Here is a 57,671-nt window from a genome sequence, read left to right as displayed (position 1 = left end):
TTTGAGAAGCAGCGAACACAGTTACTGCAGTTGCAGGATGAGCTCCGTAATAATGGACTGGAATATCGTTTTTTAATGAGCGACGATCCGCAGGTTTTGCTGAAAGCACGTAAGGCTATCAGAGAAGGAAGGCATCTGCTTGTGTTTGCGGATGGCAACAGCGGAACTTCGGAGTCTTTGAATAAAAAGGTCAGAATTGATTTTTTGGCTGCAGATATTTATGTACGCAAAGGTATAGCATTGCTCAGTTTTTTATTGCAAATACCCGTGATCCCGATAACTCATGTTTTTATAAATGGTGATTCCTATAGCGTGGTTGCAGGAAATCGGATTTGTGTGCAACCTTATGAAAATCGTGACTGCTACATCACTCGCTGTATGCAACAGGTATATGATTTTTTGGCTATTGAGATCAGTAGGTCTCCCTGGAATTGGGAGTGCTGGAGCTATTTGCACGAAATGAACTGTTACAGCATTGCGGTGCCTACGATCAAAGAAATTGGGGAGCAAAATACTGACGAAGGGATTATTCATATTCAATTGGGGGGTGAAAAAGGAGTTTTTTACAGGAAATATTTTTGTTATTTGCGGAGATAATTATTTTTTATAAGTAAATTTAAGTTTTTGACATTTTAATTTATGATGAAAACTACCACCTTTACCTTGTATAGTCATCTGTTTATATTTGCATTAATGTTGACTGCTTTGTGGGTAGCTAATCTCTTATGGAGTAGTGAAGATATTCCATTTGTACAGATCGTTATTGCTGCTGGTTTATATTTTGGTTACAGCTATTTGATTTCGAACTTAATCTTACAGTTCTGGGGCGGAGCTCGTAAACAAAGGGTTTTAAGTGTGATTTTCTATATGGTTCTTTTCATCACCGTGATACCTATTGTCCAGATATTGATCCATGATGTGTTACCCTTGGTCGGGATTATTTTTTTTGATGATTCTCTTCCCGAAAACATGCCTAAGTTTTATTTCAGGATTGTGAGCGGTTATTTAATAGCCAATCTCTTGGCCATGATTGTCGCGATAGGAAACCGGTTTTTTACTATTAAACAAGAAAAAAAGAAGCTTGATCAAGATCTCCTCGTCTATAGAGATCGGGTAGTGGGGCTTCAGTATACATCACATTTTTTGACATCGATATTTTTGACAAAATTTGGCGAAATGCTGCTTAATGATGCACCAAAAGATAAGACTACAAAACGGGATATTGTCCAATTTTTGGCTTATTTGCTGGAAGTGGAAAGACCGGGTGATCGGAGAAGCTGGGCCGAGGAAATGGATCAGTTACATTGCTTTCTACGGTTATTGAAAAGGCATTACGGCGAAAAAGCGATTTTATATAACGAAACGCTATATGATCGTATTTATCCGGCTATTCCTGCTGGAATTTTATTTTTTCCTTTGGAAAATTGCCTCAAGCATGCACATATTTCGACAGACCAGCCTATCGAATTTAGATTGGATGGTAATCATGATGAAATTGTACTTACTTGCCAGAATTATTGGTCCCCGAAAGATGAAAGACTTGAACCTGAAACGGGATTTGAAATGCTACGGTATAAACTTGGGCAGATGGATACGGAGACAGCTATTACTATCAAACGTACTGAGAATACCTTTCTTGTTCGTTTGCGATTAAAACTACAACCTAATGAAAAAGCTAAGTTATAAGCTTCTGATTGTAGATGATAAACCGGAAACACTTGTCTACTTAAAAATGTTACTCGATGATATACCATTCATCAATAAAGATATTGAGGTCATCACCAATGCGGTAGATGCGATACAATATCTGAAAGAAAATGAAGTGGATATCTTACTATTGGATATGGAACTTGGCTCGGGTGACATCAGCGGAATAAAACTGTCTATGATGATCGCCAATCCGCCTGTGATGGCTGCTTGTTCTGCTCATCCTCAGTATATATTTGAAGCCGAGGATACATCAATATGTGCTTATTTTAGTAAAAAGATTAGTTTTAATGCGCTTCAAGTAAAGATGGAAGAACTGGTGGAACGAGTGGACCGAAAATTGGAGAAGCAGAGTCGTGATATAAAGCATTTGCTGATGACCAATTTGGAAGGAAAAGTGATCGAACTGCCTTTGGCAGATATTTACTATGCGATTATTGATAACAACACCTTGACTGTTTATCTGGAGTCGGAGCAGTATCAGTTTAATGAACACCTGAATAGTTTTCAATCCAGATTACCTGCCCATTCTTTTGCACGGCCACGCAATAATACGTTAGTTCACCTGGCCAAGGTAGATCTGGTACGCACGAATGAATTCTATCTGTGCAAACCTAGAAATATTGACCCGTTATCAATGACAGCAGATTTTAAAGGTAATTTTAAGCATCAATTTGAGATTTATAAACAAAACAATAAATAAAATGGGGTAGGGCTGCCCGCATTTCATGGTATCGACAATTGAATTTTTTTTATGTCGCAATTGAATGAAATTGTAATTATGTTGAAGGAAATCAACGAAAAAATGTTTAAGATCTTCCAGAGAATATTTCCGGATGAAGGTGAGAAACAGCCTGTGGAAGTTGATCTATTAATGACACGGATGACGGTCGTATCACGGTTAGGGATTTCTGAAAGAACCTATAACCGCTGGGTGAAAGCAGGGATCCTGACTCCTATTGTGCTGGGCAATAAGCACTATTATCGGGAAGAGGATCTGCGCGAAGCGATCAAGCGGAGTGTAAATAGGGGGCTGGTCTAGCTGTTGGAAATGAAAGGTCGATTCGGAACGGGATTGACCTTTTTTAATTTGCTTATTGTGTGCCCTTTGCTTGCTTATTCTTTACTGTTTTATTGCTGTTTGATAGCCTTTTTATTGGTGTTTTATTCCTTATTGTTGCATGCTTTATTGGTTATTCTTTGCTGGTTGTTTACCTTTTCTTTGGGACTGATAGGCTATTGGCTTGCTCTTGGTTTGCTATTTCTCTGTTTATTTATGGCTGTTTTTCTGCTCTCTCATGGCCACTTTATATCATCATGCTTTTTGCGTAGCACTTATAGTTGCTTGCAATAGGCCAATTTTGACCGAAAAAACTTCTGTATTTGAGCGATCCAGCTGTTTTGAAATACGCCACCTGGTCACTGTTTAGTCAATAGCTTTACTTCATAAAATCTGAAATAAAGGTATTCAATTCTTTCATTTTTATGTCGCCAAAATCGGCATTTCCAGTCAAATGGCGTCAAATGACGCCATTACTCGTCTTTCGCTACAGGCTGTCTTTACTTTAGCTATATGATATCGATATCCGTGGTCGTCTGCAGCGCCACATATAAGGTTTAACAGTTTAAAAAATTAATATTATGGCAAGATTTATTAAAGGAATACACGGATCGTACCAGGGTAAAGTGGGCAGCGTCGTAGGTTCGTCCTGGCGAGGTATAGACTATGTTCGCTCGCTTCCAAAACGCAGTTCAAAAGCAGCCAGTGAGGGTCAAATGGCACAACGGATTAAATTTGGAATGACGACCAGTTTTCTCAAATCGATTAAGGATGTGCTGATGCTAGGTTATTCCGACAGTAAACAGAAAGGGAAAACTGGGTATAATGTGGCTTTTCAGCACTTTATTAAAAATGCAATCTTAGGTACTTATCCTAATTATACGATTAACTATGCCGCTGTACAGATAGCAAGTGGTAGTCTAGCAACATTGATGGGATTGGAGGTCTTAGAGGTATTTCCCAAAGTGTTGAATGTGAATTGGGATCCAGTAGGCAATAGATTTAATGCATTTGATGATGATCAAGTCTTTGTGGTTTTATACGATCCAGCGGATCATCTGTTTTTTGCTTATGAAGGTATGACCAGGATTGATGCAACTATGGAAATTACTTTGCCGGATAGTTATACGGGCAAAACTATAGTTGGCTGGATATTCAATATTCATCGTGATGGTTTGATCACGTCCAGTAGCCAGTACTTGGGTGAATTTATTTTGAATTAAAGGATAACAATGAAATCTGGATTAAAAGTCATCCGTATCAGAAAGGGGAAGAACAGTACCCTGTCTGAAATCTATCTGAACAATCAGTTTATCTGCTATGGTCTGGAGGATATCCCTCGTGAGAAGAAGATCCCGGGAAGTACCTGTATTCCCGCTGGAAGATATAAGCTTGGTTTCAACCGTGATGGAGGGATGAATGGTAACTACTATGACCGCTATCCTCAGATGCATCGGGGCATGATCGAGATCCAGGATATTCCTGGTTTTAGTTATGTCTATGTCCACATCGGTAATACGCATAAACATACTGCGGGCTGCCTGCTCGTAGGCACAAAGTATGTCTTTGAAAAAGGAGACTATCGCTTGGAACAGTCCGTTACGGCGTATAAGAAATTGTATGCCTTGCTGGTGGAATTAATGGTATTAGGGGAAGTGTTTATCGAAGTAACATAGTAACAAGTAAAGAAATGACTAGTAAAGGAGTAACGTAATGAGTAGAGTAGTGACGGAGTAACAATTAATGGGGAGACGGGGAATACTATTTAACCTACTAACGCTCTCAACTTATAACTTTCTTACCAACCTACTAACTACATAACCTTCTAATTATTTACTAACCTTTTAACTTTTATACAAATGAAAAAAATAATCAATAAAATCGGGCAGGCACTCCAGGTAGTGCTTATGGCGCCAATTAAATTGCCGGGAAAAGCTTTAAATATTATCAAGTACATTGCTCTTGGACTTGGTGTAGTGGAAACGGTACTGGATGATAAAGATAAAAAAGCAGAGGATGAGTCACCGCCACCAGAGCAGATCGTGTCACATAAAGAAAAGGAGGTGCCTGATGAAATGGAATGATATCCGGTTGGGTGCTTTTGGGGGGACACTTTGTTCCTTATGGCTAAGCCTTACCTTCAATGATTTGTTACAAACAGCTTTGATGGCCGTGGTAGGAGCGGTTGTTAGTTTTATGACGAGTAAATTACTAGGAAGGATTGTAAAGAAGAAGTGATTTAAATATTTGTCAGTAAAACGGAGAAATGCGCTTTACTGACATTTTTATGTCCTGATCCGAAGATCGCTAGACTGCTTTATTTTGAATCAGATTTTCTAGCTCTTCTGGGCTTTATTTTCATGATTTTATTGTTTCGTAATACCACTAATTCACTATTTTTGCTTTTCTTGAATTCGATCAGTTTTTCATATACTTTTTCGAGCCCTTTGAGGATTTTGATTTTCTCTTCTTCTTGAATGTCAAACGTTTTCATAATAGCTTTTTAATAGATTAAATTTATTCTCTTTTATTATGTTTAATAATTGGTTAGTTTTTTTATCAGCTAATAGCTCATGTTTTCCTTCCGAATTATCAAATATTAAAGCTCCATCGACGATCGGTAAGTATATATTGAAAAGATTTTTAATGCCATTGATATATCTTCTGGCAATAACATCTGAATCAATATGATGACCTCCTTCTAGAACTCTAGTTCTTACACGTTCTTTAGCAAGATCTATACTCTGTAACCAAAAAAATAACAAAGTAACGCGATATCCTTGCTCTTTAGCTTTAATTATTTTATTCCTATAACTTTTTGTAGCTAGCGTTGTTTCAAATGCAAAATTTTCATTTTCTAAAAATAATTCGTCTATTCTTTTTAACATAATTCTACCTGCTTCAAAGGCTACCTTTTCAGGTTGAAAAGGAGACAAACCTTTCGCAATTTCGTCAGCATTGATAAATTCTTTACATTCTAAAATTTCAGGTAAAATAGTAAAAGAAGCAGTAGTTTTCCCAGCGCCGTTGCAACCTGCAATTATGTAAAGCTTTTTATCTCGCATTTAAACAAAAATACAAATTTATAATATCATTACATTAATTTCCGGAGCTGAATATATTTTTTAACATTTATCTCATTTGAGATTACATGTATAAGGTAAATCACCCTCTTTTAAATATTTTTCCGCACTTTAGCAACATCAAATCTAAAGAACATAAGATCATTATGAAATTAAAAAAAATCTATGCAATACTGGCATTCCAGCTTATTGCTGGAGGTCTTTTTGCACAGGAACAGCTCGATAGCCTTGCTGTTACAAAATTAAGTCCCCTCTTTTCTCAACCGACTCTGAAGAATAACAAGCTGATTGTCCCACAGATAAAAGGATATGAAGTCTCTCTGATCGGGTCGGATAATAAAGTGGTGATTGACCTAAATGGTCACATATCGCAACCTCTGATCGATAAAAAAGTAAATGTACTCTATAAGATCGTACGTAAATCGGACCGGGCTTTTGGTGAAATTCCGATGAAAGATATTGTCATCAAAGGTGTATATGGTGATAAAGGAGTGGGGGAACAACCTTTCGTAATTCCTTCATTGCGCGAGTGGTATGGTGTGGATGGAGTATTCCAATTACATCCTGAGTCAGCGATCGTGCTGGAACAACAACATGAAGAATCGTCAAAAGCTGCACAGCTTTTAAAGGAGGACCTTAAAAAGTTGATCGGACTGGATCTGCCCGTGCGAACTGGAGAACCAAAAGCAGGTGATATTTTCATTGGTTCGAAAGGTGATAAGGCTTTGGGACATGAAGGGTATGCGCTAAAAATTGATGATGTCTTCAGCATACAGGCTCCAAATTATAATGGTAAGGTATTTGGTACGAGAACCTTACTGCAACTGCTCTCTCAAAATAAAAAACAGCTAAGCATACCGAAAGGGTTCTCTCGTGATTACCCAACATACGAAGTGCGGGGATTTATGTTGGATGTGGGCCGTAAGTTTTTTACCATCGATTTCTTAAATGATTACGTGGAGATGATGTCTTATTACAAGATGTCAAATTTTCATATTCATCTTAACGATAATGCTTTCGATAAATATTTTAACTACGATTGGGATAGTACTTATGCCGGTTTTCGGTTAGAAAATGAACGCTATCCAAATCTTGCCTCTAAGGATGGACATTACAGTAAGGCTGAATTTATTGCTTTACAAAAGAAGGCGCTTCGTTATGGGGTGACTATTATTCCGGAAATCGATGTACCTGCCCATTCATTGGCAATTAGCCATGCTATTCCTGAAGTAGGGAGCCGTAAGTTTGGAATGGATCATCTTGATCTGGATAATCCAAAAAGTTATGAGGTGGTCAAAAATATTTTTGATGAATATACAAAAGGCCCTAATCCGGTATTTATTGGCAAAGAGGTACATATTGGCACAGATGAGTATGCAAAAAGTGAATCGGAGAAATTCAGAAAATTTACCGATTACGTGATCAAAGTGGTGCAGGATAATGGTAAGAAAGTACGTGCCTGGGGTGCTTTGACGCATGCTCAAGGAACAACACCTGTTCGGGTTAAGGATGTACGATTAAACATGTGGTACAATGGTTATGCCGATCCTATCGCGATGAAAAAATTGGGTTACCAACAGATCAGTACACCTGATGGTTGGTTGTATATCGTACCGGCAGCAGGTTATTATTACGACTACCTCAATACCGACAACCTATATAATAATTGGGAGCCAAGAAAAATTGGTGATATCACCTTTGAAAAAGGTGATCCGATTGTTGATGGTGGTATGTTTGCCGTGTGGAATGATATCGCAGGAAATGGGATATCGGAAAAAGATGTGCATAACCGCGTGTTCCCGACCATACAGGTACTTGCTGAAAAAATGTGGGGAGCAGCAGATCAACATACAAGTTTATTTACTTTCAATCAAAAGAAAAAATCTGTCATTGAAGCTCCAGGTCTAAATATGAGAGGTCATTATGCGGCTCTTGATCCTGTGATTGTTCACCTGAATTTTGATTCGCAAACGCGCAATCAAATGGATAACGAATGGAAAGAAGCCAGCACCACGGCCACTCAATTTGAAAAAGGCATAAAAGACAATGGTCTTAAGTTTACAGGTGAAACCAGTAAATTGATCTTACCTATTGCTGAAATTGGTGAGCAGTATACGGTGTCTTTCTGGATCAAACCGGAGACAAATTTAGCAGGAGATCTGTTTGTGTCGAAAAATGCAAAAGTTTTCAGTGATGGTAAAGGTCTTGGATATGCACGTGATGGTTATCAATACTATTTTGATTATGCTTTACCTATAAAGGAGTGGAGTCAGGTAAGCATCACAGGTGATCATATCGGTACACAATTGTATGTGAACGGTAAATTGATCAAGGATATGAAACCTTTTGATGTGGTCATGCCTTATAAGGATAAGAATAATGGTAAGGAAATTAAGTATAAGAAAGTGCAGACCTTAGTTTTTCCTTTGTCCGAGATCAGCTTAAAACATGCCACTTTGGATGAATTAAAGGTTTATAATAAGAAATTGACCAGTCAAGAAATCGTGAGTGAATTTAGGGCTTACTAATACTTATCCACAATAATTTTGAATCGATGCCCTTGAGCTGCATGCCTGCCATTTATTAATGGTGGGCATGTTTTTTTGAGTATAATCGTAAAAAAAGATATCATCCAATCACTCTGGGATATCTTTTTTTTGGAGCTTAAATTTTAGAATTTGGAACGATAGGTCATCGTACAATTGGAAATTAATTTGAAACAGCGATAATGCTTTCAAATACTTTATCCATAAAGAGTACCGTATCCATATTTTTTTCATACTTCCTATGCTCAAAGAGAAGTTCAAAATTGCCGTTATATTTCATTGCAACAAGTTCAAATTTGCGTAGTTCTAACCAGCTTGGGATCTCCTCTATAGCGGGTACTGCACAGGTGATGGTTTTAAAATTCCCTTGTTGCGTAATGATATAATGAACATGGACTGGAGTAGAGGTCTTTTTCGGGTAGCTGACCATAATGTTTTGTTTCATACTGAATATAAAAATGTAATAAATAGTTGATGCTGCTCACTACGAAGAGTCAGAATCGCTAAGTGCAGACGATCTGCCTAAAGCCAGAAAGATAGAAGGAGAGATGTCGTTATCAATGAACGAGGACGTAGCGTAATCTCAGTTTTTTAATCACATTTCTGTAAGATACTGAAATTAAGTTGAATAACCAAATTTCGGAACTTGACTATATATGAAAAAGATATTCTTATATAGGTAAAAAGATACTCAAAGTATTTGATAGGAAATCTTGGAAAATGAAAAGTGTTTTTATTTCTAGAGTATTAGCTGTTAAATTGATATGGGTAAGTACAGGTCTACAGCTTGAATGTGAAACTCACGATGTTCAAGCCAAATACAGATAGGGAGATTGGGGCATGATTGTTAAGGATTAGTCTTTACATCATATCGGCTTAGATCTGGTCGGTAAGAGTTAAAAATAAAAAAAATTGATCAGCTCCTGATAGCGGATCAATTTTATATATCATCACTTATTAAAATAATTTATTATATCATCCAGCGTAAGATACTTGCTCCCCAGGAAAATCCAGCTCCAAAAGCTGTAAGCATTACTAAATCTCCAGTTTTCATCAATTTAACATTTTCCCAAATACATAACGGGATAGTAGCTGCTATGGTGTTACCGAGATATTCAATATTGCTTAAAGTACGACCCTCCGGAATATTCAATGATCTACCTACAGCATCAATAATGCGTTGATTTGCTTGGTGGGGTACCACCCAGTTTACATCTTCAACCGTTATATGATTACGCTCCATTACTTTTGTACAAGCATCGCTCATGGATTGAACTGCTTTTTTAAATACCGTTTTTCCATCTTGGCGGAGGTATCTTTTTTGAGTATCGTTGTCCGCTAAACAGATCGGATATTGCGTTCCCCCAGCTTCAATATTTAAAAATGCACGTCCATCTCCATTACTTTGAAGATATGCATCCATGATGCCACCTTCTGTAGAAGGTTGCAAAAGCACTACACCAGCACCATCTCCAAATAAAATATTCGTTGATCGATCATGGATATCAACATACGTGCTGATATTATCAGCACCCACAATCAGTACATTTTTGTACCGACCTGTCTCTACAAGTGAGGCGCCCATATCCAAAGCATATAAAAATCCTGAACACGCTGCATTAATATCAAATGCCCAAACATGATTAAGACCTAACTTTTCTGCAATAATGTTTGCAGTTGCAGGCATCGGCATATCAGGAGTGGAGGTCGCGACTAAAATAGCGTCTACTTCATCCAGATTTTTACCATACTTTACAACAAGATCTTCAATCGCACGAACAGCCATGTCCGAAGTCGCCAATTCATCTTCTAAAATGCGACGTTCTTTGATACCTGTTCTTTTGATGATCCACTCATCATTCGTATCACATAATTTTTCTAAGTCAGAATTTGTTCGTTTATTTTGAGGGATGTAACCTCCAATTGCGGTAATTGCAGCGTAAAGTTTATTCGGGAGAGTTGTATTCATATATTATGGTTATCATATTCAAGTATGATCCGCCTTTTGTAATTTTAGTTTAATCTTATTTTATCGCCAATGCGCTTATTTATTGTTATAACCTTTATTAATCTTCCAAAAAAGACTTGTAAAGGAGGTGTAAAAATAGAATAATTTATACAACAGTATGAAAAATATTAAGATTGTGACAAAATCATTACGATGAGGCTCTTTTTTTGAACCGAATCGCAAAACGGTCTAGTATTGATACCGTCTTAATTTTAATGTTTAGAATTTAATTTTGATAAAGAGGATGTTTGCAAAATATATGAGATTATTGTAATACGGATAAAACATGCTTCAAAACAGGTAGTTATCATGATCTTTCTCTTCAGTAATATTTTAAATTGAAACTTTTACTATGCATTTTTATGAAAAATATTTTTTAACACCTTTATATTAAAAACAGTTTGCTTAAATTGTTGTCAACTATTCGCATTACTAAATAAATATGGTAACACCATTTTCGATTCAAATTCAGCTTGAAAATAGTCAAGTTAGATTAATTCCAGTTCAGCAAGATGACTTTGAAAGACTCTATGCTGTCGCTAAAGATCCTAGAGTATGGGAACAGCATCCCAATAAAAATAGATTTGAACGGTCCGTATTTGAAAATTTCTTTGAAGGCGCTCTGCTCAGTAAAGGTGCATATTTGATACAAGATAAACACTCAAATGAGATATTAGGAAGTACACGATTTTACAATTATAATGCAGACGAGAAAGCGATTTTCATTGGCTACACATTTTATGGCACAAAGACATGGGGTCAAGGTATTAATCCTCAAGTAAAAAAAATGATGCTTGATTATGTGTTCGATCACGTTGATATCGTTTATTTCCATGTTGGAAATACTAACGAGCGGTCTAAAAAAGCAATGGAAAAATTAGGAGCAAAAAAAGTCAGATTGGAAGAAGTAGCATATCATGGTGAACCCAATCGTATCAATGTACTTTATGCCATTAGAAAAGAAGCATATCGTGATAGATAGCCGTCTTTTTCAAATGAATAAATTTACTGCATCAAGGAGTGTATTTTTATATTTGATCTTTTGATCTTGAGCTTAATCTAGTTTTCAGTATTTCTAGACTGATATTCATAAAGATTTCAAATACTATTATTGCTAGCCACTAGTAAACCTGCTGATATATATTATTTTATGATCTTGACCAAATTATAGTAGGTATTAAAATGATATGCTCAATGAGAATTGGAAATTATTTATTTTTTACAAAAATCAACAACAGTGTGCATTTTTTTTAAATGATTGCTAAGAGAGATTGAATAAGTTTGTAAAAAAAATAAAAAATACTTCTATTGATTATTATTATTACTGTATTGAAAATGTGGTAATGCTGTAACTGTTTCATATGCTAGTGCTTAGGTGTGAGAAAATAAGTTAAATTTGTATATAGCTTAATATGCAAATGGAAACTTACGGTAACCCAGTATTAAATCAACTACCTCAACATTTAAAACGTTATATCGTGCCACAGCACTATCAGCGTTACACAGCGATTGATCAAGCAGTATGGCGATATGTCATGCGACAAAACTATGCCTATCTCCGAGATATTGCCTATTATCCCTATATTCCCGGGCTTCGTAAAGCAGGATTGACTATTGAGGAAATCCCAAATTTGCAAGCTATGAATGATAGCCTCAAAAAGATAGGATGGGGAGCCGCAACCGTTGATGGATTTATACCCCCAGCGGCCTTTATGGAATTTCAAGCGTATCGGGTACTCGTTGTGGCAGCAGATATACGTCAGATTGAACATATTGAATACACACCAGCACCAGATATTATCCATGAGTCATCGGGGCATGCTCCAATTATTGGAGAACCTGAATATGCCGCATACTTGCAATATTTTGGAGAAATCGGTACAAAAGCGATGTTTTCAGAAAAGGATTTCGAATTGTATGAGGCCATTAGGCATTTATCTATTCTCAAAGAAAGTAGCAGTGCCACTATCAAGCAAATTGAAACGGCTGAGAGAAAACTAGTTGATATACAGTCCAATATGGGGGAGCCTTCCGAGATGGCATTGCTTAGTAGACTACATTGGTGGACTGTCGAATATGGATTAATTGGGACTGTTGACGATCCCAAAATTTATGGTGCAGGATTGCTGTCGTCCATTGGTGAAAGCGCATCATGTATGCGTAAAGAGATTCCCAAATTACCTTATACTCTCAAGGCATTAGACTACTCTTATGATATCACTAAGCCGCAACCTCAATTATTTGTTACTTCAGATTTCAATCAATTACGTGAAGTATTAGATCAATTTGCAAATACCATGTCATTTCGTATAGGAGGAAAATTAGGATTAGAAAAAGCTATTGCCTGCAAAAACCTGTGTACAATTGTATATACCTCAGGCTTACAAATATCTGGTCTATTTCAACCAGGTATCGTCGATGAAACCATCGCATATATCAAAACAGTAGGACCTACCGCACTGGCATATCAAGATAAACAACTCATGGGGCATGGCAAGTCATACCATGCTGATGGATTTAGTTCCCCAGTTGGGCGTTTATCGGGATCTGATAAAGCATTTGAAGATTTCGATGAATCTGATATGAACCGTTATGGTATTGAGATAGATAAGGAGAGTATATTCCTATTCGAATCTGGTATTGAGGTAAGGGGAATAGTTCGTTCCATAGTGAAGCAAGATAACAAAATTCAATTGATTACTTTGGCACCTTGTCAGGTTATCGATAGTCGGTCTTGTCAGATCTTATTTGATCCCGAGTGGGGAACTTATGATATGGCAGTAGGTGAGCATATTGTCTCTGTTTTCTGTGGTGCAGCAGATAAAGAAGCCTATGAGCAAGGAGTCTCCGTATCTGCAAATAAAACAATTGTTCAAGAGCAGGATGAAGTTGGAAAAGCTAAAAATAAATTATATAGTTTAATTCGTCAACGTAGAAAAGGAGAATCGCAAATTTCATTAACAGAAATCTATGAAATGATTGCGCAAAATTTTTCAATGGACTGGTTAGCCTATGTCGAAACATTAGAATTGGCTGTACATGATCAACATGAACACTTAGCAAAGCAAATCGAAAATCGACTTCAAGAAATTATCAGTCATCATAAGCACTTGAGAAAATTAATTTTGGATGGCATACAATTAGCTAAAAATAATCAAATAGCATTGCTTCTTAGTAAATAACCCTTAGCTTTCTTTAGTGGTTAGCTTTAAAGTTTGAAAGTATATCACTATGAATATACTTTCAAACTTTAAAACTGTTTTGTTAAGTAGTATGGAACTTAATTGTTTTTTTAATATATTAACGATTATGTAACATTAGATTAGCATTATCATCATGTCAGACTTATAGTTTTGCGACATTATAAATAACGCAAACTATGAGAATTTTTTACACGATGATTTTGTTGATCGTTACTGTGAGCACCTATGCACAGTCTACGTTATTAACGGGCAAAGTAATGGATGATACGGACAATCTATCCTTGCCAGGAGCAACCATAAAACTGCTTGAAGGCAATCGTTATACTGTATCGGATCAAAATGGTCACTTTGAATTTTTGAACTTACCGACAGGTAATTACACTGTTTCTGTGGTTTACATTGGTTATCAGCCAATCCGGAAAAATATAGTAGTAAAAAATGGCCAAAAAAATTATATAACGATTCAACTTTCATCCTCTTCTTTATCGCTAGCGGAAGCAGTTGTTCTTGGAGATATGGCTCGGGGGCAAGCTAAAGCATTGAATCAACAGAAAAACAATCAAAACATTACTAATATCATTTCTTCAGATCAAGTTGGCCGATTCCCAGATGCAAATATTGGCGATGCTTTGAAGCGTGTTCCAGGGATTACCATGCAGAATGATCAAGGAGAGGCTCGCAATATTATCATCAGAGGTTTAGCTCCACATCTTAATTCAGTCACCTTAAACGGAGACCGTATCCCTTCTGCAGAAGGAGATAATCGTAATGTACAGATGGATCTAATTCCATCGGATATGATTTCTACTATTGAAGTGAATAAAACCTTGACACCAGATATGGATGCAGATGCGATTGGCGGATCAGTAAATCTAATTACACGAGCTTCGCCAAATGGGCAACGATTATCCGCAACAGCAGCTGGAGGGTATGGTCCTATTCGTGAAAAAGGAAATTATACAGCTGGTTTGGTATATGGTAATCGTTTCTCAAGTAATAAATTTGGAATCGTCTTGAGTGGGTCTTACAATAATAATCGCTTCGGATCTGATAATGTCGAAGGAGTTTGGACTCAAGGAAAGAAAGATCAGGTATTTATGAAAGAAATGGATATTCGTAAATACGATGTTCAACGCATTCGCAGAAGCACTGCATTAGCATTTGATTATAAGATTAATGATAAGCATATGTTATATGCCAATGGTATGTATAATTGGCGTGATGATCGCGAGAACCGTTATCGTGTGCGATACCGTGATATCGAAGCTATTTATGATGCTCAAGAAAATATTACAGGATATAAGGGTAATATCCGCAGGGAAACAAAAGGGGGCATAGACGATAATAAAAATAAAAATAGTCGCCTCGAAACCCAAAAAGTGCAGAATTATTCAATCGGTGGTGAACACCTATTAAATCCAAAAGTCGCACTTGATTGGTCGGCAAACTATGCAACGGCAAGTGAAGATAGACCACATGAACGCTATATAGACTTTCGTGCAAAAGATGTATTAATTACAGAAGACTTATCTAACAGCCGATTTCCTTTAGTGACCTCTGCAGGAGATGTGCCCGAAAACTTTAAACTTGGTACAATCTCTGAAAATGATAATTATACAGAAGAAAGTGAATTTGGGGCAAAACTTAATATTCGTTTTCCTCTTACGATGATCAAAGATCAGAAAGGTCGTATCAGGACAGGACTTCGCATGCGTCTGAAAGACAAGTCTCGTGATAATATCTTTTATGAGTATACACCCATCAATGCGCTTGGCAAGCTGGATGCTGTACCCAATAACTTCTATTCGGGAGAAGATTATCAAGCAGGAAGTAAATATGTACCAGGATATTTTGTAAACCGTGAATACTTGGGAGACTTTGACCTTAAAAATGCCGCTCTTTTTAAGGAAAAAGCCAAGCCAAGTGAATATCTGACTCAAAATTATAATGCGAAAGAGAAGATTTTTGCTGGCTATGTGCGATGGGATCAAGATATCAGTACAAAATTAGCTATGATTGTAGGTGCTCGAGTAGAACATACAAAAATCGATTATACCGGTAATTATGTGGTAGATGAGGAAGATTTAGAAGGGAGTGTTCAGCATAAAAATGATTACACCAATGTACTTCCAAGTCTATCTTTCAAATATAACGTAGATGATTCATTCATTTTACGTACTGCATTTACCACTGCTTTAGCTAGACCCAATTATTATGCTTTAGCACCTTATGTAAGTGCATTATCTGAAGATGCAGAAATTTTTGCGGGTAATCCAAGTTTGAAAGCGACCTTCTCCTATAATTTTGATTTAATGGCTGAAAAATATTACAAATCTATTGGTTTGATATCTGCTGGTCTATTTTATAAAAATTTAAATGATTTCATCTACACTTATGTTGACAAGCAATTTACAAATGACAAATTTTCATCAAATTTTCCGGGACAGAAAAATCCAATTCCACATGATCAAAACTGGAAGTTTGTGCAACAACGTAATGGCGACAATGTTGATGTATATGGATTTGAAATCGCATTTCAACGTCAATTAGATTTCTTACCAGGCGCATTTTTAAAAGGGTTCGGTGTATATGTCAATTATACGCACACCAATTCAAAAGCTAAAGGTATCACCAATGAAGACGGAGAGGAGCGCACTGATGTGAAGTTGCCCGGTACTGCACCACATATGTTTAACGGATCATTATCTTGGGAAAACAATAGATTTTCATCTCGAGTATCGCTCAATTATACTGCAGGTTACATTGATGGATTAGGTGGGAGTGATTTTGAGGACTTATTTTACGGGAAGCAACTTTTTGTAGATGCCAATGCAGCATTCAAAATAACAAAGAAGCTACGCATATTTGCCGAAGCCAATAACCTCACAAATCAACCTTTGCGTTATTATCAAGGCATTTCATCCCGTACGAGTCAAATGGAATATTACCAAGCTCGTTATAATTTAGGACTTAAATTTGACTTATAAGTTAAGCATGATCTAAAAGATATCATCCTGCATGGCGCATGATCGCAATGCAGGATTTTTAACAAAATTCGATAAGACCATTTCAATTTCTTGAAGTATGTCTACGTTAATGAGTTTATTAGGATCTTATTTAATTTCATGAATTAAAAATTTTAAAGATCATCTGCAACCAATATCTGTCAGTACAAAAGCGAAATCAACAAACTGAACTAATAGAAGTTCAGTAAAACAAAAATATATACATATATTAAAATTGATGAAAAAAAGATTATTCTTAACCATTTTTACAGTGTTGGTGCTGCAAAAAATCTTTGCACAAACCGTGCTACAGCAAGAAGAAAGACAATCTGGATATAAAGGTGGGTTCACACCTGAGCTCACATGGCTAAAGGATGGATTTACCTTCTTAGCATTAGGAGATTTTGGACGTGTTGGCGAATATTATCAAAAAGATGTGGCAGCAGAATTAGGGCGGACTGCGATTACTCTGGATGCTGAGTTTATAGTATCGGTAGGCGATAATTTTTACCCTTCTGGAGTAGCAAGTACACAAGATCAACATTGGAAATCTTCTTTTGAAGAGATTTATACACATCCCAATCTATATCAGGATTGGTATGTTATTTTAGGCAATCATGATTATAGAGGAAATATCAGTGCGCAGATTGACTACACTCAGATTAGCCGTAGATGGAATATGCCAAGTCCTTATTTTAAGAAAAAATTCAAGTTGGAGGATGGTAGTACACTATTGATGGTGTTTATGGATACCAATCCTTTTATTGAAAGTTATCATCATAATGATGGTAAGTATCCAGATTTAGCACAACAAGATACAGTTGCTCAAAAAAAGTGGTTAATTGAAACTTTATCCGATACCGATCCAGCTATCAAATGGAAGGTCGTAGTAGGACATCATCCTTTATATAGTGGTGGTAAGCGAAAAGATAATAAAGATACCAAGTCTTTTGAAGCAAAATTTGCAACTCTTTTTGATCAATATGGCGTGCAGGCTTACATATGTGGACACGAGCACGACCTTCAGGTCATTCGTCCCAAAAATCGCTTTACGACGCAGTTTCTGACAGGGGCAGGAAGTGAAGTGAGACCTACAGGAGAGCGTGAAGGTACGATTTTTGCAGCTGCAGAACCAGGTTTTATGGCATTTACGATAGTAGGAGAGACTATGCTTATACAAGCCATTCAAGCCAAAACTGGTAACGCCAAATTATTAAAGAGTATCACGATTAAATCAAAATAATTATATCTTATAACGTAAGCAAAATGAAATCAATATCTATTTTATACGGATTATTAGCGTTGACATTAACGGTGTCATGTAGTGATCAGCTTGCCCCAGTGGCATCCAATGCACTGAGACCGACAGTAGTGACTGAGCAGACCGAATACGATACTGATGATCCCGCAATTTGGATTAACCCACGAGACCCTAGCAAAAGTTTGATCGTAGGTACAGACAAAGAAATAAATGGTGGTTTATATCTGTATGATCTAAAAGGAAAGATTGTCAATAAAGTAACGGGATTGCAACGCCCTAATAATGTAGATATCGCTTACGGTATCATGATCAATGGTAAAAAAATAGATATAGCTATTACCACCGAACGTAAATCTCATAAAATAAGAATATATAGTCTTCCAGATCTGAAACCAGTAGATGGAGGTGGTATAGAGGTGTTTGTCGGTGAAAAAGGAGAAGATGAACGAGATGGTATGGGGATAGCAGTATATACCAAAAAGATCGACTCTTTAACGAATGAAATCTATGCTATTGTTGGTAGAAAAACTGGATTTTCAGACAGTTATTTATGGCAGTATAAGTTAAGTGGAAAACCTGATGGCACTATTCAGGCAGAAGTTGTACGCAAGTTTGGTGCTTATAGCGGAGCAAAGGAAATCGAAGCGATTGCTGTAGACAATGAGTTAGGTTATGTGTATTATTCAGATGAAACAGTAGGAGTGCGCAAGTATTTTGCTGATCCCGCTCTAAATAATAATAAAGAATTAGCTCTCTTTGCTAAAGGAGAAGCTAAACGTGATCATGAAGGTATTGCTATTTATAAAACAGGGGAGAAAACAGGTTATATTCTAGTTTCTAATCAACAGAATAATTCTTTTTTAGTTTATCCAAGAGAAGGTGAAGCTTCCAATCTCCACGCTTACAAATTATTGGCAGACATTCCCGTTGCTGCTGTAGAGTGCGACGGTGCAGATGCAACGCATGTCAATCTAGGTCCTGAATTTCCAAATGGTATGTTAGTAGCCATGAGTAATGGTAAAGTATTTCATATATATGACTGGAATGAAGTTCAAAAACGTATTGAAGCAGGAAAATAGTGGTTATTTTAAAAAAAATTAGTTGCCCACCGATATGGTTCAACTTGAACCATATCGATGGGCAACTTTAGTTAAAAAAATCTTATTTATTCGATCTCCAATAAAAGAACCTGCCAAGCGAGAGACAACTTACCTTCATCCAATAGCTTAGCGGCATACATCTGGAGAAGTTTCCGTCTTAATGGTAGCTGCTCTTGCGATTGATCCCATATCGCTTTTACATTTGGATCTAAACTTAATCTGTTTTCATCAGTCAATACAGGTAATTGCTCTACATTAGCTAATCTTCCCAAATGATTACCTGTTAGGATTTCCGAAAAGCGAATATGTTCAGGAAGTGCATCAACTCCAATTCCTAGATTTCTCAGGGGTTTTGGAACCTCAAATAAAGATTCTTTGGTGACGCGACAGTACCAGTTACCACCTAAGCGAGCAACAAGATCGAGGGACTCTTGTGTGATCTGATGGTCATCATCCAATAAAGTTTTGTGAATATGCATTCTAACAACTTCTGCAATAACCATATTGCCACCTCCAGGGCCATCTCCAAGACTGATGATTTCTTTAACTTTACATTCCAACTGTATGGGTGATTCTGCAACACGAGGCGGTTTGATCAGTTCCGATGCAATTGCTGTGAAACCCGATTTTTCAAATTCATTTATACCTTTTCCATATTCAGTACTCGCGAGTGATTGTTGCTGTACCATAGCATAATTTACAATATTGATCACTACTTCTGGTACCTCTTCGATATTATCTAATGTATGTTTTGTTGATCCATCTCGCATCCTTAATAAGGGAGAAAAAACACATATAGGTGGTTGCTGAGACATGAAATTAAAATAACTGAAGGGGCTCAAGTTGACCTCACCTGCAGCATCTATCGTGCTGGCAAAACAGATAGGACGCGGTGCTACAGCATATTTGATGAGATCATCAAAGATAGCTTGTTGTGCTACAGGATCTATTACTGTTGTTTTTTCTGGTTTCATAAGCTATATTGCTAATTTAAATTTATTATTCTTAATTATTTATTCGCACAATGTGATTCTCCAGCTGACCAAGACCAGTTACGTTCATGGTGATCTCATCACCCTCTGTCAACCATTGTTCTTTGTAATCTGGATCATTTAATTTTCCAGTTCCATTGAGCTCTAAGAAACAGCCAGTACCTACAGTTCCTGAGCCAATTACATCTCCCGGAAATATATCCACACCATAAGAAATGCGTTCAATGATTTCGGCAAACGTCCAGTCCATATCTCGAAGATTACCCATGGAGACCAGTTTTCCATTTACCGAGCACGACATTTCAAGATTATAAGTGGCGCCAACATGGCCTTTAGGAGGATCTACTCTATATTTTTCCAATTCATCGGCTGTTACTAGGCACGGTCCTATGACCGTCGCAAAATCTTTTCCTTTGGCTGGTCCCAAATTGAGCTTCATCTCTTCCATCTGAAGTGTTCGAGCACTGATGTCGTTCATAATCATATAACCAGCTATATAGTCATCAGCTTCCGAAGCGGGTATATTCCGCCCCTGCTTCTGTATGACAATAGCAACTTCCAGTTCAAAATCAAGTTTATCAAAATGTTTAGGCATGCAAGCCACTGCTCCAGGTCCACAGATAGCTCTATGATTTGAAAAATAAAAGACAGGAAATTGGTCAAACTCGGCAATCATTTCTAGTCCACGATTGCGACGAGAGGTGTAAACATGCTGACGAAAGGCATAGGCATCACGCAGTGAACCCGGACGAGGTACAGGTGCATTTATAATGGTATTATCAATCGTATACGGTGTGCTATTAGTAGTTGCAGTGCAAAGTGAAAGGTATGCCTCACGCATAGTTGTCTTTACCGTATGGTCTGTAAGTAAATAGCGATCCATGGTATTCGGCAAGGATTTGTCGACCTTGTCACAAGGATAGATATGTGTGCCAATTAAAAAAGCCAAACACTCGTTTTCTCCCAGAATACAGGTAATGAGTTTCATAATCTGATGTATATAATATTAAAATTGGTTTCTGTTCTTTATGCTCTTAAATGCAATAAAAAAGATTATAGTCGCATGTCCTCTGCAACGCAATTGGGTTAAATATAGGAAGTTCGCTAATCATTTTATATATTTAATTTGAAATATTAAAAAATAAAATATTATATTTGATTAAATAAAAAATCCAATTATGAACACCAGTAGACTCATAAATAAGAGAGTCATTTTAGGAATGAGTGCTTTCTTGAAGGCATTGATCGCTGATGTGGTGTTTGCTCAATATTAAATAATCTTCCCTCTTCGTTATTTATTTGTGCTAGAGTTACTTGTTTAACCCTTGCCGCAGCATATATCATTTCACTTTTTTAATTTAGTTACTTATGCCACTTTATCATCAATTGGGAAAAGTTCCTCCTAAAAGACATACCGTATTTCGGAAGCCTAATGGTGCACTCTACTCCGAAGAATTGGTTTCTACACATGGTTTTTCGAGTACTTATTCATTAGTTTATCACTGCCATCCGCCAACACTGGTCAAACAGATTGGAGAAGCCTATGATGTTTCCCCAAAAATAGCGCGTAGCAAGCATCTCAAGCACACGAGCTTAAAAGGTTTTGCGGTACAAAAAAAAGACGATTACTTAGAAAGTCGTATTCCCGTTCTGGTCAATGATGATCTCCATATTTCACTCGCTGCACCTCAGACATCAATGACCAATTATTTTTATAAGAATAGTCAAGCTGACGAGATCATCTTTATTCATGAAGGCTCAGGTATCATCAAAACAGGATATGGGCAAATTCCTTTTGCTTATGGCGACTATATTGTTATTCCTAGAGGAGTGATTTATCAGATTCATTTTGATCATCCTGACAATCGCTTGTTTATCATCGAATCATTTTCCCCAATTCGTACTCCCAAACGTTATCGTAATGAATTTGGGCAATTGATGGAGCACGCTCCTTTTTATGAAAGGGATATCAGAAGGCCTGCTGCATTAGAAACTATTGATGAAATCGGAGAATTTGAAGTTAAAATTAAAAAACAAGGATTGATCTATCCCTATATTTATGGTAGTCATCCTTTTGATTTCATTGGTTGGGATGGTTATCATTATCCATGGGCATTCTCTATTCACGATTTTATGCCTATCACAGGAAAACTGCATCAACCACCACCTGTACACCAAACTTTTGAGACCGATACTTTTGTTGTGTGTAGCTTTTGTCCTCGTCTGTATGATTATCATCCAGAGTCCATTCCCGCCCCTTACAGCCATAGTAATGTAGATTCTGATGAAGTCTTATATTATGTTGATGGCGATTTTATGAGCCGCAAAAGTGTAGAACGTGGGCAGATAACGTTACATCCTGGTGGCATTCCCCACGGCCCACATCCAGGTACCGTGGAGAAAAGTATCGGACAGAAGCAGACCGATGAATTGGCGGTTATGATTGACCCATTTAGACCATTAATGTTGACAGAAGAAGCACTAGCCATTGAAGATCCAGATTATTACAAATCGTGGTTGAGTGAATAATATTAAATATACTCTTGAAAATATAAGATAATGAAACAGACTTTTGCTGAGAAAATAGCTTTAGCGCAAGATTTTCTGCCCATCAATGGCACAGATTATATTGAATTTTATGTGGGCAATGCCAAGCAAGCAGCTCACTTTTATAAAACAGCTTTTGGATTTCAGTCCGAAGCTTATGCTGGACCAGAAACAGGAATCCGAGATCGAGCTTCCTATGTATTGAGACAAGGTAAGATCCGGTTGGTATTGACTACTGCTCTACGATCGGATCATCCGATATCAGAACATGTGAAACAGCATGGTGATGGAGTCAAGATTCTTGCCCTTTGGGTAGATGATGCGACTAAAGCTTTTGAAGAAACCACTAAAAGAGGAGCTCGTGTGTATCAAGAACCGAAGGTACTCACTGATGAATATGGTGAAGCAGTTACTTCGGGGATATATACCTATGGCGAAACAGTACACCTCTTTGTCGAACGTAAGCATTATAATGGTGTGTTCTTGCCCGGATATCAAGCATGGAGCAGTGACTATCAACCCGATGAAGTTGGGTTATTATATATTGATCATTGTGTTGGTAATGTGGGTTGGAACAAAATGAATGAAACAGTAGATTGGTACCAGCGCGTTATGGGATTTGTTAATGTGCTTTCTTTTGATGATAAGCAGATCAATACGGAGTATTCGGCATTAATGAGTAAGGTGATGAGCAATGGGAATGGTTATGTTAAATTTCCAATCAATGAACCAGCAGAGGGGCAGAAGAAATCCCAGATCGAAGAGTACCTCGAATTTTATGAAGGAGAGGGTGTACAGCATGCTGCTTTGGCAACACATGATATTGTAAAGACAGTTAAAGCCTTGAAAGCTCGCGGTGTAGAGTTTTTAGGTGCGCCGCCAGAAGCCTATTACGACATGTTACCCGAACGAGTAGGTCAGATTGATGAAGAAATAAAAATTATTCAAGATCTCGGTATTTTAGTTGATCGTGACGATGAGGGTTACCTTTTACAGATCTTCACAAAACCAGTAGAAGATCGTCCCACGTTATTCTTTGAAATTATACAACGCAAAGGAGCTCAAAGCTTTGGTGCAGGTAATTTTAAAGCTTTATTTGAAGCTATCGAACGGGAACAGGAGAAAAGAGGGAATTTATAATCAGTATACCAATAGCTTGTATAAGTTAAAAATAGAATGTAGATACTATGGAAAATATGAAAGAGCTTCTGCAAGCTTTTGAACAAAAAAGACCTGAGATCATTTTTGAATGGAAAGATACAGAAACTGAGGCAGAAGGATGGGTTGTTATTAATTCGTTGCGTGGTGGAGCAGCTGGAGGAGGTACAAGGATGCGGTTGGGATTGGATAAGAACGAAGTAGAATCATTAGCCAAGACCATGGAGGTGAAGTTTACCGTTTCGGGACCTCCTATAGGAGGAGCCAAATCAGGAATTAATTTTGATCCATCTGATCCGAGAAAAATAGGTGTATTGGATAGGTGGTTTAAAGTTGTCACTCCTTTGCTTAAAAATTACTACGGTACAGGCGGTGATCTCAATGTCGATGAAATTCACGACGTCATTCCGTTAACAGAACAATATGGTCTCTGGCATCCCCAAGAAGGTGTGTTGAATGGTCATTTCAAGGTGCGTGAAAATGAACGCATCCATCAGATCGGTCAACTTAGGTATGGCGTTTCTAAAGTTTTAGAAGACCCAGCATATAGTCCTGATATGAAAAGAAAATATAAGATAGCGGATATGATTACAGGCTATGGCGTGGCAGAAGCTGTTAAACATTTTTACAGATGCTATGAGAGTAATTGTGCGGGTAAGAGTGCAATCATTCAAGGTTGGGGAAATGTTGCAGCAGCAGCAGCATTTTATCTCAGTAAGATAGGGGTAAAGATTGTCGGAATTATTGACCGTGCTGGCGGATTGATTAATCCTCTAGGTTTTACCGAAGCAGAAATCACGACCTTGTTTCTCAATCGTAAAGGAAACGAATTGTATAGCCCTGAATTACTTTCTTTTGAAGAAGTGAACCAGCAGATCTGGCATATGGGCGCAGCTATTTTTATTCCTGCTGCCGCTTCACGGCTGGTTTCTAAAGAACAGGTCAGTGAATTGGTCGCGCATGGACTTGAACTGATTGCTTCAGGAGCCAATGTTCCTTTTTCAGATCGTGAAATTTTTTATGGACCCGTGATGGAATATGCCGATACGCAGGTATCCGTCATTCCCGATTTTATAGCAAATTGTGGTATGGCACGTGTTTTTGCATATCTGATGCAGCCCAATGTAGAGATCAGTGATGATGCATTATTCTCAGATGTATCGCGTATTATCGGACAAGCGATCGATCAAATAAGAGCAGTATCCGATTCCAAAACACATCTATCATCCAAAGCATATGAAATTGCCCTAAAGCAATTGATTTGATTAGTTATCCCATGTAAAGATATATATATGAAAAAGCATTTGTGAGAAAAACCACAAATGCTTTTTTTATAATAATTGATGCTATATCTTATTCTTCTCTAGTTAGGTCATCTTTTTTTTTAGCGGTTTGGCCGTCCTTCAGTTCTTCAGCTTTTAGCTCATCCAATACTTTTTTCAATTGGTTGACATATGGGCCATAAAAATACCGTGTCCACGCCAGTATAGATAAGATAAAACTTAAACTGACCACCAGCGTAAGAATAATAAGTGTTACTTTGAATTGAGGAGAGATGGACGAAAAATCTTTTCCTTTTTCCAATAAAGTACTGTATACATATAAAGCTATAGCAATCAGCGCTGTAGGGAGTAGAAGAAAACCAAAAGCGTGATAGCGCTCTATATTTAATTTAAAATCGTAATATATTTCGGTCAAGCTATCTTTTGTATCAGCAGTGTAATGGTTAATCCTATTATAAAATAATCGGAATAAGTTCAAATAATATGCTGAAATAACAACTAATAAGGCATAAGAAGCATAATAGATAACATGCAATGAAGGATGGATATGAAACAGTGGTGGGAAAAATCCCAAAAATAGGATTGCTACAATCTGTATATACCATTCCTTCTTCATATTTTGCTTGAGTTTATCTAAAGGATGTTTAGCTTGTCTCAATTGTTTTATTTGTGCTGGAATATGGACATCGTCCGTGTTTTCAGTATTCCACGCCGATTTTAATTTATCAAGATTCATAACCTGTTTTTTTATGATTTGTTGTAATTTTTCTTTAGTTCTATTGAGTTTTACGCGTACATTTCCTTCACTTATTCCTAGCTGAAATCCCGTTTCATGATGCGAAAGTCCTTCCATAAAGTAAAATATCAAAGCCTTTTCTACGGGATTTAACTGCTGTACAGCCTGATAGAATACCTCGAGTTGTCGATCCTTTTCTGGGTTGTAGGCTTCATTTTCTGGTTCTTTAGCACTTGCATAATCATAAATATCACTTCTGCGCTTTTCCTTTTTAAAGTAAGAAATAGCTGTATTAATCGCTACTCGATACATCCAAGAAGAAAAAGCACTATCTCCTTTAAAGTTTTGGTAAGATTTCCATAATTGAATTATGATTTCCTGCTGTAAGTCTTCTCGGTCTTCTGGGCTGTCCATATAGAGACGAGCTACCTTATGTAGGATACCTTTGTGAACCTCCATCAGATTCAGAAATGTTTTTTCACTTGAATAATCTACTAACATCTTACATCTTATATTATTGCAAAAATTTTAGTGGTCTGGACAGCATTTTCAACGTTTAATGCTTAAAAATACATTCCTTTTTTGTTGTTTTAATTAGTAAGTACAAGTGGAACTCCTTTCGTTACACTTTTTTTAAAAAAACAAACATTGCGGACCGAGGTGTAGATCCTATCTATTTTAGATAGATAAAACTTTTTTAAATACTATCTATGAGGTACCATATCAATAATGCGCTGACGAATATAAGCCCAAAAGTAGACAGCATGATAAGCGGATTGGAGCTTCCATACGTATCGGCATCGATCTCTTTTTCTATTTTTTTATAATTGAGGTAAGCAAACAGTGCTGTCATAGCTCCAAGTGCAACCAGTGTGACACCAATTGCGCCAGAATACCCCTTTTGTAGAATATGTTGGTTGTTATGTAGTATTAAGCTCACTTGTTTTACAAATAATGAAAATTTTACGACTACAAACCCAAATCCCATGATTCCGATACTCGTGCGTATCCATGCTAAGAATGTACGTTCATTGGCCAAATGGTCACTTGTTTTTTTCTGAGGTTGATTATCCATAATATTTCCGATATACGATATAACAATCAAAAAGCGAGATTGATTTACTTTGTCTGGTCTTGGTAAATGAATACATACCTTATTTCGAGGATTTTTAATTTTAAAAATTATGGTAATTATTTCTCTAAGTTATATCGAATAATAAGCTGTATATCTTTATTGATATGTTGGGCATGTTGTCATAATGAAAATGCCTAAAGCTGGGAACTTCAGGCATTTTCTAACCAATTATTAATCTAAATTATGAATAAAAGTTATTTCAAATGTTGTGCCAAGAAATAAACTTATCGTTATTTTGTGATATTGCATTAATAAAATTACAAAGCTTATAATAATTTTAGTTACTTTCTTTGCTTATTTTCTCTAACTGATAGGAGTTATCTCCCAATTTTACCAATTTAATCTTTGTGCCAGCTTCAAGTTCAAGTTCTTCCGCAGCATGTTGTCCCAAACTGAGGACATGAGAACGATCTCTTCTGTAAGAAAAAGCACACTCGTATTCATTTTTAATCAGTATTCTAATCTTTTTAGTCTTATTTGGAAATAAAGGTTTTAGATCCTTCGTGATTCTAATTTGATTTTTAGTCACATCTTCTGCTGTAATTTGATTTCCTTTTGAAGGAATAATTGCATGATCCACCTCTGTCACATGTCCTTTTCCTGTCGTTGTAGGGGTACTAGCACTTGCTGTTTGTGTTCCTAAATCCTCAGTTTGTGAAGGTAAGTTTGTTTTTGTCTGACTATTTGTTTTCTTTACTTCTTTTTGAATGGTGTTAGGTCGTTCAGTAGATGGTTGGACAGTAGGAATTGAAAGTTTTGCCTGTTGATTAGCTATATTGACCTCGGACGCAGTTATAGTAGGATTTGTATTTTTGGATTTTCCTTTTGATTTTCCTTGCTTTGGCGACAGGTTATTTCGTTCAGTCGGTGCAGGTACGGGCAGCGGTATAGATTTGGCTTGTTGAGTTGTTGGATTTATAGGTTGGTTGGGCGCAACATGAGGTTTTGAATGATGAGAAGTATTATTTGTTGGAGCAGCTTGAGTACTAGTTGCGCTTGCTGCTGTCGTAAGAGCAGGATTTGCTTGTAGGGGTTTATTGATGATATTTCTGATGTAGTAATTTTTTATTCTTGATTTTTCCGTATTACGCTCCTCAATTTCAAAATCTTCTTTGTAAGCCTTAAAAAGATGTGATATTTTCTCATAACCGTAGTTTCTAGCATCAAAATCTGGTTTTCTTTTATTAAATAGGCTACCTATTTCACCTAAAAACGCCCATCCGCTTTCATCAGCAGTATCATCTACCGTATCTTTTAATAGCTCCAGTGTCTCTTCATCCAAGGCAGAAATTTTATTTCGGTCAATAACGGGATTGGGAGTTGAACCGGAATTATTATTTTTCTTTTTCACAGCTTTTTTAGAAACTTCTTTTTCTAATATTTCGACATATATAAATTTGTCGCAAGAAGAAATAAAAGGTTTAGGTGTTTTCCGTTCGCCAATACCGATCACTAATTTACCTGATTCGCGAAGCCTAGTCGCTAAACGGGTGAAATCACTGTCACTGGATACAATACAAAATCCATCTACACGATCCGAGTGTAAAATATCCATCGCATCGATAATTAAAGCCGAATCTGTTGAATTTTTACCCTGGGTGTAGCTATATTGTTGAATAGGGGTGATTGCATGGGTTAAGAGGCTATCTTTCCAATTTTCTACATAAGGACTGGTCCAGTCACCGTAGATACGCTTGATCGTAGGGATTCCATATCGTTTTACTTCATTCAATATCTCTTCTATTTTTTTATATGAGATATTATCAGCATCAATCAAGATCGCTATTTTTTTTTCTGTTTCTTCTGGCATCCCTTGTGTTTTTAATATGCGCTATAAATTGAATTCTCCTGAAATGATAAGTTATTTATTCACCTTAATTTGATTTTAACGCACTAGAACAATCTGAACATTCAGATGATATAGTTTGTATTGAATATGTTAAGTTTAACAACTCTACTCTTGTAAACTTAGATAAATTTGATTAGATACGCAATATATTTGAAGTGATCCATGATCAAGATATTGGTATGATTTATTTTATTCTCAAGAAGAACAGGATTCGTTTTTAGTGTGAATATTGCTGTACTCGACGTTTTTTTCTATACATTGTATCTAATTCCGAATGGCTTATCTACTTTTTGTCTACACAAATTGTCTTTGAAATAAATATTAAATATGATTTTCTATTATACAACAGTTGTTTTTCAAATAAGTTGCGCCGACCGCTCCCTTGTTATGATCGGATCCTTCATTTAAAAGTGATACTCTAATCCAGATGAGCACTCGCTTTTCTATTAAAAACTTATTATTTTTGTTTAAATTATAGTTTTATGCTCATCATTGATTCTCCCTCCAACAACGCTTATTTTAATATAGCTTCTGAAGAATATTTACTGTATAAATATCCAAAAGAAGACATTTTCTTATTGTATAGCAATGCACCATCGATTATTATCGGAAAATTTCAAAATACACTGGCGGAGATTAACTTGGATTATGTTCAAAGTCAAGAAATAAAAGTAGTTAGGCGTATGTCTGGAGGAGGAGCAGTTTATCATGACCTTGGAAATTTAAATTTCTCTTTTCATACGCTTTTAGGTACAAATGACTTTATGGATTTTTCAACCTTCACACAGCCTGTCTTATCTTTATTAAATTATTTGGGGATCCCTGCAAAATTAGAAGGTAGAAACGATCTGTTGGTAGAGGGAAAGAAATTTAGTGGAAATGCAAAACTTGCCAAAAATGGGAAGATGATCCAACACGGTACGCTTTTGATTAACTCTCAAATGGAGGTTCTCGGGTCGGCTTTGAAAGTCAATCCTTTAAAATTTGTGGATAAGGCAGTAAAATCGAACCGCGCCCGTGTGATCAATCTAAGTGAATATCTACCTAAAGAAATTACGGCATTACCTTTCAAAGAATTGCTGATCGCAGAAATGATGAAAAATAATCCGCAAGCAGTCCGCCATACATTTACAGAAGATGATATCTTGGGTATTGAAAAATTAATAATAGAAAAGTACAGTACATGGGAGTGGAATTTTGGGTTTTCGCCACAATATAATTTTAAAAAAGCGCTGAAAATACCAGCGGGCTTTATTGAAATTCATTTAGACGTGCATAAAGGCTATATTGAAAAAGCCAAAATATTTGGAGACTTCTTTGCATCCAAACCGATTGAGGAGCTAGAATCAGCACTAATCGGGCAAAAGCACGACATTGCTCATCTCACGACGTGGTTGGATCAGCAGGATCTAACAGCATATTTTGGTAAAGTCAGCACATCAGAATTATTAGAGCTGTTTAAATAATAACCTTTTATAAACCTAAAAGATTTCTGATTTAACCAATTTTAAAGGTTTACAGTCACATAAACTCATGTTTTTTATGAGGTTTTCCGGCAGTTCTTAAATTAACACAAAGATTAAGTTCTAAAATATAACTTAAATATGGCTTTTTAACAAGTACCTGACAAATGGACTTGGTGAGATTAATCTTTATGGTTATGTTTGTCGTTTTGGGCATTGAAATTTGAAACATCACATTCAAATTTCAATGCCCATTGATTTAATGTTAAAAACATCATGATTGCCGACATAGAAGACAAAGAAATTAAACAAATTTATCAAACATCTATTATTCAACAAACAGCCTATTGGTCTGAAGTGAAACGATTACAAGGAGTAACCTCAAAAGCATTTAATTTTAAAACAAAAACAGCAGACCTTTACGTAGACTCAGATGACAGCACTTATTTTATCGGAGATTTGCTGATTTTGATTCAAACTTTAGATCAAGATCACAGCATCGCTTATGTTCCCTATGGGCCAGAAGTGGAGCCATCAGTAGAAAATCAAGGCTATTTTTTAGAACAATTATCCGAAAGCCTAAGATCCTGCTTACCCACAAACTGCATCATGATCCGTTATGACTTATCTTGGGAATCACATTGGGCAAAAGAAGACGACTGTTACGACATAAATGGGAACTGGTTGGGAGTTCCAGATAAAAAAATTCAGGAAATCCGTTTTAACTTCAATACAACTAATTGGAATTTAAGAAAAGCGAATACAGATATCTTACCCTCAAATACTATTTTTGTGGATTTAAAGAAAGATGAGGAAGCTCTATTAGGCGCTATGAAAACCAAAACTCGCTATAATGTCAATCTTTCTCAGAGAAAAGGAGTCAAAATTCGTTCATTAGGTCTGGATAGTTTAGCAATTTGGTATGATCTCTATCGACAAACGGCTGCACGTAATCATTTCTTTTTACATGATATCAGCTATTTTAGAGTTGTACTTTCTGCGCGAGCCAATGACACACTCTCTCCAGCAGATGTCTATTTATTAGTTGCAGAGATTGAAGATAAGCCATTAGCAGCAATGTTTTTGGTCGTATCGGCAAATCGAGGAACATATTTGTACGGAGCATCGGCTACAGAAAATAGAAATTATATGGCTACTTATGCGTTACAATGGCGCGCCATGCAGATTGCTAAAGAAAAAGGCTGTACCGAATATGATTTTTTTGGCGTAGCTCCCCAAGCAGATGCTTCCCATCCATTATATGGACTCTACAGATTCAAAACCGGTTTTGGTGGTGAAATTTTTCATCGTATGGGGTGTTGGGATTATCCGCTAGATAATGAAAAGTATAAATATTATACCTCTATGGAATTCAAAAATCAAAGTTATCATCTGAGCTAAAAAAAGCGGGTACAGCAATATTTCGTCTGCACCCGCCTTTTAATCTTTAGATAAGCAGGATAGGATCCATGCCTATAACTGTATTCTATTCATTATAATTTGACTAAGTTGTGGTGTCTACATTCCATCCTGATAATATTCCTCCATAAAAATAGAAAGTGACATGAAATTTTTTATTACTTAATTCATCTGAAACCAGATAGCGTTCCGTAACATCATAAGATGCCACCTTTTTGAAACTTGATAATTTTACCTCAGGAAGATTGTCGGTTGTTGCTGATCCCGCAACCATATGCTGTATTTTAGCGGTAATTAAATTCATAATTCCTTCTTTCTTGAATGGATTACGTACAATTCGATTTTTACCAATAATAGGCATTACACCATTATTTGCTCGTTTTTTCGCCTTTGCCTCTGCAGTATAGCTATTAAATTTCTCTTTAATTTTAGGATCACGGATGCTATTAATTGTAAATATGGCTATTCCCTGTGCTCCATGATTCAACGCCTCATCCATTTCTGTAAACATGACATCACTATCACTCGCCATTAGTCCGCAGAATAAAGTCGTCATCTTATTTTTGTCGTTTACATTTTCGATTGTACAATCTCTAATAAAACTTGGATCTTCTGTGTAGAAATTACTGTATACCATCGGAAATACCATATCCAATTTCCATTTCCCCCAATCTTGCCTAACCATTCGAGAAGCCATTTTAGGTGTTGGAAAGGGGGATGCAGCCATTATTTTACCACTAGCATGCACGACATCTGCAATCATATTGGCTATATCTGTAATTTGATCACAACGAAACTGTCTCCATTTGAGATCGCTAGAGGGATCTTTCTGTGTACGTGGATCATAACCATATTGATCTTTGAATTTTTGGATCGCTACGGGATGATATCCATAATCCCAAGCGGCATATTCGCGATCTTGCACGATATGATATTTGGGCCAAAGTGTGGTAGGAAGTACCACATCGACGTAGCGGTTATAGTCGATAGAAATCCCATCCAAACCCTCTACATCGCAATAGGTTTGAATTTTTTCTTTGATATAATTTTTGACTTCTGGAAGAACAGGAGATAAGAATTTATAATAACCCACATATGCCGTTGTATCAGCTAAACTTTTACCATTTCTATTCACACTAAACCACTCTGGATGTTTTTTCAAAATCTGTTCCCGATCATGTTCAAGATTTAACGTCCATAACCAGGCAACTACTTTAATCCCATATTTATGCGCAATCGGAATGGCTACTCTATAATCATCAGGGGTAGGAGCATTGAGCATGACACCATCGATACCTAAGTATTGCATTTCACGACATAGGGAATCAAAATTACTGGTAGGTCTGTAATCTAACCAAGTCCAAAACATGGGTTGATCTGTGTTGTTTGCAGCAGCAGCTTGTTTGCTGGTCAAAAGAAATAATCCTAAGAAAAAAACAACGCAAATACGTAGTTTAAGCGAATAAAGTTGGTTCATAATTTATACTTTGTTAATACAGGAAAATCCGAGTGTATTTAAATTGATATTGTTTACGTGCAATATAAATATTTTTAGACGAAATTTGGGTATGCTATACCCTTTTAGCGGATTTTTATTTAACCTTGATTGTCTGGTCTATAATCAAAGCTGTCTTTTTTTGTAAAAAAACGCCTGAAGCGGGGAACCTCAGGCGTTTTAACTAACCAATTATTAACCTAAATTATGAATACCTATTAAACGTTTTGTTTTAAGCAATTGTTGTATTTGAATTTTTATTTTAACACATTTTAACGATTGTAATGGGTAATTGTATCCGGTATAATCAAAAATATTAATTTCAATTCCATAACATCAAAAAACGCCTGAAGTGGGGAACCTCAAGCGTTTTAACTAACCAATTATTAACCTAAATTATGAATATTTTATAAACGCCACAATTTGTGGTATTGTTACTTATCGTATTCTTTTTTAACAGATTTTAACTTTTTGAAGCATTTATAAACTTATTAATCAATTATTATAGTCCTTCAAATAAAGGTGCAAGGACCTCTTTAAAGCGCACAAACTGGATCTTGATCGGTATAACTTTGTTTTCATTGGCGTATTTCCATTTGGCATATGCTCATTCATTTAAATGGATAGACTCCAATTGGCATTATCCTTGAAGAAAAGTACACTTGAAAGTATAAGAATTTGCGAGATACCCTATTTTGTTTTATCATTTTCGAAATTTACAACATCCGAAATCAAAATTTTCAATATATTATCCATCATGATCGTTTTTTGCGATCACGGGCGGCATACATTAAATAATAAAAAAAGAAATGTTGCGATTTCGCAATTTGAGCCATTTCCAAATGAAAGAAAAGTTAAATGCTAGTCAGGAAGTCACGTACTTGTTTGATAAATACTATTTGCAACTAGGTGATATATCATACATCGAACTGGATTTCTTGTCGTCTTTAATAGCTATATTCAGACCAAAACGAAAATCACTATATTATCAGGTCGATATCGATCCTTTATTGAGTTATTTACAACAATTTACCCAGCATAAGGATCAGTTTGTTCAATATGTGCATCGTGTTCTTGACCAGAAAGATTTTGATCAATTGATAACGGATACGGGCATTATTAGTTATGCCGATTTTAGGTATGAGATTAAAAAAAGATTTACCGAAAAGTATTTACCTTCGCAACCGCCCAAATCGACCTTACAGTACGTACTCAATCAAATTTTTTACCACTCAAAAGATGCGGATTGGGTTGCTTCGATCCCACAAGAACAGTTGCATCAGTTATATACGATTTGTCAATTCCGTTCACTTTATGAAAACGACCACAATTTTGAAATAAAAGAAATTTTATATGGATTAGAGGTACTCGTGCAACGTATTACAGGAAGAGCTATGGAAACAGATGTAAATAAGATGGTTCCAGAGTTTCAAAATTTTGATAGTCCATTTATTGCTATTATGCGTGAGTTCAATGAGTTGAATGATCGCTTCTTACGTGACGATCTGCATTTTATGACTTCCGATGATCTTGCCAACAAGCAAATATTGGTTTTGCATAGGCAATGTGAAAATTATATTGATACTGCATTTTCCAATTCCCATCGTTTTGGTATCTCGATCAAAGTCAATCAGTCATTATTACGAATCAGGCAGCAATTGGAAAGGATCAAAGCAATTTTATCTTTTTTGGTGATCAACGATAATCACGAAAAAGTGACCAAAAGTATTGCCTTTGCACAGACCTTAATTGATTATAATTGTCGTAAAAGCAATATTCGAAAACTGGTGGGGCAAAGCACACAATTGTTAGCTTATGAGATCACGCATCATACTGCACAAACGGGAGAGCATTATATTACTTCCACTAAAAAAGAATATTGGCGTATGTTTCGTTCGGCTTGTGGCGGAGGGATCATCGTGGGCATTATGTGTATCATAAAATTGTTTCTAGGAAAAGTAGAGACGAGTGAATTTGGACATGCGTTACTTTACAGTATGAATTATGCCATAGGATTTACTGCTATTTATCTTTTTGGAGCAACATTAGCAACAAAACAACCCGCGATGACAGCCTCAGCGTTAATTGCTGCTATTGAAAATGGTCCCTCTGGACAGGATCAAAATCGACATAAGTATTGGAGTTTTGCTATTTTCTTTGCCCGACTATTCCGTTCACAATTTATTGCATTTGTTGGCAATGTGATGATGGCTTTTCCAGTCAGTTTAATTTTGATATGGGGTATTCAGGAGGTTTTCCACTACAATGCAGCGGCCGCTAAGTGGTTAAAACTGGTTAATGAATTAAATCCCACAGAGACACCGATGATAGTGCATGCTTGCATTGCGGGAGTCTTTTTATTTTTGTCTGGAATTATTGCCGGTAGTATATCCAATAGGGACAAACATAATTCGGTCTATTATCGAATTGAGGAACAACCCGTGTTAAAGAAAGTGTTTGGTAAAGAAAAAACAGCCAAAGTCGCTCGATTTTACGAAAAAAAATGGGCAGGAATAGTCTCCAATATTTGGTTTGGAGTTTTTATGGGAACAACAGCTTCTGTTGGTATGTTTTTAGGGCTAAATCTAGATATTAGGCACATCACATTTGCCAGTGGTAATCTGGCATTAGCCTGGTTTGGTCACGATAGGTATCTGAGCACAGAAATGTGGATATGGGGTATACTTGGGATTGGTATTATAGGTTTTTTTAATTTTGTAGTTAGTTTTTCCCTTTCATTGATATTGGCATTTCGATCTCGAAACCTTTCCTTTGGAGAATTGATTAAAATGGCCAAAGCCGTATGGATCTATTTTAAAATAAACCCAAAATCATTTTTTTTACCGCCAGAAGAGAAAAAATAAATAGTGGATTGTCATTTTAGATTAAGATGTAAAGACCCCCAGAATTGTTCAAATTCTGGGAGGATGGTCAGGAATGTAAAACCGTTGCGCAGCTTTGTCCTGATGATAGCTATCCGAGCGCTTGCTTTAAATCGGAGATTAAATCATCAATTGATTCTAGCCCAACGCTAATACGAATAAGACCATCGGTAATACCTGTTTTTAATCGGATCTCTCTAGGTATTCCAGCATGGGACATGGAAGCAGGGTGGGAGACTAATGTATCGACAGTGCCGATTGAAACTGCTCGCGTACATATCTGAAGTTTATTGACAAAATCAATTGCTTTTTCATATCCGCCTTTCAGCTCTATGCTCATCACAGATCCGGCATGTCGCATTTGCTTTTTGCTAATCGCATAATCGGGATGAGTTGTAAGTCCATTATAATGCACTTGCGAGATCTCCGGATGGTGATCTAGAAATGTGGCCACATCCATGGCATTGCGACAATGTTGTTCCATTCGTAAGGGTAAAGTTTTAATGCCCTGTAAAACAAGAAAAGCATCAAAAGGGTTACTGTTGACTCCCAGTAATTTATGTGTTTGATGCACATACGTATCCATAGCGCTTAGATCTCGACCGACCAATACTCCTCCAATAGCATTACCATGGCCATTTAAAAATTTTGTCGTAGAATGAAACACATAATCCACTCCGTATTTAAAAGGTTGCTGGAGATAAGGAGTAGAAAAGGTATTATCAACAGAAATCAATTTATTGTATTTTTTTGCAAGCTCCACCACACGTTCGATATCAATACACTGCATTGTTGGATTTGCAGGAGATTCAAAGTGAATCAGCTTAATTTCCGGTTTTTCTTTTAAAATAGTTTCCAATTCGTCCGCATCAGTCATATTCGAAAAATAGGCTTTGATACCAAATTTAGGGAGCATCTTCGTAATAAACTCGTGGGTTCCACCATATAAAGATGGAGTAGCAAGTATCCCATCGCCAGCATTAAGGCAGGATATAAATAGCGTGGACATCGCCGACTGTCCACTCGATGTCAATAGAGCACGAGCACGCAAAGGAGTTCCATCAGGATTTAGGATCTTCCAGGTTTCTAGGTCGGCTATAGCTTGTGCTGTCGCATCAGTGGTTGGATTGCCAAATCGAGAGTAAATATATCCTGCATCTTCACCAGAAAATTTACGCATTCCCTGTTCCACGCTATCAAAAGTGAAGGTAGAACTAGCATATATAGGTGCTAAATGGGCATGATGACCATCCGTATGCTCCTGATGAATGGCCAGTGTTCCAAAGTCAATATCATTTCTGGTCATAGGAATAGCTTAAAATTAAATGTTGATCGTTGTTGTACATCTTTGTTCGGTATGTAGGTGTAAGTTGTCAATCCTAAATTTAGGAATAAAAAGATTAAAAAACAGATTGAATATAAGAATCATCTATTTTCGATATTGTGTTAACTACTATTTTATAACAGCTTATATTGTACAAAGATTAAAAACAAGTAAAAAAACTATTGATCATTTTATTGCCAATGCTATCAGGTGCATGCACCCTATAATTATGTTAATTGACGCCACATGCTATTAAAACATCGATAATTGAATACCCGGACGATTTTTATTGGGTTTTTGCGCTTTTCCCATTACGGTTTGACCATTATATTTCCATGAGTCTCTGCGTTCTTGCTCCAAGACTTCCTGTATGTCAAACTGTGGAGTAAAATTTGCCTCTGCCTGTAGTACGATCTGATGTAGTTTATTGATTGTTTTTAATTTATCCAGATGTCCCAATTTTGATTTTTCTATTCCTTTTCTAAGTACAGTAATACTCTCATCATAAATCGTTAAAGGTACAGGAAATGGATGACCATCTTTACCTCCATGAGCAAAAGCAAATCGTGCAGGGTCTTTAAATCTAGATGGACCACCGTGAATGACCTCACTTACTAACGCAAGAGATTGCATAGTACGAGGACCGACCCCTTTCAGCAGTAATAATTCTTCAAAATTATCGGTCTGCAATTCCCTTGTCACATATAAGAGTGCTCCTAGCCTTTTTAGATCCACATCCGATGCACGGATATCATGTCTGTTAGGCATTACAAGATGGGCAAATTCCTGCATGATCCGAGCAGGATCATTTTGCGCAATAGCTAAGATTCCTTGCCTATTAGATGCTGCCGCTGCTGCTGTTAAGTTTAATATCTTTCCGCGAGAGACGCCATTAATACCCGTATGTGGTTCATCTATAAAAGATTTTAGATGCTGAGAATGCCAGTGATAACGTCTTGCTGTACCATCATTTTCATGCATACCCTGTTGCACAACAGTCCAATTACCTTTGTCTGAAACAATGAAATTATGGAGATAAAGTTGATATCCATCTTGTATAGCTGTATTATCGACTTTTGCAGTCAATTTACTTGCACGTACCAGCGCATCCGCCGAAAGTCCCGTATGGTCCGCTATCCGTAATAATTCTGCGGGTGTTTCTCTCGAAAATTTTCCTTTGCCTCCACAAATATAGAGTCCTAAAGAGGCCGATTGTGGATTAATAGCACGTTTTAAAGCACCCATTACAGAGGTTGTGATCCCAGACGAATGCCAATCCATACCCAACACAGCACCAAAACTTTGAAACCAAAAAGGATCCGATAAGCGGCGCAATACCTCATCTTTACCGTAGTCTGCTAAAATGGCCTCTACGATAGAAAGTCCTAAGGCAGACATGCGTTCATAGAGCCAGGCAGGTACTTTCCCATAATGTAAGGGTAGATCGGCAGTTCCCGAACGCTTCATATTGTTTTGCTAAATATTTTAGTGTAAAATTAGGTAATAAAATCAATAGTTGATTTTAATATCAGAGATTTACGTTTCTAAAATTAAACCTATTTTTTTTCATTTTAACTCTTTATGAGTTAGTTTGTCTTTTTGGATTGATTTTTGATTTTAAATATTTAAATAAATGACATCTACAAAAATTATTTTAATAACAATTGTATATTGTTTACTATCCAGTATAAAATAATTGTAATTAGCAAAACTAAGTTGAAAATATGATTTTAATCGTTGATGATAAACCTGAGAATATCTATTCCCTGCAACAACTGTTAGAGTCTAGAGGTTTTAGTGTGGATACGGCATTATCCGGAGAAGAAGCTTTGAAAAAAGCATTTAAAAACCAATATGCACTTATTATTTTGGACGTTCAAATGCCAGATATGGATGGCTTTGAAGTCGCGAGGTATTTAGCAAACTATAGTAAAACTAAAGATATTTCTATCATATTTTTATCTGCAGCTAATCGCGATAAGCGATTTATTGAACAAGGTTATGCCTCTGGAGGTATTGACTATGTTACAAAACCTGTAGATATGGATGTTTTATTAATGAAAGTCAAAAATTTCTATCAGTTACATGAGAAGACTTTGGCTTTAAATGCGGTACAGCAAGATTTACTTAGTGAAATTGAACGACGTAAGCGGGCACAATCCTCCTTGTTAGAAAAAGCAAATCATTTACGCTCTATATTAGAATCTCTTCCTCAAATTGCTTTTTCGGTAGATCCACAAGGTAAAATTGATTTTGTAAATTACAATTGGTTTCTATTTTCAGCATCCGAAAATCAATTTCCGGAATGCCATCCGGATGATCCCGCTATGAAGGACGTTGTAAACTCCCATATTCAAAAAGGTAAGGCTGTGGAAATGGAAGTTCGGATAAAACCATTAAATTCCCAACTTTATCGCTATCATTTACTGCGCATTGTCCCCATTGAAGAAAATCATGTGATTGCTCATTGGGTCGGAACCTTTACGGATATCGATGATCAAAAACAGATTGAACAAAAGAAGGATGAATTTATAAGTATTGCTTCGCACGAATTAAAAACGCCATTGACCAGTATGCGTGGGTATGTCCAATTACTGGCTCGTGCTTTGCGTGGTGAGCAAAATGTTAAGGTGCAGAAATATATGGATCGTGTCCAAGGCCAATTGGACAAATTAAGTACATTGGTTGCTGATCTACTGGATATTTCAAAAATTGACAATGGCAAATTAAAGATTAACCATCATGTGTTTGATTTAGATGTTTTAATAGATACTGTCATTGAAACTATGCGGCAGACCCATGATAATAAGATGTTGCATATCGAACGCGAGGGTGCTCGATTAGATCGCTTAATCTTAGGAGATGAGTTGCGTATTGAACAGGTACTGGTCAATTTTGTGACCAATGCAATCAAATATGGTCCTGATTCTGATCGTATTATTATCCATACTGAAATGAACGGGCACGAAGTGAAAGTAAGTGTGCAAGATTTTGGAATAGGTGTTCCTGCAAAAAATCAACCGCCGATATTTGATAAGTTTTATCGGGTCGAAGAAACCTCTGTCCGATTTCAAGGATTAGGTTTAGGACTATATATTTGCGCGGAAATTGTTAGACAGCATCAAGGGCAGTATGGTATGACGAGTAAATTTGGTGAGGGATCGACTTTTTATTTTACTTTACCACTAAATACAGCACATTTATGATTATAAACTTAAGAGAATGGCTTTTATAATGACCTCAGGAATAGAAAAATACTGCGCACAAGATGCGATTAATTATAAAGAATAAGATCATGTTAACTATACAATTTTAAAGAAAGAGCCATGGAAACCAATAAAAAAATTTTAATCTTCGAAGATGATATATCCATTTTAGAGATCGTCACTATTATTCTCGAAGACGCAGGCTATGGAGTTGAAACATCACAAACATCTCATGATATAATTGAAAAAGTTGCTGCAATAAAACCAGATTTAATTTTGATGGACAACTGGATTCCCAATATTGGTGGAAAAGAAGCGACAAAACTACTAAAAAGAGATCCTAATTTTAATCAGATACCAGTTATTTATATAACCGCAAATAGTGACATCGCCGAACTTGCTAAGGATGCTGGAGCAGATGATTTCCTGGCGAAACCTTTTGATTTGGTCGATCTTGAAAAAATAGTATCTAAATATTTAAAATAGCATTTTAAACACATCAAATATCTGTTAACCGGATGTTGAAAAATAAATACGATCGTCTCTAAACATCAATTATATGCTGGAGACGATCGGCTGATAAGTTTCAAACTAGCCCATCATATCGTGCGTTAACTCAGCTGTGGATCCGTTTTTGAATGTTTTCCAGTTTCCACCCGTCCCGCAAAATGACGCTCAAATGGACTATTTAGTAGCGTAACACTGATATCGTACCAACCGTACTCTTGTTGAGTGTCGATTATTGAAGTCGCTGATTGACCTGCTTTCAAGGTAATTTCCTTATTCCAAAGACGATATGCATTGTCTTTTATACTTATGTCCAAGGTTTCTTGCCCTTCATTCTTGAGGTGTAATACTAGATTGCCAGTCGGTTTTTTAGTTGATCCTAGTTCATAAGATGCGCTAATACGTAGTGCTTCATCTTGTCCCTTAAATCCTCGCATAAATCCATTTGGTCCATAAGCAGTAAATGCATAAATATTATCTTTAAAATCTGATAAATTCCAGCTGAAATCCAGTGACTGACCTGCAAATACCGCAAATGGCCAAAATTGAACACCATCGTGATAAGAATCGCCGGTATAGATATTAAATGGACTATTCAAAGATGCCTCACCAAAAAAAGTATTTCCAACCTTCATATGTATAGAGATCTTATCCTCTTTCTTACTGATCTCTTCATCGATATATAGTTCATAAGCCAACGCACTTGAAGGACGTTGTCCCTTTTCTTGTTTGGCCAACCATGGAGATATGTTTCGTTGTTTCTTTAGATTTGCGATATCGCCTAAAGACCATTGATGATAATTATGAGGTAAGGGCAATTTTTTAGATTGGTCAATAGCCCAAATCTGTGCGTTGCGGTCTAAAAAAGGCAATTTGCGATCAGGATTAGATTCTGGAGTATGAAATACTGAAGTTAGATCGCCAGTAATTGCTCTGCGCCATGAACTGATGTTATTTTCATAAATATGTTTTCCATATTTTTTATTCAGGAAATATTCCAAAAACTGTATAGTAGAAGTGATGTCGAAAACCTCAGAATTGACCCATCCACCTTTTGACCATGGCGAAGCAACGATCAGCGGAACGCGGTATCCGAGTCCGACAGGACCCTCAGTTGCATTTTCTTGATTCTCTCCAGCATCTAGCTCCTGCTGTAGACTGACATACTCACCAGAGATATCCATTCCTGGAGAAACCTTACCTGATGTTGGATCGGCTGGGTTGGGGGTTACGAAGGGTGGAATATGATCAAAATAACCATCATTTTCATCGTAATTTAAGATGAAAATTGTTTTGCGCCACAGATCAGGATTTTCTGTTAAAATATTCAAAATCTCGGAAGTATACCAGGCCCCATACATCGGTGCGCTAGGATGATCAGAAAAATATTCAGGTGCTACTAACCAAGAAACTGTTGGAAGTTTTCCAGACCTTACATCCTGTCTAAATTGATGCAGTATATCGCCTTTCGGAACTCGAATTTCTGCTTCATGCTCTTCGGTATTGATGGCTTCACGATACGATGGGTCTTGTTCATTCGTCTGGAAGGCACGCTTAAAAAGAGCTTGCTCCAAGGGCGGTAGTTTGTTAAAGGCCTCTGGAGTAAAAGTTTGAAGTTTTTTTTCAAAACTTGTCAACTGTTCCCGCTTTTGCTTTAATTTATTTTTTTCCTTTTGTGCACTTTCCGCTTTACCGTCTTCCAAGAGTTTTTCTATTTTCCTGATTTCATCAGGTAGCTCTGCGATACGCTTTCTTAAAAAAGCGAGATGACTCTCTTTAAATTCAATATGATATTGTGAAAACCATTCCAGATTATTGTCCGTATAGTTACCCAATAATCCTTCATCCTGCAGACCAGATTGTATGCTCACCTCATTTTGATATACCTTCCAGGAAATATCTGCTGCCTCCAATTTTTCTGGAAAGGTCTTCCAGTTAGCCCATCGATTGAAATAGATATCCGAGTTGCGAACCAGAGGTTTCTCTCCTTTAGCTGGTACGCAGGTACCTGTCCAAAAAAAGTGACGATTGGTCGTTGTACCCGTTATCGATGAACAGAAGTTTTGATCACAAATGGTAAAAGCATCGGCAAATGCATAGTAAAAAGGATTGTCTTCACGGGTGTAGTAACCCATTGTCAATGGGATATCTTGGTAATGTTTGTGGCCAGACCGTTTGGCATCTATCCAATTATCATGTTTTCCTTGGTTACGTGCAGCTGATTGATTTTCCCAAGAATGAGGTAGATAGCTTGTCCAGGCAGCTTTAGATCTTTTGATATCGAGGCGAAAAGGAGAAAATGTTTTACCGTCTTTTTCAGATTGTAACCATACCGGATTTCCATTAGGCAATCGTATAGCTCTAGGATCTCCATATCCGCGTACACCAGATAGCGTACCAAAGCTATGGTCAAAAGAGCGGTTTTCTTGCATTAGCATAACAATATGCTCCGCATCGAGAAAACTAGATCCAGAAAGAGGTTCAATTGCCATGGCTTGCTGTATGGCGGCAGGCAGTCCCCATTCCAAACCCATCGCTCCAGTTAAAAGTGAGGCTTTCTTTAAGAAATCTCTTCTATTATCCATGTATTACTGTATTATTCGTTTTTAGATTTAAAATTTAAAAGTATAAAGAATTTGGATGTAGTAGTGTAACGATTAGGTTTCATAAGTACATTTTCAGAATCGGGATTTAAAATTCCTAAGTTTTTCCTAAATATGGCTATAGGTTTGTTTCAAACAATAAAATCATGAAAATTTTATATACAATTTTACTTTCAATATTCGCTTATACTTTTTCATTTGCTCAAGTCAATACGCGACCAAAACCACCTAAAGTAAAACATGCAGAACCTCTTTATCTCGATCTGATGCGTGATCTTGGAGCTCGAAAAGGGGAGGCCGAAGTGAATGTTGGTTATGGGACAGGACGTTTCAAAAATAAAATCGAGCACCATGCTTTTGTTGAATATGAATGGGCAGTTGCCAACCGTTTGGGAGTAGAAATCGAAATCCCTGTACTTTTTGCAAAAGATGATCTAGGACATAGAACCAATCGGGTAGAGGGACTAAAATTTGGAACTCAATATACGTTTTTAGTTGATGAGAAACGTCAGACTTCCTTGGCTATTGGTTATGTGCATGAAATGGAATTTGGCAAATCTAATCCAGCTATCAGAAATACACCTCTTTTCGGAGGATTCATATCGTTACCATTTTTTATAGCAGCTAAAAACTTTAACCACATCAGTACATTGATTTATACAGGACCAGAGTTCGAATATCGTTTTAAAAATAGAGCAGTGCAAACCAATTTTGTTCTAAATGCCAACATACATTATATGGTTCCTAATTCAAGTCATTATATCGGTATTGAAAATGATATGCGCATAGAACGCGGTCAATTGGAATACACTATGAGACCCCAAGTCAAGCTTGCCTTATCACCAAGCATCGCAGTAGGACTTGTATGCGGTGTTCCAATAAAATCCCAAGAATTTCAAATGGATTTTATGACCCGTCTGATCTGGGAACCTAAGTTTTAGGACTATTATCCTTTGGTAAGGATAATTAATACAAGAGTCCCATACATTTAAATGTATGGGACTCTTGTAATTGTGGAGCATATCGGAATCGAACCGATCACCTCTTCACTGCCAGCGAAGCGCTCTACCAAATGAGCTAATACCCCTTTTGATCCTAAGACAGCGGCAAGATAGTATTTTTCTATGAAATAGTGAAGACTTAAGAATGATTTTTATTTCGTTTTAAAAATGTGATTTCTTTTATGATCGTGTTCGTTTTATTGACTCCAACCTGAGCAACCGCATCATCAATATCTACAGGGATCGTACTTAAAAGTGACCGGAAAAAATAAGTTAGTGAACAATATATGACTTATCATTTTTGAAGAAGCAAAAAGAAATGCAGCTGAATTGTTAAATCAACACAGTTATCTTAAAGGATTCTGGAGATTATATGGTCGCTAAAGTATTTATGCATTTTGAAGATTTCATAAAAATGGATGTAGTTACTTTAGTCAATGAAGACGGTCAGTGGAAAATTACGAAATCAATCAATTCCTACAAGTAGGTTAAAGAATCAAGTAATCTATCACGTCATTAAAAAGCCTTGGCATGATCATGCCAAGGCTTGTTATTTATGCTTCTCTTCTGATATCAAAAGAAATGTAATTTTCGTAATATTCGAGCGATCTCACTGGACTGGTGAAGTTGTACAAAAGTTCTAAGTATATTTTGGATATTAAGGCCCAAGTAGTTTGTTCTCCAAAATTGCGTGCCTTAAATCGGTGCCAAGCCAGTAGTCGTTGTGAGTGATACAATTGGCTGATTTTTTCACGCATAGCATCGATGTCGTTAAAAGGAGTGAGGATACCACGGTCATCTCTCAGTAGATCTTGAGCGTGCCAATATGGAGTAGCAATAACAGCCGCTCCAGCGCCTATTGCAAACGAAAGTGTTCCACTACTGATCTGTTCTTCATGTTGATAAGGAGATAGGTAGATATCACATGCCGTTAAATAATCTTTCAGTTGCTCATCAGACAAGAATTCATCCACGAAAATAACTTTTTCCTGCAATTGCAATTGTTCAGCCAAGTCCTGTAACTCATAACGATAAGATTCACCTTCACGTGCCAGTACGTTGGGATGTGTTTTTCCAACGATCAAATATTTAAAATCGGGCAAATCCAGTCCTGGCAAAGATTTGATCGCATATTCTAAGCCTTTTCCTCTTCCTATCAGACCAAAAGTCATCATCACAAAATTGGCGTGCATACCTAACTTTTCTTTTGCTGCCTGTTGGTTGTAATCAAATTGCGGCACCCCGTGCGGTATCATCTTGAATTTATACTGGTCACAATTTGGAAATAGCTCCTTCAAGATTTCACATCCTTTTGGCGATAGACTCACCACAGCATGAGATTTTGTAATAAGCGTCTCCATGATTTCCTTTTTTTGTAAAGACGGAGATGCTAATATGGTGTGGAAAATAGTCAACAAAGGAATATTTAACTTGTTGACCAAGTTGTTGATGAAAATACCATCAACACCCCCAAAAATGCCATATTCATGTTGCAAAATGCAATAGTCATATTCTTCATTGATAATATAAGAAGCTTGAATATAACTGTCCAATCGATCCTTATCAATAACAAACCGTACCGAATGATCAAATTTGTCTTGACCAATTTTAGATACGGCAATCACATCGATGGTCACATTAGGATCCAATTCCATCCCTTTCTTCAGGTCCTTTGTAAAAGTTGCTAATCCACATTGTTGAGGCGGGCAGGTACTTATGATTACAATTTTTTTCATAGGAATTATACCGTTTCGATGTTATGTTCTTCGTTATCAACAGGAATATCCAAAATAGCCATCAATAACAAATAGTATCCTCTATCTAATCCTATTTTTTCTGCTTTTTGATCTATATTTTCCATGTGTATGCTATCTTTAAAATGTAATTATCTTTTCGTTTGTTAAAACAAAAGCTGTACCCAACATTCCCTCAGATATGCATAAACGTAGTTTTTGATGCATAACCCGTAGCATAACCCGTATTATCCGTAAAAAAACGGAGCGAATAGGTATTTTTTTACCCGTTGATTTACCATGCAGTTTCATGGTGCTGAATGCTAGTTTATAGCATAAGTATCGTTATATTTATAGTTGACAAATTTTGCTTACAATGAGTTTGTCGCATTTTTATTGTTAAACCGATCACCTTATAGATATCATTTGTTATGAAATTGAAACATATCCTTTATTTTCTTATCCTGTTCCATTCATTTGCTTATGCACAGGAAAACCTAGATTTTAATGCTAAAAAGAATATCATCTCGCCAGAGGTCAATGAAAAAAAAGTGACCTTCCGACTTTTAGCTCCGCAAGCCAAAACTGTAAAGCTACAGGGGAATTGGATGGAATCAAGTCCTGTTGAACTGCAAAAAGGTGCCGACGGAGTCTGGTCATTGTCACAAGCCGATTTCAAACCAGATATTTACACCTATTCTTATTTAGTTGATGGTGTTAAGGCCAATGATCCAAACAATCCCTATCAAGTTCGTGATGTTTCCTCTGTGATGAGTATGTTTTTAGTGGCGGGGCCACAGTCATTATCCTACGAAGTACAACGCGTTCCGCATGGAAGTGTTACTAAACGATGGTATGCCTCCAAGGGACTTCAAGAAGATCGAAGACTCACGGTGTATACACCCCCAGGTTATGAATCTAATAAGGGGAAATACCCTGTTCTCTATCTTTTACATGGTATGGGTGGGGATGAAGAAGCATGGATGACACTAGGTAGAGCTTCTCAGATCTTAGATAATCTGATTGCCGCTGGTAAGGCAAAGCCAATGATCGTTGTGATGCCAAATGGACACACCAGCAATGCTGCAGCCCCAGGTGAGTCGGCAAAAGGTTTTTATAAAATCGATATGATGACTCCTGATATTTTTACGGGTGATATGGAAACTTATTTTAATGAAATCATAAATTTTACGGAGCAAAATTACCGAGTAAAATCAGATGCTAAAGACCGGGCGATTGCAGGACTTTCCATGGGTGGCTTTCATTCCCTGTATATTTCAGCAAACCAACCAAAGATGTTTGGCTATGTCGGATTATTTTCACCAGCAATTCTGCCCCCACAAAATAAACAGAGCCCGATTTACATGAATCTAGATACTAAATTGGATATTCAAAGAAAACAGGGATATCAGTTGTATTGGATCGCCATAGGAAAGACTGATTTTTTGTATAAAAGTGTAACGGATTTCCGAAATAAATTGGATAGAAGTGGTTTTAAATATACCTATGTAGAATCTGACGGCGGTCACACCTGGAGCAATTGGCGAACCTATCTGACAGATTTTGTTCCGCAATTATTTAAATAGCACCTGTATCACCTATTCAAGATGCAGCAATAGCAGGTATTTCTGTATCTTGAATAGATGTGAAGGCTATTTTAGCTATTCCCATTGTTAATAAAACGTGATTTACCTCTTTTCTTGAATAGCTTTCTGTCCCAGGTTAATAGCATGATTACAAAAATAATAAAACAGATCAAGGTTACGATGTTTGTTCTAATCAATAAGGCATGTATGGTAGCAGGAACAAGTATAGCTTTGGTTTTTGAAACAGAAACAGTTAAAATAAATGAAAAAATAATACTAAAAAGAAGGAAAACTCCAAATCCACCATATTGATCGAAATCATTGAATATAAGTAGATGCCAAAATCCCCAAAATATTCCAGAAATAACGCTTTTAACAATGAGATTAATTTTCCCTAGACCTTCAATTAAATACCCCCTCCAAGTATATTCCTCCATGATATCATAAACGATAGTAAATAGACAAAATATAAATGCCCATAGATGTTCATTTATACCATTGTTGTTGCTAAATCCATAAACTGAATATCCGATAAATAATAGTAGCGGGAAGAGTGCGCTTTTTAGCTTGTTATCTCCAAATAGCGAATACGTGGACTTTACTGGACTGAATTTGTAAAATAAAAAGGAAACTAGAAGGATCGCAATGCCGTGATTATAATTCCAATTGACCTCTAAATTGGTGAATGCATGGATAACCGATTGCAATACATTTGGAAGTTTTCTGGAAAAATAAGTTAAAATCAGTATGAGTCCATAAAAAGATAAAATAAGGAACCAGTTTACTTTTTTAATTTCATTAATTAATTTCATTGTATATAAGAGTATGCTTTAATAGGTTTTACTACGAACAAAATTTTAGGATTTTTTGAACGCATAGTTTCCAAAGAACTGCTAATATAATAACTCTTTGCATTAGTGCATAGTAAGATTTTAAAATAAATTACCTTGCTCTGCGTTCACAAAATTTTATAGTAGTCTCGTATTTCACAGTCCTTTATACACTTTGTTTGGATAAAATATCCTCTATAAAAAGATTGGCTTCTATTTTGATATCTAATTACTCATATAGTGATCTGTCTACATAGGAGAGCAAATTTACTAAAACTACTACCATGCTAAAATTGTTACTATAAACTGATTTTACTAAAGTGATAAAGAGATGAAAAAAATAACTTTGGCTATACTGAATGCCGTCTGTCTTATTGCGACGCTATTTGTAAATTATCGCGCTAATACCGGAGCAATAAACGGTAATACAATGAAAATAGTCTCCGATACCTACCACAATTTATTTACACCAGCAGGTTATGCCTTTTCTATCTGGGGGTTGATCTATCTGTTCTTGATCGGTTTTGTCATCTATTCATTTGTCATCTTAAAAAAACCAAAAGAAAGTCATATCATCCATAGAGTTGGGTTATGGTTTATCACGTCATGTGTGCTCAATAGCTTTTGGATAGTAGCTTGGTTAAATGATTATATTGGTTTTTCAGTACTGATCATGATCCTACTATTAATCACCTTACTTAGGATTATTGTCAATATCAAAGCGCAACTGACTGACCCTCCCTTTCGTATTGTTGCTTTGGTATGGTGGCCATTTTCGTTATATTCTGGATGGATATCAGTAGCATTGATTGCCAATGTTGCCGCTTATCTAACCAAAATTCATTGGGATGGATGGCAGTTATCTCAGGTCACCTGGACAGTCATCATGATTATTATCGCAGGCTTGCTTTATATTTATATGACCTGGAAACGTAACATGAGAGAATATGCATTGGTCGGCTCTTGGGCACTTATAGCTGTTGCTGTAGCAAATTCAGCAGGCAGTTATACTATTTATACCACAGCAATTACAACGGCAGTTGTTATAGCTGTAAGTGGATTGCTGCATGGAATCAAAAACTTTCGTGGATTTGGCAATCAACTTGGGATCTAACAAAGCGGGTCTAAGATCGAAGATCTTAAGTATCAATGAATTTTTATCCAACATGGTGTATTGTATTTTTTATTCAAGATTCTTAGCGCTTCATATAAAAACCCCATTTTTGAATCAGCAAAAGACCACTTTCAATTTTAATAAGGGTGAGATCTCATTTTACTAATATCATCAACTTTTTTATCGTGCTCTCACATGGCTTTTTATTCGCATATTATTTTAAAAAACATGATATTAAGATAGGTGTAAAAAAAACCTCCCGAACGTTAACATTCGGGAGGTTGTCCAGTGCGGAAGAAGGGACTCGAACCCCCACGCCTTGCGGCGCCAGATCCTAAGTCTGGTGCGGCTACCAATTACGCCACTTCCGCATTAGGATTTTTTATGATGACGTAAAGATAAAATCGAAATTTATATTTTGCAAGTGTTTTCTTTGCATTCTATAGATTAAATGCAGATCATGCTGTTTATGAATAAGATATTTTTTGCGTGCTCTAGTTGCCTTCTATACGAAGATCTATCTGGTTGTAGTCCGATTTTATAAAAAAAACAATACCGCCTGTTTTAAAATTTTGTTTTCCTTTATACTTAGAAGCTGATCCATAGAAATCAATATTAGTCATGCTTATATAGAGTCTTCGCAGATTGCCATTAAGATTTATTATAGTACTGTTTCCTAAAAGCTTCAGGAGTAAATAACGTGTATTTTTTGATAAATTTGATAAAATATGATGTGTCAAAAAAATTGAGTTTCATTCCTATTGTTGCTACAGAAAGTTCAAAATTTACTAACATCCTTTTTGCCTCGAGCAATACTCTATTACGTATGATTTCTCCAGCTGACATATTAATCTGGTCTTTGCAGATAAAATTCAAATGATTCGAAGTGATGTAAAGCAGGGCTGCATAATCTTTAGGAAGTCTAACATCTTTAAAGTTCTCCTCGATCAGATTCAGAAATTGTTTCAGTAAGACAGAGTTATAACTTGTTTTAGTCAAAATTGGTGATTCAGAATTTACCTCTCTACTGGATAAGACAAATAGTTTAAGCATATTTGCTGTAATAGCTACAGACGTAAAATCTAAATGATTATCCCATTCTTTTAAAATTTCTTCAAAAATAGTAACGGCTTTAGGGCGGCTATTTTTCGCAGTTTTAGCATTTGACCACTAGCGAAAATATTAAAGAAGGGAAATCGACTATATGAATTGTACAATACAGCAAAAAAGAAAACCGATAAGAGTATTCCACTTAGAATAATTGCTCGTAATTCGTATTTATCCATTATTAAAATAATTAAGTGCGGTCTATCTGAATATAATAAACACTAAACCATACAAGGGCCGTCAAAATGAATAGGACGACCATAAATGCAATGGTTCCATAAGGTTTAAATTGTTCATCATTTGTGCTTTTAGTATCCATCATATTGATCTTTTTAAATTTCTATGCAAAGCTATCGGGCATAGCAATTTTTATCAAGGTACAATCGAGACCTTAAATAGTACTATTCATGGAGAATCAAAAAAGAAGATGATCATATCCTTTTTTACACCAATCGTGATGCTGAGCTGCACGAATACACTATTTATGGAGAGAAAAGAATAAATATCTATTATTTCTTAGTTTAAATTATAGGATAGTTTGCATTCTTAACAGGAGGGTGTGGTTTTAGTGATGTATTTTATTGTAATTTTTTCGGATCGCCCCATTTATCTTATATTTGGCATCTTGTTTTTCTTGATCAATACAGTTCTTAGGTTTATTCACTTTTAGGCAGACCTATAAAATCTTAAAGTTAATGATCTGAAAATTAGTTAGAAAATAGACCCGTCAATATTCCTGATGATCTACCGTTTTTAGTGAGGGAAGTATTTGTAAATAAAATTTAAAAAGCGATATATACGATGAAATATATGAAGTATATGGTCTGTGCAAGTCTACTCGTGTTTTTAGGCTGTGCTTCCAAAAAAGATATCCAAAATGATTCTTACTCAAAATTTGTTAATCCATTTATTGGCACAGATTTTACAGGAAATACCTATCCCGGAGCGCAGGTTCCTTTTGGTATGGTGCAGTTAAGTCCTGACAATGGTTTACCAGGCTGGGACCGTATCTCGGGTTATTTCTATCCGGATAGCACCATCGCCGGTTTTAGTCATACACACCTGAGTGGTACAGGAGCAGGAGATCTCTATGATATCTCCTTTATGCCCGTTACCCTTCCTTATAAGGAGGCAGAGGCTCCATTAGGTATTCATTCCAAATTCACCCATAAGGCTGAACAGGCGCATGCTGGTTATTATCAAGTAAAACTTACAGATTACGATATCAACGTTGAATTGACAGCAACCCCTCGTTGCGGTATTCAACGCTATACTTTCCCAGAAGCAGAGGCTGCTGTATTTTTAGATCTCAGGAAAGCCATGAACTGGGACGCAACAGTCGATTCGCATATTGAAGTAGTCGATTCAGTCACGATCCGCGGTTATCGATTTTCTGAAGGCTGGGCGAGAGGACAACGTGTCTATTTCGAAACACGCTTTTCAAGACCATTTTCTGCCGTGCACCTTGATAGTACTGAGATATTATCCGTGACAGATACCATCACAAAAGCGACTAAACGGATCGGTACAGCTTTTAAAGCCCGTTTTGATTTTAAAACAGCTCAAGGAGACCAGATCACATTGAGTACAGCGCTTTCTGGAGTGAGTATGGAAGGAGCGTCTAACAACTTAAAAGCAGAGGCACCAAAGGATGATTTTGAGTATTATCTTGCTCAGGCCGAAAAAAATTGGAATGATGAACTTGGGAAGATTGCTATACAGACGACAGATCAAGATTCTCGTGTAAAATTTTATACCGCATTATACCATAGTATGTTAGCACCTACCATATTTGGAGATGTGGATGGATCTTACTTTGGTGCTGATCGAAAAACGCATAAAGCTGAAAATTGGACCAATTACAGCACATTTTCATTGTGGGATACTTATAGGGCATCACATCCATTATTTACGATAACCGATCCTCATCGTGTCAATGACATGATTAAGTCCTTTCTTGCCTTTTACGAGCAACATGGTCGTTTACCGGTATGGAATATCTATGGAAGCGAAACCGATATGATGATCGGACACCATGCCATACCCGTTATCGTAGATGCCTATTTAAAAGGTATCGGCGACTTTGACGTCAATAAAGCACTTGAAGCTTGTGTCGCTTCGGCAAATACCGATGCTTATAGGGGAGTAGGTCTGTATAAAAAACTGGGCTATGTTCCCTATGATGTTGCAGATCAATATAATGCAGAAAACTGGTCCTTATCCCGCACATTGGAATATGCTTTCGATGATCATTGTATTGCAGTAATGGCAAGTAAGATGGGAAAAGAGGATATTGCAGCAACATTTTTGACCAGATCAAAAAATTATAAAAATGTCTATAATCCGGCAACGTCGTTTATGCAGCCCCGACATAGTAATGGTCAGTTCATAAGCCCATTTGATCCCGAAGATTATAGCGAACATATTTGTGAAAGTAACGCATGGCAATATTTTTGGTCGGTACAGCATGATATTCCAGGCTTGATCAATTTGGTAGGTGGCCAAGAACGCTTTGCGCAAAAGCTTGATAGCATGTTTACTTTCCATCCTTCAGATACGACCAAGCTGCCTATTTTTAGTACAGGCATGATTGGACAGTATGCACATGGCAATGAGCCGAGCCATCATGCTTTATATCTATTCAACGCTGCCGGGCAGCCTTGGAAAACACAGCAGTACGCAGCCGAGGTAATGGAAAAGCTATATCTGAATAATCCTTCTGGTCTCAGTGGCAATGAAGATTGTGGGCAGATGTCTGCTTGGTATGTATTCAGTGCATTAGGTTTTTATCCAGTAGATCCTGTCAGTGGCAGATATGAGATTGGTACGCCGCTTTTTGAGCATAGTGAAATTACACTTGCTAACGGTAAGAAATTTACAGTCAAAGCCAATCACGTCAGTAAACAGAATATTTATATCCAATCGGTTTCAATAGATGGCAAACCGCTTGAAACCAGTTATATTACGCATCAGCAAATGATTTCGGGAGTGACGTTGGTATTCGAAATGGGAAACAAACCAGGGCCGGTGTGGTATAAGAAATAATCGGGTGTAGCAGCACCGTTTTAATGTAGAGCGTTGCAAAAAGTTAATTGCTTTTTGCAGCGCTTTTATATGGTATAGCCAGTTTACACATTAACAATCATTCCGCTTCCACCAATTACTTTTATTCCAGAGGAGAATGCTTTCCAAACCCGGATGTAACGAAACTTGCTTTCAAAATCATCTCCACCGTAATTGCCTGTCAATTCTAGGGTCAAGGTAATCACGGCCGTATCATCGATGATATTTAGATGTTCAACATGAGGAATAAGGTTCCTGATCATTAGATTACCATCACGATAGCTTTGCAGATCCATTTCCTTTGTGATAACGGCTCCACTTGGAATGACAAAAAGTAAATCATCGTGCAATAGTTCCTCAAGCACGTTTATATCACGATCTTTGATCGCGCCATAAAGCTTGTTTTCCTGACTTAAAATATCTGCTTTTGTCATGGGGTATAATTTTTCTGGGGCGAACTTATATGATTAGTATTTGATCTACTAATTTAATCAATTTATATTAAAGCTTTCAGTAAACACCACTTTATTTATAAATGTTTCTTCTACATTTATAAATAAAGTATTACCTTTAACATTCAAATAACCATTACTTGAATAATCCTATGTTGCGTTTATACACTTGTAATTTTAATTATTTAATTTGCACAATCATCAGATGCAGTCTTGTTGGCGTTCTATTTTTCACATCTTATTCCATTACTTTTGGACAAGATCTCTCTTTATCGAGTTCAGATCGGAAACTAGTGGTCAACTCAAGTAGTGCAAATAAGGGTCTGTTTTATCGATGTACAATAGGAGGAGCGGAGACGTTAGAAGATATTAATGATACCAAACTATTGGAATGTAAGCAGCCAGTGGCACTAAAAAAAGAGAAAACAATTGAATTGACATTACATCCCGACGGTGGAGCTTTACTGTTTGGATAGTCGAAATTTTATAAACTTATTGCAAGAGGAGGGGAGGTTATGAAGAATTTGTTGATTGTCATTTTTTCATTGTGGCAATTTAGCCTAGCTCTTGGGCAGCCCAATCATGTCCGTTTTTTCTCCCTTCAAGATGGACTGACCAATCAACAAGTTTTAGATGTCGTCCACGATGAGGATGGCTATTTATGGGTAGCAACAGAATTGGGCTTAAATCGGTTTGCCGGTAAGGCTTTCAAATCGTATTATACTTCAGATAACCAAGATGGCCGTTCAATCAACAGTAACGAGATCAATACGCTCCTATACGACGATCAAAAAATATATATTGGTACACGATCCAATGGTTTAAACGTATTGGACCTCCATACCAACAAATTTTCCTATTATTTGCATGATCCGGCCGATCCAAAATCTATTGCTACAAATGATATAACAGACATTATCAAAAGTAAAAATGGTAATTTATGGATAGCGACCTATCATCAAGGTCTACAGCATTTTGATCCCATTATAAAAGAATTTAGACGCTATAATAGAAAAAATTTCCCTAAGCTTCCTGAAAATAGCATCTGGTCACTCGTAGAAGATAAAAAAAATACACTTTATATCGGTCATGTCAATAAAGGGCTCTCTATCTTAGACCCCACAACTGGTGTACTTAAGCATCTGACAAGTCAAAACACAGCGAATCAATTGGCTGACAATGAAGTCAAAATACTGTATTGTGATCGATATGATAATATATGGATTGGAACAAGAAAAGGCCTGTCCATTTATCATCCTTTAACAGGTCATATACAGCATATTCCGCTAGCCAAATTAGCGAAAAATGGAAGAGAGCCATTCATTTATACGATTAAAGAAATTGGAGATGAGATTTGGATCGGAGGCGAATCTTCTCAGCTTTTTATTGTGCAGCCCACATACCGAGTTGACAAGCAAGTAGCGGGTATGAAGCACCTTCAGCTATTTGATGTAGGCAAAGGAAATAATGTCATGATACAGCATATTTCTTCCGATCGCTTTGGCAATATCTGGCTAGGCTTGTATGGTGGCGGGTTAGGTTTTGTGAGCCATCTAGCTCCATTCTTCTATGTTTTTCCAGATCCATCAACATCCACTCCTATCGCAACAGTCAGCAGTATTGTAGAAAGGAATGAACAAACGATGTTTCTTTCTACAGAAGGGACAGGACTAGTTCAGATGGACAAAAAGGGAAAACTATTAAGTCATATTGGACAGAAAAATGGCGATCCAGATGATTATATATTGACCTCATTCAAAGATCATAATCAAAATATTTGGATAGGTATACGCAGGGGCGGTGTGGCTGTCCAACGGCCAAATACAAATACTTGGCATGAGATTTACTTGGGGGAACAAGCAACCGATGTTCGTGCGATTTTAGAAGATCATCACGGACACATCTGGATTGCAGCCCTGCAAGGCATCTTTATTTACAACCCCCATCGTAGTACCGTAGAGAAATTACTCATCAATAAACCCATGATGGGAGATTATGCACCTCGCGCCCTGGTAGAAGACGACCGTGGAAACATGTGGGTAGGCACATACGGACAGGGACTGTATATCTTTGATTCCAATCGAAAATTACTTCAAAATATAACAAACCATACTGGGCTCCGAAGCAATACGGTTAACGATTTATTGCGTGACAAGCATCATAATATTTGGGTCGCAACAAATAGCGGGATTGTTTTTCAGCATGCACAAAAGGAAATCGGAAAACTGGATATACTCACTCCACCAGGAGCAGATGCTTGGTTATTTATCAATGCAATAGCAGAAGACCAACATGGAAATATATGGTGTTCGACTAAGTCGGGTTTGATGCGTTATTTACCATTAGAAAAACAGTTTCTACAGTATGATCAGGCGTTTGGTTTGCCTCTCGGAGGTTTTATCAATGGAAGTGTCGGTCAAGATCACAATGGACATTTATATTTCGGGATGCAAGAAGGCATTTCTTATTTTGATCCTAAAGATATTCCATTGAGCCTTCCGACATCGCCAGTCCGCATCAGTCGATTTATTGTCTTTAGGTCAGGTGAATCCAATACTACAGTAGATAAATATCCCTCTCAGCAGCAAGAGATCAATTTAAGCCACGAAGAAAATAGTTTCCGAGTAGAACTGGCCGTGATGGATTTTGCTTTGCATGGATTGGTTGAATTTAGTTATCAGTTGCAAGGCCTGAACAGTGATTGGATTTTTTTAGGAAATGAGACTAATTTGGATTTTCGTAATATTCCTTATGGCGAGCATGAGCTGATCATTCGTACCCGCATGAGAAATGGCCAGTGGTCCAATGATTATCAGCGTTTGTTGGTTAAGATTGCACCGCCAATTTATTTGAGTTTACCGGCTAAGATCTTGTATTTCGGCATTCTCGCAAGTATACTGTATGTCTTGATTTTCTTTTACAATAAAAAGCTGAAAGCAGAGTCCGAGCTTAAGCTCAAGGAGAGGCAACACGAACAGGATCAAAAACTATATACCGAGCGGATCAACTTTTATACCCATATCACCCATGAACTGCGCACCCCTTTAACATTAATTTTAGGACCGCTTGATGATTTAGCCGATGAAAAGCAGCTTTCAGCAAAAAATAAAGGATTAGTACTTGCTGTTCAGAAAAGTGCCAACAGGCTTTTTACTTTAGTTAATCAGCTTTTAGAATTTAGAAAAATAGAATCTCAATATAAACCGTTAGTAC

45 protein-coding genes and 2 tRNA genes (2 of these 47 running past the window's edge) are annotated in these 57,671 nt (G+C 36.8%); 27 read left to right on the top strand and 20 right to left on the bottom strand.

The window, feature by feature from the left end; translation table 11 throughout:
• The 7 genes from AC06G9_RS16510 to AC06G9_RS16480 all read left to right on the top strand — a co-directional run.
• Positions 1 to 597: the 3' portion of a lysophospholipid acyltransferase family protein gene (locus tag AC06G9_RS16510; protein WP_480956773.1), read on the top strand. 294 nt of this gene lie to the left of the window's left edge; the window shows 597 of its 891 coding nt (coding positions 295-891); its start codon lies off the left edge, out of view; the stop codon is at positions 595 to 597.
• Positions 598 to 639: 42 nt separating this feature from the next.
• A complete protein-coding gene (locus tag AC06G9_RS16505; protein WP_480956772.1) occupies positions 640 to 1,686 on the top strand; it encodes a LytS family sensor histidine kinase in 1,047 nt (348 codons plus the stop codon).
• On the top strand, positions 1,667 to 2,410 hold the full coding sequence (locus tag AC06G9_RS16500) for a LytR/AlgR family response regulator transcription factor (RefSeq protein ID WP_480956771.1): 744 nt from the start codon (positions 1,667 to 1,669) through the stop codon (positions 2,408 to 2,410). Before AC06G9_RS16505 ends, AC06G9_RS16500 begins: the two co-directional genes overlap by 20 nt.
• Positions 2,411 to 2,461: 51 nt before the next feature.
• Complete coding sequence (locus AC06G9_RS16495; RefSeq protein WP_480956770.1) at positions 2,462 to 2,749, top strand: hypothetical protein; 288 nt, start codon at positions 2,462 to 2,464, stop codon at positions 2,747 to 2,749.
• A gap of 599 nt (positions 2,750 to 3,348) precedes the next feature.
• A complete protein-coding gene (locus tag AC06G9_RS16490) occupies positions 3,349 to 3,990 on the top strand; it encodes a DUF6266 family protein (protein WP_480956769.1) in 642 nt (213 codons plus the stop codon).
• A gap of 9 nt (positions 3,991 to 3,999) precedes the next feature.
• The gene (locus tag AC06G9_RS16485; RefSeq protein WP_480956768.1) at positions 4,000 to 4,443 is read left to right on the top strand and encodes a DUF5675 family protein; all 444 of its coding nucleotides are present in this window, start codon (positions 4,000 to 4,002) and stop codon (positions 4,441 to 4,443) included.
• 183 nt (positions 4,444 to 4,626) lie between these two features.
• A complete protein-coding gene (locus AC06G9_RS16480; RefSeq protein ID WP_480956767.1) occupies positions 4,627 to 4,851 on the top strand; it encodes a hypothetical protein in 225 nt (74 codons plus the stop codon).
• 233 nt (positions 4,852 to 5,084) lie between these two features.
• Here the strand turns inward: AC06G9_RS16480 and AC06G9_RS16475 are convergent, their stop codons facing one another.
• Together AC06G9_RS16475 and AC06G9_RS16470 are read right to left on the bottom strand one after the other, a co-directional pair.
• On the bottom strand, positions 5,085 to 5,261 hold the full coding sequence (locus AC06G9_RS16475; RefSeq protein ID WP_480956766.1) for a hypothetical protein: 177 nt from the start codon (positions 5,259 to 5,261) through the stop codon (positions 5,085 to 5,087).
• The gene (locus tag AC06G9_RS16470) at positions 5,248 to 5,832 is read right to left on the bottom strand and encodes an ATPase (protein WP_480956765.1); all 585 of its coding nucleotides are present in this window, start codon (positions 5,830 to 5,832) and stop codon (positions 5,248 to 5,250) included. The genes AC06G9_RS16475 and AC06G9_RS16470 overlap by 14 nt, the downstream gene beginning before the upstream one ends.
• A 164-nt stretch (positions 5,833 to 5,996) precedes the next feature.
• Here AC06G9_RS16470 and AC06G9_RS16465 point away from each other — a divergent pair, with 164 nt between their 5' ends.
• Positions 5,997 to 8,378, top strand: a complete 2,382-nt coding sequence (locus AC06G9_RS16465) for a family 20 glycosylhydrolase (RefSeq protein WP_480956764.1) — start codon at positions 5,997 to 5,999, stop codon at positions 8,376 to 8,378.
• A 181-nt stretch (positions 8,379 to 8,559) separates the two neighbouring features.
• Here AC06G9_RS16465 and AC06G9_RS16460 read toward each other — a convergent pair whose 3' ends face one another.
• Together AC06G9_RS16460 and AC06G9_RS16455 are read right to left on the bottom strand one after the other, a co-directional pair.
• Positions 8,560 to 8,841 (bottom strand): hypothetical protein, encoded by a 282-nt coding sequence (locus AC06G9_RS16460; RefSeq protein WP_045752696.1) that lies wholly within the window; start codon positions 8,839 to 8,841, stop codon positions 8,560 to 8,562.
• Between the two features lie 525 nt (positions 8,842 to 9,366).
• Positions 9,367 to 10,365: a beta-ketoacyl-ACP synthase III gene (locus tag AC06G9_RS16455; protein ID WP_045752697.1), complete on the bottom strand. Its 999-nt coding sequence runs from the start codon at positions 10,363 to 10,365 to the stop codon at positions 9,367 to 9,369.
• 481 nt (positions 10,366 to 10,846) lie between these two features.
• Between AC06G9_RS16455 and AC06G9_RS16450 the strand changes: the two genes are divergently transcribed.
• From AC06G9_RS16450 to AC06G9_RS16430, 5 genes are all read left to right on the top strand, one after another.
• Positions 10,847 to 11,386 carry a GNAT family N-acetyltransferase gene (locus AC06G9_RS16450; protein WP_045752698.1) on the top strand — a complete coding sequence of 180 codons (540 nt, stop codon included), beginning with the start codon at positions 10,847 to 10,849 and terminating at the stop codon, positions 11,384 to 11,386.
• Positions 11,387 to 11,822: 436 nt separating this feature from the next.
• On the top strand, positions 11,823 to 13,586 hold the full coding sequence (locus tag AC06G9_RS16445; protein WP_480956763.1) for an aromatic amino acid hydroxylase: 1,764 nt from the start codon (positions 11,823 to 11,825) through the stop codon (positions 13,584 to 13,586).
• Between the two features lie 197 nt (positions 13,587 to 13,783).
• A complete protein-coding gene (locus tag AC06G9_RS16440) occupies positions 13,784 to 16,594 on the top strand; it encodes a TonB-dependent receptor (protein WP_480956762.1) in 2,811 nt (936 codons plus the stop codon).
• Between the two features lie 256 nt (positions 16,595 to 16,850).
• Positions 16,851 to 17,855 (top strand): metallophosphoesterase, encoded by a 1,005-nt coding sequence (locus AC06G9_RS16435; RefSeq protein ID WP_045752700.1) that lies wholly within the window; start codon positions 16,851 to 16,853, stop codon positions 17,853 to 17,855.
• Positions 17,856 to 17,878: 23 nt separating this feature from the next.
• A complete protein-coding gene (locus AC06G9_RS16430; RefSeq protein WP_260948597.1) occupies positions 17,879 to 18,952 on the top strand; it encodes a phytase in 1,074 nt (357 codons plus the stop codon).
• Between the two features lie 86 nt (positions 18,953 to 19,038).
• Here the strand turns inward: AC06G9_RS16430 and AC06G9_RS16425 are convergent, their stop codons facing one another.
• Positions 19,039 to 19,947 (bottom strand): flavin reductase family protein, encoded by a 909-nt coding sequence (locus AC06G9_RS16425; RefSeq protein WP_480956761.1) that lies wholly within the window; start codon positions 19,945 to 19,947, stop codon positions 19,039 to 19,041.
• Between the two features lie 31 nt (positions 19,948 to 19,978).
• Positions 19,979 to 20,953, bottom strand: a complete 975-nt coding sequence (locus AC06G9_RS16420; protein WP_045752703.1) for a fumarylacetoacetate hydrolase family protein — start codon at positions 20,951 to 20,953, stop codon at positions 19,979 to 19,981.
• A gap of 380 nt (positions 20,954 to 21,333) precedes the next feature.
• Between AC06G9_RS16420 and AC06G9_RS16415 the strand changes: the two genes are divergently transcribed.
• From AC06G9_RS16415 to AC06G9_RS16405, 3 genes are read left to right on the top strand one after another with little or no spacing between them, the layout of a single operon-like run.
• A complete protein-coding gene (locus tag AC06G9_RS16415) occupies positions 21,334 to 22,494 on the top strand; it encodes a homogentisate 1,2-dioxygenase (protein ID WP_045752704.1) in 1,161 nt (386 codons plus the stop codon).
• A gap of 30 nt (positions 22,495 to 22,524) precedes the next feature.
• Entirely contained in the window at positions 22,525 to 23,652 is a 1,128-nt protein-coding gene (gene hppD, locus AC06G9_RS16410) for a 4-hydroxyphenylpyruvate dioxygenase (RefSeq protein ID WP_094772301.1), read from the top strand.
• 47 nt (positions 23,653 to 23,699) lie between these two features.
• Positions 23,700 to 24,935 (top strand): Glu/Leu/Phe/Val dehydrogenase dimerization domain-containing protein, encoded by a 1,236-nt coding sequence (locus tag AC06G9_RS16405; protein ID WP_248755862.1) that lies wholly within the window; start codon positions 23,700 to 23,702, stop codon positions 24,933 to 24,935.
• A gap of 88 nt (positions 24,936 to 25,023) precedes the next feature.
• On the opposite strand, the gene AC06G9_RS16400 is transcribed toward AC06G9_RS16405, so the two are convergent.
• From AC06G9_RS16400 to AC06G9_RS16390, 3 genes are all read right to left on the bottom strand, one after another.
• Positions 25,024 to 26,190 (bottom strand): RNA polymerase sigma factor, encoded by a 1,167-nt coding sequence (locus tag AC06G9_RS16400; protein WP_480956760.1) that lies wholly within the window; start codon positions 26,188 to 26,190, stop codon positions 25,024 to 25,026.
• A gap of 196 nt (positions 26,191 to 26,386) precedes the next feature.
• Complete coding sequence (locus AC06G9_RS16395) at positions 26,387 to 26,764, bottom strand: YidH family protein (RefSeq protein ID WP_045752708.1); 378 nt, start codon at positions 26,762 to 26,764, stop codon at positions 26,387 to 26,389.
• 337 nt (positions 26,765 to 27,101) lie between these two features.
• A complete protein-coding gene (locus tag AC06G9_RS16390; RefSeq protein ID WP_094772303.1) occupies positions 27,102 to 28,634 on the bottom strand; it encodes an NYN domain-containing protein in 1,533 nt (510 codons plus the stop codon).
• A 521-nt stretch (positions 28,635 to 29,155) separates the two neighbouring features.
• Here AC06G9_RS16390 and lplA point away from each other — a divergent pair.
• A complete protein-coding gene (lplA, locus tag AC06G9_RS16385; protein ID WP_293924253.1) occupies positions 29,156 to 30,139 on the top strand; it encodes a lipoate--protein ligase in 984 nt (327 codons plus the stop codon).
• A 273-nt stretch (positions 30,140 to 30,412) separates the two neighbouring features.
• A complete protein-coding gene (locus AC06G9_RS16380; RefSeq protein ID WP_293924255.1) occupies positions 30,413 to 31,537 on the top strand; it encodes a lipid II:glycine glycyltransferase FemX in 1,125 nt (374 codons plus the stop codon).
• 103 nt (positions 31,538 to 31,640) lie between these two features.
• Here AC06G9_RS16380 and AC06G9_RS16375 read toward each other — a convergent pair whose 3' ends face one another.
• A complete protein-coding gene (locus tag AC06G9_RS16375) occupies positions 31,641 to 33,032 on the bottom strand; it encodes a family 10 glycosylhydrolase (protein ID WP_480956759.1) in 1,392 nt (463 codons plus the stop codon).
• 860 nt (positions 33,033 to 33,892) lie between these two features.
• Between AC06G9_RS16375 and AC06G9_RS16370 the strand changes: the two genes are divergently transcribed.
• On the top strand, positions 33,893 to 35,914 hold the full coding sequence (locus tag AC06G9_RS16370; protein WP_480956758.1) for a hypothetical protein: 2,022 nt from the start codon (positions 33,893 to 33,895) through the stop codon (positions 35,912 to 35,914).
• A gap of 109 nt (positions 35,915 to 36,023) precedes the next feature.
• Here AC06G9_RS16370 and AC06G9_RS16365 read toward each other — a convergent pair whose 3' ends face one another.
• A complete protein-coding gene (locus tag AC06G9_RS16365) occupies positions 36,024 to 37,238 on the bottom strand; it encodes a trans-sulfuration enzyme family protein (protein WP_052627832.1) in 1,215 nt (404 codons plus the stop codon).
• Between the two features lie 270 nt (positions 37,239 to 37,508).
• Positions 37,509 to 38,723, bottom strand: a complete 1,215-nt coding sequence (locus tag AC06G9_RS16360) for a DUF763 domain-containing protein (RefSeq protein ID WP_480956757.1) — start codon at positions 38,721 to 38,723, stop codon at positions 37,509 to 37,511.
• Between the two features lie 257 nt (positions 38,724 to 38,980).
• Between AC06G9_RS16360 and AC06G9_RS16355 the strand changes: the two genes are divergently transcribed.
• Positions 38,981 to 40,462, top strand: coding sequence for an ATP-binding response regulator (locus tag AC06G9_RS16355; protein ID WP_480956756.1), 1,482 nt, complete (start codon positions 38,981 to 38,983; stop codon positions 40,460 to 40,462).
• A 120-nt stretch (positions 40,463 to 40,582) separates the two neighbouring features.
• Complete coding sequence (locus AC06G9_RS16350; protein ID WP_045756557.1) at positions 40,583 to 40,948, top strand: response regulator; 366 nt, start codon at positions 40,583 to 40,585, stop codon at positions 40,946 to 40,948.
• 125 nt (positions 40,949 to 41,073) lie between these two features.
• Here the strand turns inward: AC06G9_RS16350 and AC06G9_RS16345 are convergent, their stop codons facing one another.
• Positions 41,074 to 43,554, bottom strand: coding sequence for a phosphocholine-specific phospholipase C (locus AC06G9_RS16345; RefSeq protein ID WP_480956755.1), 2,481 nt, complete (start codon positions 43,552 to 43,554; stop codon positions 41,074 to 41,076).
• 164 nt (positions 43,555 to 43,718) lie between these two features.
• Between AC06G9_RS16345 and AC06G9_RS16340 the strand changes: the two genes are divergently transcribed.
• Complete coding sequence (locus tag AC06G9_RS16340; RefSeq protein WP_480956754.1) at positions 43,719 to 44,513, top strand: HAEPLYID family protein; 795 nt, start codon at positions 43,719 to 43,721, stop codon at positions 44,511 to 44,513.
• Between the two features lie 73 nt (positions 44,514 to 44,586).
• Here the strand turns inward: AC06G9_RS16340 and AC06G9_RS16335 are convergent.
• Positions 44,587 to 44,659: transfer RNA gene (locus tag AC06G9_RS16335), tRNA-Ala, on the bottom strand.
• Positions 44,660 to 45,127: 468 nt separating this feature from the next.
• Positions 45,128 to 46,309, bottom strand: coding sequence for a glycosyltransferase (locus tag AC06G9_RS16330; protein ID WP_480956753.1), 1,182 nt, complete (start codon positions 46,307 to 46,309; stop codon positions 45,128 to 45,130).
• Positions 46,310 to 46,737: 428 nt separating this feature from the next.
• Between AC06G9_RS16330 and AC06G9_RS16325 the strand changes: the two genes are divergently transcribed.
• Positions 46,738 to 47,892, top strand: coding sequence for an esterase (locus AC06G9_RS16325; RefSeq protein WP_094772316.1), 1,155 nt, complete (start codon positions 46,738 to 46,740; stop codon positions 47,890 to 47,892).
• Between the two features lie 71 nt (positions 47,893 to 47,963).
• Here AC06G9_RS16325 and AC06G9_RS16320 read toward each other — a convergent pair whose 3' ends face one another.
• Positions 47,964 to 48,704 carry a CPBP family intramembrane glutamic endopeptidase gene (locus tag AC06G9_RS16320; protein WP_480956752.1) on the bottom strand — a complete coding sequence of 247 codons (741 nt, stop codon included), beginning with the start codon at positions 48,702 to 48,704 and terminating at the stop codon, positions 47,964 to 47,966.
• Between the two features lie 349 nt (positions 48,705 to 49,053).
• Between AC06G9_RS16320 and AC06G9_RS16315 the strand changes: the two genes are divergently transcribed.
• Entirely contained in the window at positions 49,054 to 49,836 is a 783-nt protein-coding gene (locus AC06G9_RS16315; RefSeq protein WP_480956751.1) for a hypothetical protein, read from the top strand.
• Between the two features lie 289 nt (positions 49,837 to 50,125).
• On the opposite strand, the gene AC06G9_RS16310 is transcribed toward AC06G9_RS16315, so the two are convergent.
• The 3 genes from AC06G9_RS16310 to AC06G9_RS16300 form a co-directional block, all read right to left on the bottom strand.
• Positions 50,126 to 50,207 (bottom strand) — tRNA-Leu (locus AC06G9_RS16310).
• 280 nt (positions 50,208 to 50,487) lie between these two features.
• The gene (locus AC06G9_RS16305) at positions 50,488 to 50,889 is read right to left on the bottom strand and encodes a helix-turn-helix domain-containing protein (RefSeq protein ID WP_480956750.1); all 402 of its coding nucleotides are present in this window, start codon (positions 50,887 to 50,889) and stop codon (positions 50,488 to 50,490) included.
• A gap of 244 nt (positions 50,890 to 51,133) precedes the next feature.
• On the bottom strand, positions 51,134 to 51,265 hold the full coding sequence (locus AC06G9_RS16300; RefSeq protein ID WP_248755879.1) for a cytochrome c oxidase subunit 2A: 132 nt from the start codon (positions 51,263 to 51,265) through the stop codon (positions 51,134 to 51,136).
• A gap of 479 nt (positions 51,266 to 51,744) precedes the next feature.
• Here AC06G9_RS16300 and AC06G9_RS16295 point away from each other — a divergent pair, with 479 nt between their 5' ends.
• Entirely contained in the window at positions 51,745 to 53,988 is a 2,244-nt protein-coding gene (locus tag AC06G9_RS16295) for a GH92 family glycosyl hydrolase (RefSeq protein ID WP_480956749.1), read from the top strand.
• An 83-nt stretch (positions 53,989 to 54,071) separates the two neighbouring features.
• Here the strand turns inward: AC06G9_RS16295 and AC06G9_RS16290 are convergent, their stop codons facing one another.
• The gene (locus AC06G9_RS16290) at positions 54,072 to 54,440 is read right to left on the bottom strand and encodes a nuclear transport factor 2 family protein (protein ID WP_045754563.1); all 369 of its coding nucleotides are present in this window, start codon (positions 54,438 to 54,440) and stop codon (positions 54,072 to 54,074) included.
• Positions 54,441 to 54,610: 170 nt separating this feature from the next.
• Here AC06G9_RS16290 and AC06G9_RS16285 point away from each other — a divergent pair, with 170 nt between their 5' ends.
• Both AC06G9_RS16285 and AC06G9_RS16280 read left to right on the top strand, forming a co-directional pair.
• A complete protein-coding gene (locus AC06G9_RS16285; RefSeq protein ID WP_480956748.1) occupies positions 54,611 to 54,934 on the top strand; it encodes a hypothetical protein in 324 nt (107 codons plus the stop codon).
• Between the two features lie 39 nt (positions 54,935 to 54,973).
• Positions 54,974 to 57,671 carry the 5' portion of a hybrid sensor histidine kinase/response regulator transcription factor gene (locus tag AC06G9_RS16280; protein WP_480956747.1) on the top strand. 1,325 nt of this gene lie beyond the right edge of the window, so only the first 2,698 of its 4,023 coding nucleotides appear in the window; it begins with the start codon at positions 54,974 to 54,976; its stop codon lies off the right edge, out of view.

This window comes from Sphingobacterium sp. MAE (assembly GCF_056711605.1).
The sequence above is the reverse complement of the archived record's forward strand: the minus strand, read 5'-3'. Positions and strand labels throughout refer to the sequence as shown.

Excerpts from the sequence above, each read along its gene's own strand:
- AC06G9_RS16505 (WP_480956772.1), top strand. The coding sequence starts at position 640 with ATGATGAAAACTACCACCTTTACCTTGTATAGTCATCTGTTTATATTT.
- AC06G9_RS16500 (WP_480956771.1), top strand. The coding sequence starts at position 1,667 with ATGAAAAAGCTAAGTTATAAGCTTCTGATTGTAGATGATAAACCGGAA.
- AC06G9_RS16495 (WP_480956770.1), top strand. The coding sequence starts at position 2,462 with ATGTCGCAATTGAATGAAATTGTAATTATGTTGAAGGAAATCAACGAA.
- AC06G9_RS16490 (WP_480956769.1), top strand. The coding sequence starts at position 3,349 with ATGGCAAGATTTATTAAAGGAATACACGGATCGTACCAGGGTAAAGTG.
- AC06G9_RS16485 (WP_480956768.1), top strand. The coding sequence starts at position 4,000 with ATGAAATCTGGATTAAAAGTCATCCGTATCAGAAAGGGGAAGAACAGT.
- AC06G9_RS16480 (WP_480956767.1), top strand. The coding sequence starts at position 4,627 with ATGAAAAAAATAATCAATAAAATCGGGCAGGCACTCCAGGTAGTGCTT.
- AC06G9_RS16475 (WP_480956766.1), bottom strand. The coding sequence starts at position 5,261 with ATGAAAACGTTTGACATTCAAGAAGAAGAGAAAATCAAAATCCTCAAA.
- AC06G9_RS16470 (WP_480956765.1), bottom strand. The coding sequence starts at position 5,832 with ATGCGAGATAAAAAGCTTTACATAATTGCAGGTTGCAACGGCGCTGGG.
- AC06G9_RS16465 (WP_480956764.1), top strand. The coding sequence starts at position 5,997 with ATGAAATTAAAAAAAATCTATGCAATACTGGCATTCCAGCTTATTGCT.
- AC06G9_RS16460 (WP_045752696.1), bottom strand. The coding sequence starts at position 8,841 with ATGAAACAAAACATTATGGTCAGCTACCCGAAAAAGACCTCTACTCCA.
- AC06G9_RS16455 (WP_045752697.1), bottom strand. The coding sequence starts at position 10,365 with ATGAATACAACTCTCCCGAATAAACTTTACGCTGCAATTACCGCAATT.
- AC06G9_RS16450 (WP_045752698.1), top strand. The coding sequence starts at position 10,847 with ATGGTAACACCATTTTCGATTCAAATTCAGCTTGAAAATAGTCAAGTT.
- AC06G9_RS16445 (WP_480956763.1), top strand. The coding sequence starts at position 11,823 with ATGGAAACTTACGGTAACCCAGTATTAAATCAACTACCTCAACATTTA.
- AC06G9_RS16440 (WP_480956762.1), top strand. The coding sequence starts at position 13,784 with ATGAGAATTTTTTACACGATGATTTTGTTGATCGTTACTGTGAGCACC.
- AC06G9_RS16435 (WP_045752700.1), top strand. The coding sequence starts at position 16,851 with ATGAAAAAAAGATTATTCTTAACCATTTTTACAGTGTTGGTGCTGCAA.
- AC06G9_RS16430 (WP_260948597.1), top strand. The coding sequence starts at position 17,879 with ATGAAATCAATATCTATTTTATACGGATTATTAGCGTTGACATTAACG.
- AC06G9_RS16425 (WP_480956761.1), bottom strand. The coding sequence starts at position 19,947 with ATGAAACCAGAAAAAACAACAGTAATAGATCCTGTAGCACAACAAGCT.
- AC06G9_RS16420 (WP_045752703.1), bottom strand. The coding sequence starts at position 20,953 with ATGAAACTCATTACCTGTATTCTGGGAGAAAACGAGTGTTTGGCTTTT.
- AC06G9_RS16415 (WP_045752704.1), top strand. The coding sequence starts at position 21,334 with ATGCCACTTTATCATCAATTGGGAAAAGTTCCTCCTAAAAGACATACC.
- hppD (WP_094772301.1), top strand. The coding sequence starts at position 22,525 with ATGAAACAGACTTTTGCTGAGAAAATAGCTTTAGCGCAAGATTTTCTG.
- AC06G9_RS16405 (WP_248755862.1), top strand. The coding sequence starts at position 23,700 with ATGGAAAATATGAAAGAGCTTCTGCAAGCTTTTGAACAAAAAAGACCT.
- AC06G9_RS16400 (WP_480956760.1), bottom strand. The coding sequence starts at position 26,190 with ATGTTAGTAGATTATTCAAGTGAAAAAACATTTCTGAATCTGATGGAG.
- AC06G9_RS16395 (WP_045752708.1), bottom strand. The coding sequence starts at position 26,764 with ATGGATAATCAACCTCAGAAAAAAACAAGTGACCATTTGGCCAATGAA.
- AC06G9_RS16390 (WP_094772303.1), bottom strand. The coding sequence starts at position 28,634 with ATGCCAGAAGAAACAGAAAAAAAAATAGCGATCTTGATTGATGCTGAT.
- lplA (WP_293924253.1), top strand. The coding sequence starts at position 29,156 with ATGCTCATCATTGATTCTCCCTCCAACAACGCTTATTTTAATATAGCT.
- AC06G9_RS16380 (WP_293924255.1), top strand. The coding sequence starts at position 30,413 with ATGATTGCCGACATAGAAGACAAAGAAATTAAACAAATTTATCAAACA.
- AC06G9_RS16375 (WP_480956759.1), bottom strand. The coding sequence starts at position 33,032 with ATGAACCAACTTTATTCGCTTAAACTACGTATTTGCGTTGTTTTTTTC.
- AC06G9_RS16370 (WP_480956758.1), top strand. The coding sequence starts at position 33,893 with ATGAAAGAAAAGTTAAATGCTAGTCAGGAAGTCACGTACTTGTTTGAT.
- AC06G9_RS16365 (WP_052627832.1), bottom strand. The coding sequence starts at position 37,238 with ATGACCAGAAATGATATTGACTTTGGAACACTGGCCATTCATCAGGAG.
- AC06G9_RS16360 (WP_480956757.1), bottom strand. The coding sequence starts at position 38,723 with ATGAAGCGTTCGGGAACTGCCGATCTACCCTTACATTATGGGAAAGTA.
- AC06G9_RS16355 (WP_480956756.1), top strand. The coding sequence starts at position 38,981 with ATGATTTTAATCGTTGATGATAAACCTGAGAATATCTATTCCCTGCAA.
- AC06G9_RS16350 (WP_045756557.1), top strand. The coding sequence starts at position 40,583 with ATGGAAACCAATAAAAAAATTTTAATCTTCGAAGATGATATATCCATT.
- AC06G9_RS16345 (WP_480956755.1), bottom strand. The coding sequence starts at position 43,554 with ATGGATAATAGAAGAGATTTCTTAAAGAAAGCCTCACTTTTAACTGGA.
- AC06G9_RS16340 (WP_480956754.1), top strand. The coding sequence starts at position 43,719 with ATGAAAATTTTATATACAATTTTACTTTCAATATTCGCTTATACTTTT.
- AC06G9_RS16330 (WP_480956753.1), bottom strand. The coding sequence starts at position 46,309 with ATGAAAAAAATTGTAATCATAAGTACCTGCCCGCCTCAACAATGTGGA.
- AC06G9_RS16325 (WP_094772316.1), top strand. The coding sequence starts at position 46,738 with ATGAAATTGAAACATATCCTTTATTTTCTTATCCTGTTCCATTCATTT.
- AC06G9_RS16320 (WP_480956752.1), bottom strand. The coding sequence starts at position 48,704 with ATGAAATTAATTAATGAAATTAAAAAAGTAAACTGGTTCCTTATTTTA.
- AC06G9_RS16315 (WP_480956751.1), top strand. The coding sequence starts at position 49,054 with ATGAAAAAAATAACTTTGGCTATACTGAATGCCGTCTGTCTTATTGCG.
- AC06G9_RS16305 (WP_480956750.1), bottom strand. The coding sequence starts at position 50,889 with ATGCTTAAACTATTTGTCTTATCCAGTAGAGAGGTAAATTCTGAATCA.
- AC06G9_RS16300 (WP_248755879.1), bottom strand. The coding sequence starts at position 51,265 with ATGATGGATACTAAAAGCACAAATGATGAACAATTTAAACCTTATGGA.
- AC06G9_RS16295 (WP_480956749.1), top strand. The coding sequence starts at position 51,745 with ATGAAATATATGAAGTATATGGTCTGTGCAAGTCTACTCGTGTTTTTA.
- AC06G9_RS16290 (WP_045754563.1), bottom strand. The coding sequence starts at position 54,440 with ATGACAAAAGCAGATATTTTAAGTCAGGAAAACAAGCTTTATGGCGCG.
- AC06G9_RS16285 (WP_480956748.1), top strand. The coding sequence starts at position 54,611 with ATGTTGCGTTTATACACTTGTAATTTTAATTATTTAATTTGCACAATC.